Annotated in this window: 53 protein-coding genes (1 of these 53 only partly in view); 24 read left to right on the forward strand and 29 right to left on the reverse strand. The window is 71.5% G+C overall.

Translation table 11 applies throughout. The features are described 5' to 3' along the window. Positions 1–50: 50 nt before the first annotated feature. Both ACWC0C_RS28170 and ACWC0C_RS28175 read right to left on the reverse strand, forming a co-directional pair. Positions 51–338 (reverse strand): YiaA/YiaB family inner membrane protein, encoded by a 288-nt coding sequence (locus ACWC0C_RS28170; RefSeq protein WP_449198144.1) that lies wholly within the window; start codon positions 336–338, stop codon positions 51–53. A gap of 83 nt (positions 339–421) precedes the next feature. Beyond that, positions 422–1573: an acyl-CoA dehydrogenase family protein gene (locus ACWC0C_RS28175; RefSeq protein WP_450866704.1), complete on the reverse strand. Its 1152-nt coding sequence runs from the start codon at positions 1571–1573 to the stop codon at positions 422–424. 77 nt (positions 1574–1650) lie between these two features. On the opposite strand from ACWC0C_RS28175, the gene ACWC0C_RS28180 reads away from it, so the two are divergent. The 3 genes from ACWC0C_RS28180 to ACWC0C_RS28190 all read left to right on the forward strand — a co-directional run bounded on the left by ACWC0C_RS28180 (position 1651) and on the right by ACWC0C_RS28190 (position 4267). Then, positions 1651–2292 (forward strand): TetR/AcrR family transcriptional regulator, encoded by a 642-nt coding sequence (locus tag ACWC0C_RS28180; protein WP_449198142.1) that lies wholly within the window; start codon positions 1651–1653, stop codon positions 2290–2292. Positions 2293–2339: 47 nt separating this feature from the next. After that, on the forward strand, positions 2340–3053 hold the full coding sequence (locus ACWC0C_RS28185) for an ArsR/SmtB family transcription factor (protein WP_450866706.1): 714 nt from the start codon (positions 2340–2342) through the stop codon (positions 3051–3053). Between the two features lie 272 nt (positions 3054–3325). Continuing rightward, positions 3326–4267, forward strand: a complete 942-nt coding sequence (locus ACWC0C_RS28190) for a DMT family transporter (RefSeq protein ID WP_450866708.1) — start codon at positions 3326–3328, stop codon at positions 4265–4267. Between the two features lie 33 nt (positions 4268–4300). Here the strand turns inward: ACWC0C_RS28190 and ACWC0C_RS28195 are convergent, their stop codons facing one another. The 9 genes from ACWC0C_RS28195 to ACWC0C_RS28235 all read right to left on the reverse strand — a co-directional run bounded on the left by ACWC0C_RS28195 (position 4301) and on the right by ACWC0C_RS28235 (position 14760). Then, the gene (locus tag ACWC0C_RS28195) at positions 4301–5383 is read right to left on the reverse strand and encodes a Zn-dependent alcohol dehydrogenase (protein WP_450866710.1); all 1083 of its coding nucleotides are present in this window, start codon (positions 5381–5383) and stop codon (positions 4301–4303) included. Positions 5384–5398: 15 nt separating this feature from the next. Continuing rightward, positions 5399–6787, reverse strand: coding sequence for an aldehyde dehydrogenase family protein (locus tag ACWC0C_RS28200; protein WP_450866712.1), 1389 nt, complete (start codon positions 6785–6787; stop codon positions 5399–5401). Between the two features lie 136 nt (positions 6788–6923). Beyond that, positions 6924–7610 (reverse strand): class F sortase, encoded by a 687-nt coding sequence (locus ACWC0C_RS28205; RefSeq protein WP_450866714.1) that lies wholly within the window; start codon positions 7608–7610, stop codon positions 6924–6926. Continuing rightward, a complete protein-coding gene (locus tag ACWC0C_RS28210; protein ID WP_449198137.1) occupies positions 7597–8277 on the reverse strand; it encodes a hypothetical protein in 681 nt (226 codons plus the stop codon). Before ACWC0C_RS28210 ends, ACWC0C_RS28205 begins: the two co-directional genes overlap by 14 nt. A gap of 101 nt (positions 8278–8378) precedes the next feature. After that, positions 8379–9638, reverse strand: coding sequence for an MFS transporter (locus ACWC0C_RS28215; protein ID WP_450866717.1), 1260 nt, complete (start codon positions 9636–9638; stop codon positions 8379–8381). Positions 9639–9658: 20 nt separating this feature from the next. Continuing rightward, complete coding sequence (locus tag ACWC0C_RS28220) at positions 9659–11056, reverse strand: CitMHS family transporter (RefSeq protein ID WP_450866718.1); 1398 nt, start codon at positions 11054–11056, stop codon at positions 9659–9661. Between the two features lie 124 nt (positions 11057–11180). Then, the gene (locus ACWC0C_RS28225; protein WP_450866720.1) at positions 11181–13412 is read right to left on the reverse strand and encodes a molybdopterin oxidoreductase family protein; all 2232 of its coding nucleotides are present in this window, start codon (positions 13410–13412) and stop codon (positions 11181–11183) included. Positions 13413–13521: 109 nt separating this feature from the next. Continuing rightward, on the reverse strand, positions 13522–14139 hold the full coding sequence (locus ACWC0C_RS28230) for a TetR family transcriptional regulator (RefSeq protein WP_449198133.1): 618 nt from the start codon (positions 14137–14139) through the stop codon (positions 13522–13524). A gap of 63 nt (positions 14140–14202) precedes the next feature. Continuing rightward, positions 14203–14760, reverse strand: coding sequence for a hypothetical protein (locus ACWC0C_RS28235; protein ID WP_449198132.1), 558 nt, complete (start codon positions 14758–14760; stop codon positions 14203–14205). Between the two features lie 186 nt (positions 14761–14946). On the opposite strand from ACWC0C_RS28235, the gene hmgA reads away from it, so the two are divergent. The 3 genes from hmgA (at position 14947) to ACWC0C_RS28250 (ending at position 18308) form a co-directional block, all read left to right on the forward strand. Continuing rightward, complete coding sequence (gene hmgA, locus ACWC0C_RS28240) at positions 14947–16293, forward strand: homogentisate 1,2-dioxygenase (protein WP_450866723.1); 1347 nt, start codon at positions 14947–14949, stop codon at positions 16291–16293. Positions 16294–16338: 45 nt separating this feature from the next. Beyond that, on the forward strand, positions 16339–17085 hold the full coding sequence (locus ACWC0C_RS28245; protein ID WP_449198130.1) for a GntR family transcriptional regulator: 747 nt from the start codon (positions 16339–16341) through the stop codon (positions 17083–17085). Positions 17086–17153: 68 nt separating this feature from the next. After that, on the forward strand, positions 17154–18308 hold the full coding sequence (locus ACWC0C_RS28250; protein ID WP_450866838.1) for a type ISP restriction/modification enzyme: 1155 nt from the start codon (positions 17154–17156) through the stop codon (positions 18306–18308). Positions 18309–18324: 16 nt separating this feature from the next. Here ACWC0C_RS28250 and ACWC0C_RS28255 read toward each other — a convergent pair whose 3' ends face one another. Then, positions 18325–19032: a TetR/AcrR family transcriptional regulator gene (locus tag ACWC0C_RS28255; protein ID WP_450866725.1), complete on the reverse strand. Its 708-nt coding sequence runs from the start codon at positions 19030–19032 to the stop codon at positions 18325–18327. Positions 19033–19095: 63 nt separating this feature from the next. Here ACWC0C_RS28255 and ACWC0C_RS28260 point away from each other — a divergent pair, with 63 nt between their 5' ends. Genes ACWC0C_RS28260 through ACWC0C_RS28270 form a run of 3 tightly spaced genes read left to right on the forward strand, consistent with a single transcriptional unit; the run spans position 19096 to position 22089 of the window. After that, a complete protein-coding gene (locus tag ACWC0C_RS28260; RefSeq protein WP_450866726.1) occupies positions 19096–20064 on the forward strand; it encodes an ATP-binding cassette domain-containing protein in 969 nt (322 codons plus the stop codon). Further along, the gene (locus ACWC0C_RS28265; protein ID WP_449198127.1) at positions 20061–20846 is read left to right on the forward strand and encodes an ABC transporter permease; all 786 of its coding nucleotides are present in this window, start codon (positions 20061–20063) and stop codon (positions 20844–20846) included. The genes ACWC0C_RS28260 and ACWC0C_RS28265 overlap by 4 nt, the downstream gene beginning before the upstream one ends. 46 nt (positions 20847–20892) lie before the next feature. Next, positions 20893–22089 carry a CaiB/BaiF CoA transferase family protein gene (locus ACWC0C_RS28270; protein ID WP_450866728.1) on the forward strand — a complete coding sequence of 399 codons (1197 nt, stop codon included), beginning with the start codon at positions 20893–20895 and terminating at the stop codon, positions 22087–22089. A 76-nt stretch (positions 22090–22165) separates the two neighbouring features. On the opposite strand, the gene ACWC0C_RS28275 is transcribed toward ACWC0C_RS28270, so the two are convergent. The 3 genes from ACWC0C_RS28275 to ACWC0C_RS28285 form a co-directional block, all read right to left on the reverse strand. Further along, positions 22166–22435, reverse strand: a complete 270-nt coding sequence (locus ACWC0C_RS28275) for a hypothetical protein (protein ID WP_228618522.1) — start codon at positions 22433–22435, stop codon at positions 22166–22168. A gap of 126 nt (positions 22436–22561) precedes the next feature. Then, the gene (locus ACWC0C_RS28280) at positions 22562–23386 is read right to left on the reverse strand and encodes an anti-sigma factor (protein WP_450866730.1); all 825 of its coding nucleotides are present in this window, start codon (positions 23384–23386) and stop codon (positions 22562–22564) included. Further along, entirely contained in the window at positions 23383–23925 is a 543-nt protein-coding gene (locus ACWC0C_RS28285) for a sigma-70 family RNA polymerase sigma factor (RefSeq protein WP_449198124.1), read from the reverse strand. The genes ACWC0C_RS28280 and ACWC0C_RS28285 overlap by 4 nt, the downstream gene beginning before the upstream one ends. Positions 23926–24135: 210 nt before the next feature. On the opposite strand from ACWC0C_RS28285, the gene ACWC0C_RS28290 reads away from it, so the two are divergent. From ACWC0C_RS28290 to ACWC0C_RS28305, 4 genes are all read left to right on the forward strand, one after another. Beyond that, positions 24136–25695: a DUF4331 domain-containing protein gene (locus ACWC0C_RS28290; RefSeq protein ID WP_450866732.1), complete on the forward strand. Its 1560-nt coding sequence runs from the start codon at positions 24136–24138 to the stop codon at positions 25693–25695. Between the two features lie 303 nt (positions 25696–25998). Beyond that, on the forward strand, positions 25999–27708 hold the full coding sequence (locus tag ACWC0C_RS28295; protein WP_450866840.1) for a tetratricopeptide repeat protein: 1710 nt from the start codon (positions 25999–26001) through the stop codon (positions 27706–27708). After that, complete coding sequence (locus tag ACWC0C_RS28300) at positions 27705–29240, forward strand: urease accessory protein UreH domain-containing protein (RefSeq protein WP_450866734.1); 1536 nt, start codon at positions 27705–27707, stop codon at positions 29238–29240. Before ACWC0C_RS28295 ends, ACWC0C_RS28300 begins: the two co-directional genes overlap by 4 nt. A 9-nt stretch (positions 29241–29249) precedes the next feature. Next, positions 29250–30920: a serine/threonine-protein kinase gene (locus ACWC0C_RS28305; protein ID WP_450866736.1), complete on the forward strand. Its 1671-nt coding sequence runs from the start codon at positions 29250–29252 to the stop codon at positions 30918–30920. Between the two features lie 18 nt (positions 30921–30938). On the opposite strand, the gene ACWC0C_RS28310 is transcribed toward ACWC0C_RS28305, so the two are convergent. Continuing rightward, positions 30939–31733, reverse strand: a complete 795-nt coding sequence (locus ACWC0C_RS28310) for an SGNH/GDSL hydrolase family protein (protein WP_450866738.1) — start codon at positions 31731–31733, stop codon at positions 30939–30941. Between the two features lie 176 nt (positions 31734–31909). Here ACWC0C_RS28310 and ACWC0C_RS28315 point away from each other — a divergent pair, with 176 nt between their 5' ends. The 5 genes from ACWC0C_RS28315 (at position 31910) to ACWC0C_RS28335 (ending at position 39178) form a co-directional block, all read left to right on the forward strand. Then, complete coding sequence (locus tag ACWC0C_RS28315; protein WP_450866739.1) at positions 31910–32284, forward strand: hypothetical protein; 375 nt, start codon at positions 31910–31912, stop codon at positions 32282–32284. A gap of 422 nt (positions 32285–32706) precedes the next feature. After that, positions 32707–33531: a glycosyltransferase family 2 protein gene (locus tag ACWC0C_RS28320; RefSeq protein ID WP_449198117.1), complete on the forward strand. Its 825-nt coding sequence runs from the start codon at positions 32707–32709 to the stop codon at positions 33529–33531. Beyond that, positions 33528–34517 (forward strand): glycosyltransferase, encoded by a 990-nt coding sequence (locus ACWC0C_RS28325; RefSeq protein WP_450866741.1) that lies wholly within the window; start codon positions 33528–33530, stop codon positions 34515–34517. The genes ACWC0C_RS28320 and ACWC0C_RS28325 overlap by 4 nt, the downstream gene beginning before the upstream one ends. Continuing rightward, the gene (locus ACWC0C_RS28330; protein WP_450866743.1) at positions 34510–35310 is read left to right on the forward strand and encodes a polysaccharide deacetylase family protein; all 801 of its coding nucleotides are present in this window, start codon (positions 34510–34512) and stop codon (positions 35308–35310) included. The genes ACWC0C_RS28325 and ACWC0C_RS28330 overlap by 8 nt, the downstream gene beginning before the upstream one ends. After that, on the forward strand, positions 35303–39178 hold the full coding sequence (locus tag ACWC0C_RS28335; RefSeq protein ID WP_450866745.1) for a lipopolysaccharide biosynthesis protein: 3876 nt from the start codon (positions 35303–35305) through the stop codon (positions 39176–39178). The genes ACWC0C_RS28330 and ACWC0C_RS28335 overlap by 8 nt, the downstream gene beginning before the upstream one ends. Before the next feature lie 27 nt (positions 39179–39205). Here ACWC0C_RS28335 and ACWC0C_RS28340 read toward each other — a convergent pair whose 3' ends face one another. Then, positions 39206–40624, reverse strand: a complete 1419-nt coding sequence (locus tag ACWC0C_RS28340) for a GH39 family glycosyl hydrolase (protein WP_450866747.1) — start codon at positions 40622–40624, stop codon at positions 39206–39208. A 185-nt stretch (positions 40625–40809) separates the two neighbouring features. On the opposite strand from ACWC0C_RS28340, the gene ACWC0C_RS28345 reads away from it, so the two are divergent. Next, positions 40810–41919 carry a DUF5925 domain-containing protein gene (locus ACWC0C_RS28345; RefSeq protein WP_449198112.1) on the forward strand — a complete coding sequence of 370 codons (1110 nt, stop codon included), beginning with the start codon at positions 40810–40812 and terminating at the stop codon, positions 41917–41919. A 15-nt stretch (positions 41920–41934) separates the two neighbouring features. Beyond that, a complete protein-coding gene (locus ACWC0C_RS28350) occupies positions 41935–42705 on the forward strand; it encodes a DUF72 domain-containing protein (protein WP_449198111.1) in 771 nt (256 codons plus the stop codon). Positions 42706–42708: 3 nt separating this feature from the next. Here ACWC0C_RS28350 and ACWC0C_RS28355 read toward each other — a convergent pair whose 3' ends face one another. Further along, positions 42709–43077, reverse strand: a complete 369-nt coding sequence (locus ACWC0C_RS28355; protein WP_449198110.1) for a GntR family transcriptional regulator — start codon at positions 43075–43077, stop codon at positions 42709–42711. Positions 43078–43148: 71 nt separating this feature from the next. Between ACWC0C_RS28355 and ACWC0C_RS28360 the strand changes: the two genes are divergently transcribed. Both ACWC0C_RS28360 and ACWC0C_RS28365 read left to right on the forward strand, forming a co-directional pair. After that, positions 43149–44078 (forward strand): GNAT family N-acetyltransferase, encoded by a 930-nt coding sequence (locus tag ACWC0C_RS28360; RefSeq protein WP_450866750.1) that lies wholly within the window; start codon positions 43149–43151, stop codon positions 44076–44078. Continuing rightward, positions 44059–44559: a DUF402 domain-containing protein gene (locus ACWC0C_RS28365; protein WP_449198108.1), complete on the forward strand. Its 501-nt coding sequence runs from the start codon at positions 44059–44061 to the stop codon at positions 44557–44559. The genes ACWC0C_RS28360 and ACWC0C_RS28365 overlap by 20 nt, the downstream gene beginning before the upstream one ends. A gap of 37 nt (positions 44560–44596) precedes the next feature. Here ACWC0C_RS28365 and ACWC0C_RS28370 read toward each other — a convergent pair whose 3' ends face one another. Next, positions 44597–45211: a class I SAM-dependent methyltransferase gene (locus ACWC0C_RS28370; RefSeq protein WP_450866841.1), complete on the reverse strand. Its 615-nt coding sequence runs from the start codon at positions 45209–45211 to the stop codon at positions 44597–44599. A gap of 121 nt (positions 45212–45332) precedes the next feature. Between ACWC0C_RS28370 and ACWC0C_RS28375 the strand changes: the two genes are divergently transcribed. Beyond that, on the forward strand, positions 45333–45470 hold the full coding sequence (locus ACWC0C_RS28375; RefSeq protein ID WP_449198106.1) for a hypothetical protein: 138 nt from the start codon (positions 45333–45335) through the stop codon (positions 45468–45470). Between the two features lie 14 nt (positions 45471–45484). Here the strand turns inward: ACWC0C_RS28375 and ACWC0C_RS28380 are convergent, their stop codons facing one another. From ACWC0C_RS28380 to ACWC0C_RS28420, 9 genes are all read right to left on the reverse strand, one after another. Beyond that, positions 45485–45943, reverse strand: coding sequence for a GNAT family N-acetyltransferase (locus ACWC0C_RS28380; RefSeq protein ID WP_450866753.1), 459 nt, complete (start codon positions 45941–45943; stop codon positions 45485–45487). A 42-nt stretch (positions 45944–45985) separates the two neighbouring features. After that, positions 45986–46507, reverse strand: coding sequence for an LppP/LprE family lipoprotein (locus tag ACWC0C_RS28385; protein ID WP_450866754.1), 522 nt, complete (start codon positions 46505–46507; stop codon positions 45986–45988). Between the two features lie 58 nt (positions 46508–46565). After that, positions 46566–47960 (reverse strand): FAD-dependent monooxygenase, encoded by a 1395-nt coding sequence (locus ACWC0C_RS28390; RefSeq protein WP_450866756.1) that lies wholly within the window; start codon positions 47958–47960, stop codon positions 46566–46568. A gap of 186 nt (positions 47961–48146) precedes the next feature. Further along, the gene (locus ACWC0C_RS28395; protein WP_450866758.1) at positions 48147–48401 is read right to left on the reverse strand and encodes a hypothetical protein; all 255 of its coding nucleotides are present in this window, start codon (positions 48399–48401) and stop codon (positions 48147–48149) included. 206 nt (positions 48402–48607) lie between these two features. Beyond that, positions 48608–49225, reverse strand: a complete 618-nt coding sequence (locus tag ACWC0C_RS28400; RefSeq protein WP_450866760.1) for a histidine phosphatase family protein — start codon at positions 49223–49225, stop codon at positions 48608–48610. A 5-nt stretch (positions 49226–49230) separates the two neighbouring features. Continuing rightward, positions 49231–49746, reverse strand: coding sequence for an SRPBCC family protein (locus ACWC0C_RS28405; RefSeq protein ID WP_449198100.1), 516 nt, complete (start codon positions 49744–49746; stop codon positions 49231–49233). Further along, positions 49743–51503, reverse strand: a complete 1761-nt coding sequence (locus tag ACWC0C_RS28410) for a carbamoyltransferase family protein (protein WP_450866762.1) — start codon at positions 51501–51503, stop codon at positions 49743–49745. Before ACWC0C_RS28410 ends, ACWC0C_RS28405 begins: the two co-directional genes overlap by 4 nt. 55 nt (positions 51504–51558) lie before the next feature. After that, entirely contained in the window at positions 51559–52605 is a 1047-nt protein-coding gene (locus ACWC0C_RS28415) for an NAD(P)/FAD-dependent oxidoreductase (protein ID WP_450866764.1), read from the reverse strand. A gap of 88 nt (positions 52606–52693) precedes the next feature. After that, a complete protein-coding gene (locus ACWC0C_RS28420; RefSeq protein WP_450866766.1) occupies positions 52694–53653 on the reverse strand; it encodes a cucumopine synthase-related protein in 960 nt (319 codons plus the stop codon). Between the two features lie 336 nt (positions 53654–53989). On the opposite strand from ACWC0C_RS28420, the gene ACWC0C_RS28425 reads away from it, so the two are divergent. Continuing rightward, a complete protein-coding gene (locus ACWC0C_RS28425; RefSeq protein WP_450866768.1) occupies positions 53990–54964 on the forward strand; it encodes a lytic polysaccharide monooxygenase auxiliary activity family 9 protein in 975 nt (324 codons plus the stop codon). Positions 54965–55120: 156 nt separating this feature from the next. Here the strand turns inward: ACWC0C_RS28425 and ACWC0C_RS28430 are convergent, their stop codons facing one another. Beyond that, positions 55121–55644, reverse strand: the 3' portion of a protein-coding gene (locus ACWC0C_RS28430; RefSeq protein WP_450866770.1) for an esterase/lipase family protein. The gene runs 340 nt beyond the window's last position; the window shows 524 of its 864 coding nt (coding positions 341–864); the start codon falls outside the window, past its right edge — the gene reads right to left on this strand; the stop codon is at positions 55121–55123.

Raw genomic sequence — 55644 nt, forward strand, 5'->3', positions numbered from 1 at the left:
CAGGAGGACCACCATACCGCCGAAGGTGAGCGAGCGCTTAGCGTGCCTGCTCAGATCTTCTCGAAGGGGTCGTGCTCGGCGAGGAGCTTCTCCAGCCGCGCCTGGTCGACCCGGCTCACGAGCTGCCCCGCCTCCTGCCGGTCCCGGATCACCTTGGCCAGGGTGAAGGCGGAGGTGACGAGGTAGAGGACCGCGATCGCGAGGAAGGCCCGGACCCAGGCGCTGGTGTCGAGCTGGTAGATGCCGATGGACGTGGCCGCCATGGCGATGGCGAAGGAGGCGACGGCCTGGCCGTAGAACGCGGCCGTGCTCTGCTGCTTGACCTGTGTGTCACTCATGGGAAGAGCATCGGCGGACGTGGCCCGCGCCACATCCGCCGAAGTACTCAGACGCGTACCGGCACGTACTCAGAGGCCTGTGGTCAGAACGCCGAAATCCCGGTCAGCGAACGGCCGATGAGCAGCTTCTGGATCTGACTGGTGCCTTCGTAGAGGGTCATCACGCGGGCGTCGCGCAGGAGTTTGCCGGCCGGGTACTCGTCGATGTAGCCGTAGCCGCCGAAGACCTGGAGGGCGTTGTTGGCGGCGCGGACGGCGGCCTCGGAGGCGAACAGCTTGGCCTTGGAGGACTCGACGGCGAACGGCTGACCGCGGTCGACCAGGTCGGCGACCCGCCAGGTGAGCAGCCGGGCGGCGTCCACGTCGACGGCGATGTCGCTGATCAGCTCCTGCACCAGCTGGTGGCGGGCGATGGGCTTGCCGAACTGCTCGCGCTCACCGGCGTATCGCACGGCCGCGTCCAGCGCCGCCTGCGCGATGCCGACGCAGCCCGCGGCCACCGACATCCGCCCCTTGGCGAGGGCCGACATGGCGACGGAGAAACCCTTGCCCTCCTCCCCCAGCATCGCCGAGGCGGGCACCCGCACGTCCTCCAGGACCAGCTCGGCGGTCGCCTGTCCGCGCAGGCCGAGCTTGCCGTGGATGGTGCGGCGGGTCAGGCCGGGGGTGCCGGTGGGCACGAGGAAGGCGCTGACGCCCTTGTGGCCGGGGGCGCCGGTGGAGCGGGCGAAGAGCAGGACGACGTCGGCCCACGTCCCGTTGGTGATGAACATCTTGGTGCCGTTGATGACGTAGTCCTCGCCGTCGCGTACGGCACGGGTAGTGAGGTTGCCCGCGTCGGAGCCGGTGCCGGGCTCGGTGAGACCGAAGCAGCCGACCAGCTCGCCGGAGGTCAGTCCGGGCAGCCACGTCCGCTTCTGCTCGGCGCTCCCCCAGGCGGCGATCGTCTTGGCGACCAGACCCAGCGAGACGGAGACGATCCCCCGCACCGAGGAGTCACCGCGCCCGAGTTCCTCGGTCACCAGGCAGTACGCGAGGTGGTCCCCGCCCGAGCCGCCGTACTCCTCGTCGACGGTCAGCCCCAGGAAGCCGACCTCGCCGAGCTTCTTCACGATGCCCCGGTCGACCTCCTCGGCGCGGTCCCAGGCGATGACATGGGGGGTGATCTCGCGTTCCACGAAGTCCCGGGCGAGCTGCCGGACGGCGGTCTGCTCCTCGCTGAGCTCCAGGTTCACCACAAGTCACCCCAATTGAAATCCGTACATTTAAATTAGCACTGCTAGTTTCTGTCCGCAGCCCTACTATGTGCGCCATGGCCCGACCGCGCAAGCCCCTCCTCAGCACCGACCGGATCGTCGAGACGGCCCGGGAACTCGTGGACCGGGAGGGCCTGGCGGCCGTCTCCACCCGCCGGCTCGCCGCCGAACTGGGGGTGAGCGGGCCCTCGCTCTACAACCACTTCCGCACCAAGGACGAGATCCTGGAGGTGGTCGCCGACTCGGTGAGCGCTCTGGTCGACCTGTCGATGTTCGAGGACGGCCGCGACTGGCGGACCGCGCTGCACGACTGGGCCGTCTCCTACCGGGCCGCCCTGCGCGACCACCCGAACATCGTCCCGGTCCTCGCCCGGGGTCCCGGCCGCCGCCCGGCCGCCCTGCGGCTGGCCGACGCGGTCTACGGCGCGATGGTCGACGCCGGCTGGCCGCCGGCCCAGGCGACCTCCATCGGCGCGCTGATGCGGTACTTCATCATGGGCTCCGCGCTCGGTTCGTTCGCCGGCGGCTTCGTGGACGACGCGAGCGCGTACGACCCCGCCGACTATCCCCACCTCGGCCAGGCGCATCTGCTCGCCGAGCAGCAGGAGAAGATCGACGAGCGGGCCTTCGAGACGGGGCTGACGGCACTGCTGGACGGGCTGGCGCAGCAGTACGAGCAGGTACGGCAGGGCGTGTAGCGATACTTCGGTGGGCGCCGAAGTGTCCGTGCCCCATGCTGGGCGGCATGACCGCCAAGGATCCGCAGGCCGCCGGCCTGGCCGCGCTCGCCTCCCTGATCGCCGACGAGACCCGGGCCGCGTGTCTGCTGGCGCTGCTCGACGGGCGGGCCTGGACGGCCGGTGAGCTGGCCCGGCACGCGGGGGTCGCCGCGTCGACGCTCAGCGAGCATCTGGGAAAGCTGGTGGCGGGCGGCCTGCTCACGGAGGAACGGCAGGGGCGGCACCGGTACGTGCGGCTGGCCGACGCGCGGGTGGCGGGACTGGTGGAGGATCTCGCCGGGCAGGTACCTCCGGCGGCCGTACGGCGATCTCCACGCAGCCTGCGTGAGTCGAGTGCCGGGTCGGCCATGGCTCGGGGCCGCACTTGTTACGACCATCTCGCGGGGCGGCTCGGGATCGCCCTCACGGATGCGCTGACCCTCCGGGGGCTGCTGCGGCAGGACACCGGGTTCGCGCTCACGGATGCGGGGGTGGAGTGGTTCGGGGCGGCGGGGATTCCCCTCGAGCCGTCGAGCCGGCGCCCGCTGGCCCGAGCGTGCCTGGACTGGACCGAGCGGCGGCCCCATCTCGCCGGGGCGGCGGGGGCCGCACTGTGCCGGCATGCGCTGGATGCGGGGTGGTGCGTGCGGATCGGGTCGGAGCGGGCGGTGAAGGTGACTCCGTCGGGGGAGCGGGAGTTGTCGGCGCTGTTGGGTATTTCGCCGGGTTCGCTGCGGTGAGATGCGGCTACGGGGGTGGGGGGTTCTGGCCATTGCCGGGCGCGGGTCCGTCGTGGCCGTTCGCGCAGTTCCCCGCGCCCCTTGGGGAACTGCAGTGCCCTCGGCTTCGGGGCGCCGCCGCTGCGGGCAGTCGTGCCGCTGGGGCGGCACGGGTGGGCGCAGCGGCACCCCGCAAGCGCGGGCGAGCGAAACCACCCCCGCCCAGCCCCACCCTGGGCGCCCCGTCCGATTTCCGCCAGTCAAGACACTGTCCCCTACCTAACCTCGGGAGCATGATGAACGCCGACCGCAGCCGAGCCCACCTGCTGCCCGCCTGCGCAGCAAGCGTCACCGTCGTCCTCTGGGCGTCGGCCTTCGTGGCGATCCGGAGTGCGGGGCACGCGTACTCCCCCGGCGCGCTGGCCCTGGGACGGCTGGCGTCGGGCGCCCTGGCGCTGGGGGTGATCTGGGCGATACGCCGGGAAGGGCTGCCGCCCAGGGCCGCCTGGCGCGGGATCCTGCTCTCCGGGCTGCTGTGGTTCGGGTTCTACATGGTCGTCCTGAACTGGGGCGAACAGCAGGTGGACGCCGGTACCGCCGCCCTCGTCGTGAACGTCGGCCCGCTGCTGATCGCCCTGCTCGGCGCCCGGCTGCTCGGTGATCCGATGCCGCCGCGCCTGCTGGCCGGGATGGCCGTGTCGTTCGCGGGCGCGGTGACCGTGGGGCTGTCGATGTCGGGCGGGGGCCGCAACTCCGTACTCGGTGTGGTGCTGTGTCTGCTCGCCGCCGTGGCGTACGCCTCCGGTGTCGTGGCGCAGAAGCCGGCCCTGGGGTACGCGAGTGCGCTGCAGGTGACGACGTTCGGGTGTCTCGTCGGGGCGGTGGGGTGTCTGCCGTTCGCCGGGCAGCTGGTGGACGAGGTGGCCCACGCGCCGCTGCCGGCGACCCTGAACATGGTCTACCTGGGCGTCTTTCCGACCGCGCTCGCCTTCACGACCTGGGCCTACGCCCTCGCCCGCACGACCGCCAGCCGGATGGGCGTGACGACGTACGCCGTGCCCGCGCTGGTGGTGCTGATGTCGTGGCTGGTGCTCGGCGAGGTGCCGGGCGTGCTCACGCTGGGCGGTGGTGTGCTGTGTCTCGCGGGGGTGGCGGTGTCGCGGTCCCGGGCGCGCGGTGGCGGCACGGTCCGGGTCGCGGTCGGCGAGGAGCCGCGACCCGAGAAGGTCACCTGAGGCGCCGCGGGACCACCGGCGCGGGCCACCGGATCAGAACACCACCAGGGCACGGCCGCCCTTGCCCGCGAGCATGTTCTCGAAGGCGGCCGGGATGCCTTCGAGGGCGATCCGTTCGGTCACGAGCGCGGAGAGGTCCAGGCGGCCCTGACGTACGTGCTCGGCGAGCACCGGCAGGTCGCGGGCCGGGTCGGTGTTGCCGTAGACGCAGCCGGACAGGGTGCGGCCCCAGTGGAAGAGCTCCAGGGCGTTGAAGGTGACCTCCTGGTCCTTGCCGCCGATGCCGACGACCGTCGTACGGCCGCCCCGGCGGGTGGACTCCCAGGCCGCGCGGATCGACACCGCGCGGCCCACGCACTCCACCGAGACGTCCACGCCCTGTTTGCCGGTGAGGGAGCGGATCTCGCGGGGGGTGTTCTCGGCGGCGAGGACGAAGTCCGTGGCACCCGCCGCCCGGGCCAGCTCCTCCTTCTCGGGGGAGACGTCGACGGCGATGATCCGGGACGCGCCCGCGATGCGGGCCGACTGGAGGGTGGCGAGGCCGACTCCGCCCGCGCCGAAGACGGCCACCGTCTCGCCCTGGCGGACCTTCGCCGCGTGGTGGACGGCGCCGTAGCCGGTGAGGACGGCACAGCCGAGGAGGGCCGCGTCCACCAGCGGTACGCCCTCCGGCAGGGGCAGCACGCAGGACGCGGCGACGACCGTCTCCTCGGCGAACGCGGCCACGTTCAGGCCGGGATGGAGGTCGGCGCCGTCGGTGGTGCGGGCGTAGACGTCGCCGGCGCCGTTCATGGCGTTGGCGCACAGCCAGACCTCACCGAGCGCGCAGGCGTGGCAACGCCCGCAGGACGGGGCCCAGTTGAGGACGACGGGGTCGCCTTCGGCGACATGGGTGACACCCTCGCCGACGGCCACCACGGTGCCGGCGCCCTCATGGCCGAGGACGGCCGGGACCGGTACGCGCATGGTGCCGTTGGTCAGGGACAGATCGGAGTGGCAGACACCGGCGGCGGCGAGGCGGACGCGGACCTGTCCGGGGCCCGGGTCGGGCAGGTCGATGCCGGTGATCTCCAAGGGGGCGCCGATGGCGGGCAGGACGGCGGCTCGTACGGCCATGGGTCGCGAACTTCCTTAGAACTGGAGGGACTTGGTCTGGAGGTACTCGGTGAGTCCGTGCGCGCCGAGTTCCCGGCCGACTCCGGACTGCTTGTAGCCGCCGAAGGGGGCGAGGGGGTTGAACCGGCCGCCGTTGATGTCCACCTGGCCGGTGTCCATGCGGCGGGCGAAGGCGACGGCCTCGGCCTCGTCGCCCGCCCAGACGGCGCCCGCGAGGCCGTAGACCGTGCCGTTGGCGATGCGCAGGGCCTCCTCCTCGTCGTCGTACTTCAGAATCGACAGGACCGGGCCGAAGATCTCCTCCTGGGCGATGGTCATGTCCGGGGTCACGTCCGCGAAGACCGTCGGGCTGACGAAGCAGCCCTTCTCGTGCGGGGATTCGGGTCCGCCGGCCACCAGGCGGGCGCCCTCGGCGATGCCCGTCTCGATGTAACCGCGCACCCGTGCCTGCTGCTTGGCGCTGACCAGGGGCCCGATGCGGTCGCCGTACCTGGCGGCCGCCTCCCGGGCCAGCTCGACGGCCTCGTCGTACTGGTCGCGGTGGACCAGCATGCGGGTCCAGGCGCTGCACGTCTGGCCGGAGTTGGACATCACGTTGGCGACGCCGACGTTGACGGCGCGGGCGAGGTCGGCGCTCGGCAGGATGACGTTGGCGGACTTGCCGCCGAGTTCGAGGGCCACCTTCTTGACGGCGGCGCCCGCCACGGCGCCGATCTGCCGGCCGACCGCCGTGGAGCCGGTGAAGGAGACCAGGTCCACGCCCGGATGCTCGGCGAGGGCCTGGCCGGCGATCGGGCCGAGGCCGGTGACCAGGTTGAACACACCGTCCGGCACGCCCGCCTCGTGGACGGCCTCGGCGAACAGCTGGGCGGTGAGCGGGGTGTCCTCGGCGGGCTTGAGGACGACCGTGCAGCCGGCGGCGAGCGCCGGGGCGACCTTGGCGACGATCTGGTGCAGCGGGTAGTTCCAGGGTGTGATCGCGCCGACCACGCCGACGGGCTCGTGCAGGACGGTGGAGTTGCCGACCGTCTCCTCGAAGGGGTGGGCCGCGGCCAGTTCGGCGTAGGAGCCGGCGACCGCGATCGGCACGGCCGCGTGCACGGCCTGGGAGAACTTCAGGGGGGAGCCCAGCTCCGCGGTGACCGTCTCGGCGATCTCGTCCTTGCGGGCCTCGAGGACGTCCCGGAGGGCGGCGAGGCGGGAGCCGCGCTCGGCCGGGGGCGTGGCCGCCCAGGCGGGCAGGGCGGCCCGCGCGGCGCGTACGGCGGTGTCGACGTCCAGGGCGCCGCCCGCCGGGACCCGGGCGATGACCTGCTCGTCGGCCGGGTTCACGACCTCGATGACGTCCGCGCTCGCGGCGGGGCGCCAGGTGCCGTCGATGTACAGGCCGTCGTGTGCCTTCATGCTGCTTCCTCCCGGCGGGTCCGCGTCGTCCGGCACACAAACTAGCGGCGTTAGTTTTTTGGCGCCAGACGTACCCAGGACATCATCGCCGGGGCGGTCGGCGCCCACTCGTCCAGGTCGGGAAAGAGGGTCGCCATCACTTGGTCGCGGTCAGATGGGCGAAGACCACCACGTTGCTGGTGTAGCCCGTCCGCCGGCTGTAGAGGCCGCCGCAGGTCAGCACGCGCAGCTCCGGCCGCCCGGCCGGGGCGTAGACCTCCTTGTCCGGGAAGCTCGCCTTGTCGTAGACCTTCATCCGGTCCACGGTGTAGAAGGCGGCGTGGCCGTCGGCGCGCCCGACCTCGATGAGCTTGCAGGGTTCGACCTGGGCGAGCCCGGCGAAGACGGCCGGGCCGGTCCGGGTGTCCCGGTGGCCGACGGCGATCGCGGTGCCGGATTCGCCCGGTGTGGGGCCGCCCTCGTACCAGCCGACCAGCTTGGGCTTGTCCACGGGCGGGGTCTCCAGCTGCCGTCCCTTGTCGAGCCGGAGGGCGGCGATCGGGGCGTCGATGCCCAGCGAGGGGATACGGAAGGACGTCGGCCGGGACCGGGACAGCGGGCGGGGCGGGGGCCCGGGAGGGGGCTCACAGGATTTCTCCCCGGTCGCATCCGGCCCGTGGGCGGCCGCCACCACGTCCGGGTCGCCCGCCCGGCCGAGCCCGGCGTACCAGCTCCCGCACCGGTGCGCCACCGTCACCAGGACGGTCACCAGCAGGGCCGTCCTGGTGAGGCGGTAGGCGCGGGTCCGGTACCAGGGCCTGCGTCTGCGCCTACGCGGCGCCATGAGGCCGTCGGCGGCTGCGCCGGAGATACATGACACCGCCGACCGCGCTCAGGCCCACGGCACCCGCGGCGGCCACCGGCGTGTACGCGGCGGCCGTGTCGATGAGGCCGCCCCCGCCCGCGTGCACCCCGCCCCGCGGCGGATCGTTGTGGTCCCTCCCGCCCCAGCCCGGACCGTCCTGCTGGTGGTGGTCGTGGTCCTCGATCTGCCCGTTCGGACCGTGCGGGTCGTCGTGGTGGTCGTCGTGGTGGTCGTGGCAGTTGACGCGGAAGAGCTTCTCCTTGACGGCACCCACCGCGACCCAGGTGAGCTTGTACTGCCCGTCCGTCAGGCCGATCACGTCCGTGTGTCCGGCGCCGCCGGCGAGCTGGATGACGCCGGTGACGGTGGCGGCACTGGGCAGCGGGGGCTGCGCCTGGATGATGTAGGGGATAACGGGCAGGATGTCGAAGTTGACGGCGTCGAGGTAGAACTTGCAGACCACCGGTTCATCCCTCGACGCACCGTAGGGCACGCCCACGCTGTGCACCCTGATGTCGCCGTTTTCCCCTTGGGCAGCCGCGTTCGGCGCAGCCACCCACGACGTGCCCACCGCGGCGAGGACGGTGAGGACGACAGTGGCGCCTGCACGGGAGCGGAAGGCACGTGGTGAGGTCTGGGTGGGCATGCGCGTTCCTCCGAGTCAGACGATTTTCATACAAATCGTTCTTTCGCCTGGACTCTGCGCGATGGACGCCTCGACCCGCGGTAGCAAGGCCCGGCGCGCCGTCAGAGATCGCTCGTGCGGCGCAATCCCGAGCGCCTCGCCCGCTCCCTCGCCCGCTCCCTCGCCCGCTTCCCCGCCACCCGTCCGGCCCCCTCGGGCCACCCCGGTGAGCGCAATCCCACCGCCGACGACAGCAGCAACAACGCCCCCAGCATCACGAACGGCGCCGCGACCCCCGCCAGGCCGGCGACCAGGCCCGCCGCGGCCGGGGCGGCGACCTGGCCCAGCCGGTTGCCGGTCAGGCGCAGCGCGAGCGCCGTGGAGCGGGCCTCGTCGGGCGCCGCCTGCACCACCGTCGTCATCGACAGCGGCTGGCCCACTCCCAGGCAGAAGCCGAGGGCGGTGAGCATCGCCGCCAGCGCCCACACCGGCACCGGCAGCGCGACCCCCGCGCACAGCACCGCCGCCAGGAAGCAGGTCAGGGTGAGCAGCGCGGGCCGGCCGAGCAGCCGGAGCAGCGGGGTGAGCACCAGCCGGCAGGCGATCGTGGCGCCCGCGCGGAGGCTGAGCAGGACGCCGATGACCGAGGGGGCGATGCCCCGGTGCTCGCCGACCACCGGGAGGTAGGCGGTGAGGATGTCGGTGGCGGACAGCACGGAGAGGCTGATGAGCATGCCCGCCGGGACGCCCCGGGCGCGCAGGATGCGGCCCACCGGCACGCGATCGCCGTGCGGGGTACGGGAGTTGACGGCCGTACGGTCCTCGATACGCCACAGCGAGGTGAAGGCGACCGCCGCGCCGGCGCCCGCCACCACCAGGGCGAGCGCGCTGCTGCGGGCCATGTCGGGGCCGCCGATGAGCGCGCCCGCGGCCACGGGTCCGATGAGCTGGCCGAGGGAGGCGCCGATGGTGAAGTGGCCGAAGTTGCGGTCCTGTTCGTGCGGCGCGGACCGGCGGGCGACCAGCGACTGGGCGCCGATGACGAAGCAGAGGTGGCCGAGGCCCATCACCCCGCTCCACAGGGCCATTGCCCACAGGGAGTGCACCAGTCCGCTCAGCACACAGCCGCCGGAGATCAGGACCACGCCCGCCGGGAGCAGGGGCGCGCAGCGGCCGTGGTCGGTGCGCCGGCCGAGCGGTACGGCGGCGAACAGCGGGAGCAGGGCGTAGACACCGGCGATGACGCCCACGGCACGTTCGTCGGCGCCCAAGGCGAGCGCCCGGTAGGAGACGGCGGGCCGGGCCATCGACACCGCCCCCTGCGCGAAGCCGAAGGCGAGGACGAGACGGAGCAGCCAGCCGCGGTTCCCACCGGGCGCCATGGAAGATCCCTCCCTGGGATTCAGATGATGCCGAAGAGAATCCCTGCCCCGAGGACCACCAGGGACGTCAGGGCCGCCCACTTGACCACGAACCGGGTGTGGTCACCGAACTCCACCTTGGCCATGCCGACCAGGACGTACACGGCGGGGACGAGCGGGCTGGACATGTGCAGGGGCTGGCCGATGATCGAGGCGCGGGCGATCTCGAGGGAGGAGACGCCGTGCGCGTGGCCCGCCTCGGCGAGCACCGGCAGGATGCCGAAGTAGAAGCCGTCGTTGGACATGAAGTACGTGAGCGGGATGCTCAGCACACCGGTGACGAGGGCCATGTGCGGGCCCATGCCGGCGGGGATGTTGCCGACCAGCCACTTGGCCATGTGATCGACCATGCCGGTGCCCTGGAGGACGCCGGTGAAGACGGCGGCGGCGAAGACCATGCCGGAGACGTTCAGGACGTTCTCGGCGTGGGCGGCGATCCGGGCCTTCTGGTCCGGCATGTGCGGGAAGTTGACGGTCAGGGCGAGCGCCGCACCGAGCAGGAACAGCACCGGGATCGGCAGCCACTCCATGATCATGGCGGTGAGCAGGGCGACCGTGAGCAGCGCGTTGAACCAGTACAGCCTGGGGCGCAGGGTCTCGCGGTGGGGGTCGAGGCCCTGGAAGGCCTCGTCGCCGTCCGGGCGCTCGGGCAGACCGGGGCCCGAACCGCCGGTGCGTACCGGGGACTTACCGGAGCCGGCTCCCACGAGGACCGTCTCCTTCGCCGTGGCGGTCTCCTCCACCAGCACCTCGTCCAGCGTGAGCACGCCGAGCCGCCCCCGCTCGCGGCGGCCGAGGACGTAGGCGAGGGAGAACACGAACAGCAGGCCGACGCCCAGCGCCGGGATCATCGGCACGAAGATGTCGCTTGCGTCGACCTTCAGCGCGGTCGCGGCACGAGCGGTCGGGCCACCCCACGGCAGCGTGTTCATCACGCCGTTGGCCATGGCGGCCACACCGGTCATCACGACCAGGGACATCTTCAGGCGCTTGTACAGCGGGTACATCGCCGAGACGGTGATCATGAAGGTGGTGGAGCCGTCGCCGTCCAGGGAGACGATCGCGGCGAGGACCGCCGTACCGACGACGATGCGCAGCGGATCGGCCTTGCAGAACCTGAGGATGCCCCGCACGACCGGGTCGAAGAGGCCGACGTCGATCATCACGCCGAAGTAGACGATCGCGAACATGAGCATCGCCGCGGTGGGCGCGAGGCCGGTGACGCCGTCGATGACATAGTCGCCGAGCCGGGCGCCCTTGCCCACGAACACGCAGAAGAGCGCGGGTATGAGTACGAGCGCCGCGATCGGCGACATCTTCTTCAGCATGATCAGGACCAGGAAGGTCGCGATCATGGCGAAGCCGAGGATGGTCAGCATGAGTGGATACCTAACGTTCGCCCTTGAACATCCCACCTGGGGGTCGGCGGTGCGATGACGTTAGGTCCCGTCGACTGGCGTTAACAAGACGTTGACGTGTGAGCATTAAGCGCGAAAGTCCAGGTCACAGGCTTGCGGCGAGCTGGACGGGGATGCCGTTCAGGACAGCGTTGCCCGAGAGCGGGTCCAGCAGGCTGCCGTCGAGGAGCTGGTTGACGTTGACTCCGGGTGCGGTGGCGGCGTGGCCGAGGCGGGTGCCGGGGCGGTCGTGACCCCAGCCGTGCGGGAGGCTCACCACCCCGGGCCGTACGGCGTCGGTGACCTCGGCAGGCGCCACCACCTCTCCCCCGGCACCCTTCACGCGTACGTCCGCCCCGTCGCGGACGCCGAGCCGGGCCGCGTCCTCGGGGTGGATGTGCAGGGTGCAGCGGTTGGAGCCGCCGGTGAGGGCGGGCACGTTGTGCATCCAGCTGTTGTTGGAGCGCAGATGGCGGCGGCCGACGAGGACCAGTCCCGCAGGGCGCTCACGCAGGGCTCGGCGGAGCCGGGGCAGGTCGGCGGCGATCGGCCCGGGCAGCAGCTCGACCATGCCGCTGCGGGTCTTCAGCGGCTGCGGCAGGCGCGGGCGCAGCGGGCCGAGGTCGATGCCGTGCGGGTGGTCGAGCAGCTTGGCCAGGGTCAGGCCGTCGGGTCGTACGCCGAAGCCGTCGCCGTACGGGCCGAGGCGGAGCATCAGGTCCAGCCGCCGCTCGGGGCCCGTCTCGCCGGTGAGCCGCGCGGCGAGTTCCTTCGGATCACGGCCGTACACCGGCGAGTGCGCCTCCTGTATGGCCTTGCCGAGGGTCTGGTCCACGACCATGGCGTCGACGGCGGCCGGGTCGGCGCCGTGCATGCCGGTGGCCGCGAGGATCAGCCGGGCGAGGATCTCGCTCTCGGCCATGCGGCCGGGCTCCAGGGGGATCGCGGGGCGGCTGTAGCGGACCTGGTTGCGCACGGCGAGGGTGTTGAAGGCGAAGTCGTGGTGCGGGCTCTGGGAGGGCGGGGGCGGGGGCAGCACGACGTGGGCGTGGCGCGAGGTCTCGTTCAGGTACGGGTCGACGCTGACCATGAAGTCCAGGGAGTCCAGGGCCTTGTCGAGGCGGTCGCCGTCGGGTGCGGACAGCACCGGGTTGGCGGCCACGACGATCAGCGCGCGAACCGGCTCGCCCTCCTCGGTGGCGGTGTCGATCTCCTCGGCGAGCGCGGAGAGCGGCAACTCGCCCTTGGCCTCCGGGAGTTGCCGCACCCGGGAGTGCCAGCGGCCGAGCCCGAAGCCGCGGCCGGGGCCCGCCGGGCGGGGCGTCCGGTCGGTGGCGGCCTGCGGGAAGAGGGCGCCGCCGGGCCGGTCCAGATTGCCGGTGAGGATGTTGAGGACGTCCACCAGCCAGCTGGCCAGGGTGCCGTGCGGGACGGTGCAGCTGCCGATGCGCGCGTAGACGGCGGCCGTGGGGGCGGCGGCGAGTTCGCGGGCGAGGGTGCGGATGGTCCGCGCGTCGATGTCGCAGGCCTCGGCCACGGCGTCGGGGGTGAAGTCCCTCATGGCGGCGTGGAGTTCGTCGAGGCCCTGGACGTGCGGGGTGAGGTGGGCGAGGTCGACCAGGTCCTCCGCGAAGAGGGTGTGCGCCATCGCGGCGAGCAGCAGGGCGTCGGTGCCGGGGCGGATCGCCAGATGCCGGTCGGCTAGCTTCGCGGTGCGGGTGCGGCGCGGGTCGACCACGGTCAGGTGTCCGCCGCGGGCCTTGAGCGCCTTGAGCTTGCCGGGGAAGTCGGGGGCGGTGCACAGACTGCCGTTGGATTCGAGGGGGTTGGCACCGATGAGGAGCAGGTGGTCGGTGTGGTCCAGGTCCGGTACGGGGATGGCGTTCGCGTCGCCGAAGAGCAGCCCGCTGGAGACGTGCTTGGGCATCTGGTCGACCGTGGAGGCGGTGAACAGGCTGCGGGTGCGCAGGCCGGCGAGCAGGACCGGCGGGTAGAGGGCGCCGGCCACGGTGTGCACGTTGGGGTTGCCGAGGACCACGCCCACGGAGTTCGGTCCGTAGCCCTCCACGACCGGGCGCAGACCGGCGGCGACCGCGTCGAAGGCCTCCTCCCAGGTGGCCTCGCGCAGTTCGCCGTCGCGGCGCACGAGCGGGGTGCGCAGCCGGTCGGGGTCGGCGTCGACGGCCCCGAAGGCGGCGCCCTTGGGGCAGATGAAGCCCGCGCTGAAGACGTCCTCGCGGTCTCCGCGGGCGCCGGTGACACGGGTGCCCTCGATGGTGAGGGTCAGCCCGCAGGTGGCCTCGCACAGGGGGCAGATTCGCAGGGCGGTGCGGGACACGGGTCCTCCCGGAGGGTCGGCGGCGGTGCCGGGCGAGCACGGACGGCTCGAGGGTGAGCATACCGACCGGTATGCATGGAGGGGAGTCCCTGCGGCCGGCGGTGTGGACTCAGTCGAGGACGCGCGCCAGATACGCCCGCAGCAGCTCCCGTGTCTCGGTGATGATCGCCTCGTCCCCGTCCGGGTCGGTGCGGAAGGCCAGCTGGACGAGGGTGTCCGCGCTCTCCACGGCGACCAGGAAGACGCGGCGCAGGTCGTCGTCGGGGGTGCGGTCGAGATAGCCGGAGAGCAGCTTGGTGAGGCGGTCGGCGACGCGGGTGTTGGGCTCGGCGTGGCGGGTGCCGACGGGGATCTGGTTGCCGAAGTCGACCAGGGAGAAGCCGGGTGCGGTGCGTTTCATGTCCAGGTACTCGTCCAGGACTGCGTCCATGGCGGCCCGCCAGTCACCCTTGGCCGCCTTCTTCAGCCGCTCGGTGACACGCTCGGTGTACCGCTCCAGGTTGCGCTGGGCGAGGGCGTCGGCCATCTGCCGCTTGTTGCCGAAGAACCGGTAGACGGAGCCGATGGGCACACCGGCGCGCAGGGCGACCGCGCGGGTGCTCAGGGCGTCGTAGCCGACCTCGTCGAGGAGTTCGGCGCAGGCGTCGAGGATTCTGGTCAACCGTTCTGCACTGCGCCGCTGGACGGGTGCGCGGCGGAGGGATGTCGCGTGGGGCACGGGCTTCATGATGCCTCTCACGGTCGGTCCGGTGAACCTCGCCCTCGGTACGGAGAAGAGTGCTCGGTGCACTCATTTCCCGGCGACCGGGCTCCCCGTGCCGGTCGAAGGCCCGGCCGTCCCCTCCTCCACGCCGGACACCGTTATGTCGGCGGCGCCCTGAACCGGCTTGCCGTGCACGGCCCACACCGTGCCGTCGTCGGCGTACAGGCGCGCGGTGACGTGGTGGGTGCCGTGCGGGACGAGGCCGTCGCGCAGGTGGTACCCGTGGGCGCGCAGCCGGGAGACCCGGCGGCCGTCGACGAAGAGGTACACGAGCCCGCGCCCGCCGACCGCCGCCGGCCTGGCACCCGGCGCGGAGCAGCGGAAGTGGTGGAAGGTCAGCCGGACGTCCCAGCCGCCGCCGGAGTCCGGGGTCACCTCGACCCCGACCTCGGGCGCGTTCTTCTTGTCGACCTCGCGCAGGTGCCGGCCCGTGTCGTCGGTGTCGCCCAGGACCTTGCCGACCGGCGAGGCCGAGACCGTGCCGTCGTGGGCGTGACCGGCGGTGCAGGCCGTAGCGCCGAGCGGTAGCAGGACGCACGCCGCGAGTGCGGCGAGGGTTCTGCGGGTCCATGACGTCCTGGGCATGCCCGGGAGAGTAGAACAAGGTTCCGGTCCGCCGAATCCGCCTCAAGTCGGGTTCTGGCCACCCTGGGAAGTCCCTCTGGGGGACTACACCGGGCCCTCTTGCGCCCACCCCGGACCTATTCCTACGGTGATACATAGGAATCCGGGAGCGCATCAGGCGCGCACCGACAGCGCAAGGGAGCGATCATGAGCGATGGGGGTACCTCCCGCGCGAGGGAATTCGAGCGTGGGGGAGCGCGGAAGACCGCCGCGGGACTGTCGTACCTCACCGGGTTCGGCAACGAACACGCCTCGGAGGCGGTGCCGGGCGCCCTGCCCGAGGGCCGCAACTCTCCGCAGCGGGCACCGCTCGGGCTGTACGCGGAGCAGCTGAGCGGTGCGGCGTTCACCGAGCCGCGGGCGCACAACCGCCGCTCCTGGCTCTACCGCATCCACCCCTCGGCCGCCCACCCCGCGTTCACCCGCACCGACAACGGCGCGATCCGCACGGCACCCTTCGCCGAGACCGTGCCCGACCCCAACCGGCTGCGCTGGAACCCGCTGCCCGAGCCGCCCGCCGGCACGGACTTCCTGGCGGGCCTGTGGACGCTGGGCGGCAACGGCGACGCGGCACAGCGGACGGGCGTGGCCGTGCACCTGTACCACGCCAACGCCTCCATGGAGCGCGTGTTCAGTGACGCCGACGGCGAGCTGCTCATCGTCCCCGAGCGCGGCGGACTGCTGCTGCACACCGAGTTCGGCCGGCTCGCCGTGGAGCCCGCCCATGTGGCGTTGATCCCGCGTGGGGTGCGCTTCCGTGTGGAGCTGCTCGATGACTCTGCCCGGGGTTATGTGTGCGAGAACTACGGGGCGCCCTTCCGGCTGCCCGACCTCGGCCCGATCGGCGCCAACGGCCTGGCCAACACCCGGGACTTCCGGGCGCCGGTCGCGGCGTACGAGGACGTGACGGGCCCGGTGGAGGTGGTGAACAAGTTCTGCGGCAACCTCTGGACGGCGACGTACGACCACTCCCCGCTCGATGTGGTCGCCTGGCACGGCAACCATGTGCCGTACGTCTATGACCTTCGCCGTTTCAATGTGATCGGCACCATCTCCTACGACCACCCGGACCCGTCCATCTTCACGGTCCTGACCTCCCCGTCGGACACCCCGGGCCTGGCCGGCGTCGACTTCGTCGTCTTCGCACCGCGCTGGCTGGTGGGCGAGGACACCTTCCGGCCGCCGTACTTCCACCGGAACGTGATGAGCGAGTACATGGGCCTGATCGAGGGCGCCTACGACGCCAAGGCGGAAGGCTTCGTGCCGGGCGGCGGCTCGCTGCACAACATGATGTCGGCGCACGGTCCGGACCGGGAGACCGTCGACAGGGCGAGCGCGGCGGAGCTGAAGCCGCAGAAGATCGACGACGGGCTGGCGTTCATGTTCGAGACTCGCTGGCCGGTGACCCTCACCCCGCACGCGGCCGCGGCGGACCACCTCCAGCAGCGCTACGACGACGTGTGGCAGGGTCTCGAACGCCATTTCCGCGCGTGACGCCCGCGTTGCGCCGGACGTTCACCGACAGGTACGGATAACCGCGTGACCTCCTTCGCTCCGGATTCGATCGTCCTGAACCGCAAGCTGCCGCTGTGGTACCAGGTGTCGCAGTCGCTGCGCGCCTCGATACTCGGCCGCTCCCCCCAGGACCCGCTGCGGCTGCCCACGGAGGAGCGGCTGGCGGAGCACTACGGCGTGAGCGTGCTGACCATGCGGCAGGCGCTGAAGGAACTGGAGGACGAGGGGCTGATCAGCCGCCACCGGCGGCGCGGCACGTTCATCGAGCCCGGGGCGCGGCGCGGGGCACCCGTGCGGCTGCTGGGCTCGGTGGACGCGATCGTGGCCCAGCAGTCCGGGATGCGGACCGAACTGCTGGACCACGGCAGCGTGCCCGTGCCCGCCGGCCTCGCCGAGTACTTCCCGGACCTCGCGGAGGTGGCGTCGTACCACCGGCTGCGCAGCGACGAGAAGACCGGTGAGCCGACGAACCACGCCGTCAACCACATCCGCCCCGAACTCGCCGCGCGCATCGACCTGGAGGACCTGATCCGCTGGCCGATGACGAAGGTGCTGCGGGACGTGGTCAAGGCGGACATCAGCCGGATCACGGACACGGTGGAGGCACGTCTCGCCGACCCCGAGACCGCCCGGCTGCTCCAGGTGCCGCTGCTCAGTCCGATCCTCCACTACACGGGGGTGACGTATGACAGCGCGGGGCGGGTGCTGGATGTGGCCGTGATCCAGTACCGGGGGGATCGGTTCTCGTTCACCGTCACTCTGGAGGCGTAGGCGCTGCGCTGGGTCGCGTGCCGAGCACAGCCCCGCGCCCCTTCGGGGCCGCGGTCCCCTGCCGTACGATGCCGTGCGTGACGCACGACGACGCTCCGCTGCTGGCGGACCTCATGCCGTGGTCCGTCGCACCGCTGCGGACGGGCCGCGCCTGGCCGACGGCACCCGAACCCGGCTCCCTGAGGGCCCGTTGGGACACCCTGCTGAAGGCCGAAGGGCCTGAGCGGGAGGCCCTGTTCGAGCCCACACGCGCGCGCACACCCGCCTCGGCGGTGAGCCAGCTGCCGGGCCAGTCCACCGGCACCGAGCGGCTGGCCCGCGCCGAGGGGCCCTGCGCCGAACCGGTCCGTGTGCTCGCGGCGCCCTTCGACGAGCAGTGGCTGATCCCGGACCACCGGCTGATCGACACGGCCCGCCCGGAGCTGTGGCGGGTGGCGGACGGACACCAGGTCTTCACGGTGGAGACGGGAGCCGGGGAGGACCCGCTCCTGGCGACCTCCCTGCTGCCGACCCTCCGCACCGGCCGCATCCGCCCCCTGTACCGCCGCCCCGGCGGCGAGGAGCCGAACCTGGCCCCGGGGCTGACGGCCCACCTCGCCGACCGGCTGGGCAGTGCCCCCGCCCCGGCGGACGTCCTGTCCTGGATCCTGGCGACCACCGCCCCCGACCTCACCGTCCCGCTCACCGACGACCCCGGCCTGTGGTCGGCCGGCGTCGAACTGGGCCGCCGCATGCTGTGGCTGATGCGCCGCGACGGCGAACGCCCCAAGCTGCCCGGCGGCCGCCGCCCCTACGTCCGCGCACCCCTGCCGGCCCGGCCCCTCACCCTGCACTACGACGAGGACGAGGAGACCCTCCACCTCGACGAGGGCCGCATCTCCCCCGTCCCACCCGAGGCCTGGGCCTACGAGACGGCCGGAGTCCGGGTCCTGGAGTCCTGGTTCACCGCCCGCACGACACCCGTCGAACCCGGCACCCTCGCCGCGATTCGCCCGGCCACTTGGCCGCAGACCTGGACCTCGGAGCTGCTGGAACTGATCACGGTCCTGGCCCTGCTGGCGGAACTGCGCCCACTGCGAGCGGAGTTGAAGGTGACGTCGACGATCACAGCGACCGACCTGCGGGCAGCGGGCGTTCTGCCCGCGCCGGAGGCATCCCGCCGACCCGCCTCTGTCCTGGACCACCACGAGGAGGGCCCGGAGGGCCAGTTCGCGCTGATCTAGCGGTGTTCTTGACCCATCACGGCCCGAACGCCTCCAGCACACGTCCCAACGCCCGCTCGAAAACCGCCTCCAGATCGATCGGCCCCGCATCCTCCTGGAACGCCGCCGCCATCCTCGGATACGCGCCGGAGGCGATCTGCCCCCCGAGATAGGCGATCCGCACCGCGTTCTCCTGGTCCTCCGACCAGGGAAGCGCCCGCACCCGCTCCGCGGTGTCGAGTTCGTTGCGCACATACGTCGTCACGATGCCGTTCAGCATCGCGATCAGCTCCAGCTTCGTGCCGTAGGACGCCTCCAGCGGATCCAGGCAGGCCAGGCAGTGCTCCAGATACCGCAGGGCGTGCGGGCTGAAGCCGTACACCGGTGACATCAGCCTCGGCATCCACGGGTGCCGGCGCATCAGCTCACGCGTGCCCCGGGCCACCCGGAGCATGTCGGCCCGCCAGTCCCCGCTCGGCTCCCACGGGACGTGTTCCGCGCTGACCGCGTCCATCATCAGCTCGTACAGGTCCTCCTTGCGGGGAACGTAGTTGTACAGCGACATCGTGCCGCAGCCCAGCTCGGCCGCGACATGCCGCATCGACACCGCGTCGAGCCCCCGCTCGTCGGCGATCCGGACGGCGGCGGCCGCGATGTCCTCGCGGGTGTACGCCGGTTTCGGGCCCCGGCCGGTGCGCTCGGGGCGCGCCCAGATCACTTCGGGGACGGCCCCTCGGACTGCCATCGATCATCACCTCGACCACCATCGTAGTTACGTACGGCGTACGTAGTGAGCTATGGTTGCCGCATGGCTACTACGTACGCTGTACTTAGTGAGGGGCTGGAGAAGCACTTCGGCCCCGTGCACGCCCTGCGGGGGCTGGATCTGGCCGTCGCCGAGGGCACCGTCTGCGGGCTCCTCGGCCCCAACGGGGCGGGGAAGACCACCGCCGTACGGCTGCTGACCACGCTGCTGCGGCCGGACGCCGGTTCGGCGCGGATCGCCGGGCACGATCTCGTCCGGGAGGCCGCCGCGGTGCGCAGCCGGATCGGGGTCACGGGGCAGTACGCCTCGGTCGACGCAGACCTCACCGGACGCGAGAACCTGCGGCTGTTCGCCCGGCTGCACCGGGTGCGCGGGCCGGCCGCACGGGCGGAGGAGCTGCTGGAGCGCTTCGGGCTCGCCGAGGCCGCCGGGCGCAAGGCCGCGACCTACTCCGGCGGCATGCGGCGCCGCCTGGACCTGGCCGCGAGCCTCGTCCGCCGGCCCGACGTGCTCTTCCTCGACGAGCCGACCACCGGGCTCGACCCGGCCAGCCGCACCCGCATCTGGCAGGCCGTGCGCGACCTCAAGGCGGACGGCACGACCGTGCTGCTGACCACCCAGTACCTGGAGGAGGCCGACCAACTCGCGGACGACATCGCCCTGGTGGAGCGGGGCCGGGTCGCGCACACCGGGTCGCCCGCCGAACTCAAGGCGCTCATCGGGTCGCACGCGGAGGCCGTGGTCGCGAACGCGGACGCACTGGTGAAGGCGGCGGGCGTGCTCGATCAACTCACCGGCAGCGAGCCGGTGTTCGACCGCGAGCGCAACGCCGTCGGCGCGGTCACCACCGACCCGACCCTGACCCTGCCGCGCCTGGTGCGCGAACTCGACGCGGCGGGGGTGCCGTTGCTGGACGCGAGCCTGCGCCCGCCCACGCTCGACGACGTCTTTCTGCGGCTCACCGGAGAGGGCGCCGACGCTTGCGCCGACCGTGAGGAGCTTGCCGCATGAGCACGTCGACGATGGCCTACGACGGGCTGGCGATGACGGGACGGCAGCTGCGCCGGGTCCGCAACAACCCGGGCCTTGCGATCCTCACCCAGATGATGCCCGTCAACATGCTGCTGTTCTTCGGCTATGTGTTCGGCAGCGCGCTGGCGATGCCCGGACGCGAGTACCGGTCCTTCCTGGTGCCGGGGCTGCTGGTCGCGACCGCGGCGGGCGGGCTGATGACCGGTATGTTCCAGGCCGCCGCGGACACCCACCGGGGCGTGATGGACCGCTTCCGCACGATGCCGGTGAGCCGGGCCGCCGTACCCCTCGGGCAGGCGGTCGCCGACCTCGTCGTCACGACCATCGGGACCGTGCCGCTGCTGCTGGTCGGGCTCGCGGTGGGCTGGCGCATCGAGGGGTCCGCGGTCGACGCGGCCGGTGCGGTCGGGCTGCTGCTGCTCTTCCGGTTCGCCTGCACCTGTGCCGGGATCTTCCTCGGGCTGCTCACCCGCAGCGAGGACGCGGCCGGGCAGCTCGGGGCCTCCTCCTTCGTGCTGCCACTGCTGTCCAACGCCTACATCCCGACGGACAATCTGCCGGGCTGGCTGCGTGCCCTCGCCGAGTGGAACCCGATCAGCGCCGTGACGACCGCCCTGCGGGACCTCTTCGGCAACGCGCCGGTCCCGCCGGACTCCTCCTGGCCGGTGGCGCACCCGGTCGCCGGGGCGCTGGCCTGGAGCCTGGTCCTGGTCGCGGTGTTCCTGCCGCTCGCCGTGCGCCGGTACAGCCGCGGCGAATGATCCCGCACTGCTGACAAAGCCGCCGCTCAGGGGCATGATCCAGGCCATGGACCAACAGCCCCTGCCCCTTGCGGGCATCACCGTCGTCGCCGTCGAACAGGCCGTCTCCGCGCCTTTCGCGACCCGGCAGCTCGCCGATCTGGGCGCCCGGGTCATCAAGGTGGAGCGGGTCGACGGCGGCGACTTCGCGCGCGGGTACGACACGGCGGCCCGCGGTCTCGCCTCGCACTTCGTGTGGTGCAACCGCGGCAAGGAGTCCCTCGCGCTGGACCTGAAGGACCCGCGCGGCCTGGACGCCGTACGGCGGCTGATCGCGGACGCGGACGTGTTCGTGCAGAACCTCGCGCACGGGGCGGCGGCCCGGCTCGGCCTTGACGCGGCCACGCTGTGCGCGGCGCATCCGCGGCTGATCGCCGTGGACATCTCGGGGTACGGCTCCTCGGGGCCGTACGCGGACAAGCGGGCGTACGACATGCTCGTGCAGTGCGAGGCGGGGCTCGTGTCGGTGACCGGGACGCCGGAGCAGCCGGTGAAGGCGGGCGTGCCGGCGGCGGACATCGCGGCGGCCATGTACGCGTTCTCGGGCGTCCTGGCGGCTCTCGTACGGCGCGGGACGACCGGGCGGGGCGGGCCGGTGGAGGTGTCGATGCTGGAGGCCCTCGCCGAGTGGCTGGGGCATCCGCTGCACCATGCGATGCATGGGGGTGAGCCCCCGGCGCGCACAGGCCTCGCGCACGCCGTCATCGCACCGTACGACGCCTATCCGACGGCGGACGGCGGGCGGGTGCTGCTGTCCGTGCAGAACGACCGGGAGTGGCGGCGGCTGGCCGAACAGGTCATAGGAAGCCCGGATTTGGGCATGGATCCGGAGTATGCGACGAACGCCGCACGAGTCGCGAACCGGGAGAAGACGGACGAGCTGGTGGCGCGGGCGCTCGGGGCGCTGACCGCCGAGGAGGCGCTGACCCGGCTGGAGCGGGCGGGCATCGCCTGTGCCCGGCTACGGGATCTGCACGAGCTGGCGGCGCATCCGCAGCTGGCGGCACGGGAGCGGTGGCGTGCGGTGGGTTCGCCGGTCGGGCCGTTGAAGGCTCTGCTGCCTCCCATCACACTGCCGGGCGGGGACGAGGCTCGGATGGGTGATGTGCCCGCGCTCGGGCAGCACACCGAAGCGCTGCTGCATGCCGTGGGGATGACGGACGACGAGATCGCAGCGATGCGCCGGGATGGTGTGGCGGCCTGAACACGGGCAACGCCGGAAAAACTCCAGGGGGCCGACTGCTCGGTCAGCGGCGGCTCGCAGGCCGCTCGGTGTCCGCTCAGTGGCCGCCGAACAGCGAGCGACGCAGCCGGCGCAGCGGTGCGAAGAGGGAGACGCGGCTGACCCGCCTGCCCCGGTCGCTACGCTGCTGTGCGGTGTCACGCGCCGTCAGCTCACGCATCAGCGAAGTCGCCTCGACCGTCTCCCGCTGCGGTATGGCGGGACCCGCCAGCACCGACAGATGGCGGTCGAGGCGCGAACTGGTCGCGCTGCTTCCGCAGGTGATCGCAGGGACCCTGGCCCTGCTGCGCACTGTTATCTGCTCCATGTCACTCCCCACCCGTACGAGTCCACCCGGCCCGGGCAGAGTAACCCTATCGCCCCAAGGGGGCACGCGTGTATCTCGGCCACAGGATTCACCTTCCCTGCAAGGCGGTTGACCATCCCTCTTTGGCTACTCTCCGAATCCGACCGATTTCAGGGTGAGTTGGACAATGGGCTGGCTGGTTGGCTGCGCTGAGCCGCCGTCAGGCTCGACGGTTACGGCGAGTGACGTCGAGGAGGTGTCGAGGTCCTTCGCGACCAAGGGCGTGTCGCCCGCGAAGAGCCCGAGGGAGCGCGGTTGCGCACGGGGGCGCATGAGCCAGAGCTGGCGGACGCGACCGGTGGGCGGGGTTCCGTATCCGCTGAGGGTGACGACGGCCTCCCGCTCCGATGCGGAAGCGATCACTCCGATACCGCGGCCCTGTGCGTCCTTGCCGGTGGTGGCGCGGGCGTCGGGCGCGGTCAGAACGTGGGCGATCTCACGTGCCCGGGCCTGCGCCGCGTCGAGCCGGTCTTGAGTGCGGTGCGCCTGCACGGCGAAGAGCGAGGCGACGACGAGGGCCGCCGCCGCGGTGGCCGTGGCGAACGGCACGAACAGGGGGCGCGTGCGAGGCGTACGGGTGCGTCCCGGCGGGGGCTGGGTGCCCCAGACATGCGGCGGCAGCTGGGGCGTGCGCTGCCGCGCCGGCGCCTGGGCCGGGGCCTGCTCCTGCGGGGTGGTACGGACGGCGGCCAATACCCGCTCGCGCAGGGCCGCGGGCGGGGGCGCCGCGGTGGACCAGGCGAGGCGCATCGCGTCCTCGGCCAGCTCCCGTACCTCGGCTGCGCAGCGGCCGCAGCCCCGCAGGTGTTTCTCGAACCGGCGCCGCTCGCCGGGCTCCAGGGCGTCGAGCGCGTAGGGCGCGGCGAGGGAGTGCGGGTCCTCGCGGCGCAGCAGCTTGCCGAGGATGCTCATACGGCGCCTCCCAGGCACTCGCGAAGCCGGGTGAGTCCGTCACGCATCCGCGTCTTGACCGTGCCGAGCGGCAGCGAGAGCCGCTCGGCCACCTCACGGTAGGTGTATCCGTCGTAGTAGGCGAGGGTCACGGACTGGCGTTGCAGGTCCGTCAGCCGGCGCAGGCAGCGGCGCACCCACTCGCGCTCCATGCCGGCCTCGACCTCCTCGGCGACCTGGTCGAAGGCGGGCTCCCCGGCACGCAGGGCCTCCCGCTGCTCGCGCTCACCGGCCGCGCGGGCGCTGCGCACCCGGTCGACGGCACGGCGGTGGGCGAGGGTGAGGATCCAGGACAGCGCGCTGCCCCGGCCGGGGTCGTAGCGGGCGGCCGAGCGCCACATCTCCAACAGCACCTCCTGGGCGACCTCCTCGGACTGGGCGGGGTCGCGCACCACCCGCCGTACGAGCCCGAACACGGGCCCGGACACCAGTGCGTACAGTTCCTCGAACGCCCGCTGATCGCCGCCCGCGACGAGCACCAGCAGTTCGTCCGCCTGCATGCGGTCCCCCTCTCCGTGGCCGCAGCCGGCCCTTCCGCGCACTCCACGCATCCGCACGAACGCACACCTCCCGCGAGTGATACGGATCATCGGACCGAAAACGCGGGTAGGGAAGTGCCCAAAAGTTTTTCTCCCGCCGACCAATCCGATCGGCGCGCCCGCTCCGTATACCCGTCCGTCAAAGGCAAGTCGGCACTGAGGACGGACGGCATGACAGCTCTCTTCTCCGGAGGTCCCTTCTCCAGGAGCGGCACGGGACGCGCGGGCCTGGTCACGCTCATCTGCGGTGCGCTGGCCGCCGGAGGGCTCAGCGCCGCCGGCGTCGCCGCGCTGGCCCCCGGGGCGGCCTCCGCCTCCTCCCACCGGGAGGCGCCGCTGATCTCGGGGACCCCGCAGTACGACAACACCGACCTGTACGCGTTCGTCAGCCCGGACAAGCCGGACACGACGACGATCGTGGCGAACTGGATCCCGTTCGAGGAACCTGCGGGCGGACCGAACTTCTACACGTTCGCCGACGACGCCCAGTACGACATCCACGTCGACAACAACGGCGACGCGCAGGGCGAGTTGGTGTTCCGCTACACCTTCAAGACACACACGAAGAACGGGAACACGTTCCTCTACAACACCGGTCCCGTCACCAGCCTGGACGACCCCGACCTCAACATCACACAGACGTACGACATCGATCTGATCCGGCTGAAGAAGCAGCACGTGGTGTCGGACACCAAGCTCGCGGACAACGTGCCGGTGGCACCGTCGGACGTCGGCAAGGCGTCCATGCCGGACTACGGCAAGCTGCGCGCACAGGCCGTGCACAAGACCCCGGGCGGCGCCGCGACCTTCGCCGGGCAGGCGGACGACCCGTTCTTCGCGGACCTGCGCGTCTTCGACCTGCTGTACGGCGGCAACCTGAGCGAGGTCGGCCGGGACACCCTGAAGGGCTACAACGTCAACACCATCGCCCTTCAGGTGCCGAACGACCTGATCCGCGAGTCGGCCGGACAGCCGATCGTGGGCATCTGGTCCACCACCCAGCGCCGCAACGCGCAGGGCTACTACACGCAGGTCTCGCGCCTGGGCAACCCGCTGGTCAACGAGGTGGTCAACCCGCAGAAGGACAAGGACCGGTTCAACGCCTCCCAGCCCTGGTACGACGCGCAGTTCCTGAAGAACGTCACCAACCCGGAGCTGCCGAAGCTCATCGAGTCGATCTACAAGATCAAGGCCCCCAGTGAGCCGCGCAACGACCTGGTCGACGTCTTCCTGAAGGGTGTGAAGGGCCTCAACCAGCCGCCGAACGTGCGCCCTTCGGAGGAGCTGAGGTTGAACACCTCCATCAAGCCGGCCATGCACCCCAAGCGTCTCGGCGTTCTCGACGGCGACAACGCGGGCTTCCCGAACGGGCGCCGGCTCACCGACGACGTGATCGACGAGGCGTTGCAGGTCGTCGAGGGTGAACTGGTCGGCTCCAAGAACGACTTGGGCGACGCGGTCGACAAGAACGACAAGGGCTTCGAGAAGTACTTCCCGTACGTCGCCGAGCCCACCTCGGGCTCCCGCGGCCCGCTCGCCAAGGGGACGACGGCGGGCACGGACGTCCGCAGCCAGCTGGGCGACGCCCTCCAGCCGGCCGGATCCTCCGGCGGTTCCGGTTCGGACAACACGGTCCTCATCGCCGCGTCGGCGGCCTCGGGTGCGGCCGGGATCCTGCTGCTCGGCACGGCAGTCGGCTGGTGGCGCCGCCGCGTCCGCCGCCCTTACTGACCCCGCCCACCCCCAAACCGGCGCGGCCCGTATCCCCTTCCCCCACGGCGGGCCGCGCCTTCCCACACGATCGCCGGAGGAGACTGCATGGGCCCGCGCGGACAGGACGACGAGAAGGAGGGGCGGACGGTGACCGCCGGTCGGACGGTGAGTGCCGGGCGGAGGCTGAGCGCCGCCGACGGCGCGACGCCGGTTCCGGATGCTCTCGGAGGGGGCTCGTCCTCGGACGCCGGGTGCGTGGGGGAAGGCTCCGAGGAACCCACCGCCTCCGGCTCCGCAGCCCCGACTTCGACCGCCGAGCGCATGCTTGCCGGCGCCGAGAGGTCCTCCGCGCCCCGATCCGGGACGCGCTTGCCCTCCGCCGCTGAGCACGAGACGGCCGACTGCCAAGAGCCCTCGGCCTCCGGCACAACAGAAGGCCCAGTCAACGCCCCGAGCCTCAGCCCCGGCTCCGGCTCCGGCTCCGGCTCCGGCTCCGGCTCCGGCTCCGGCTCCGGCTCCGGCTCCGGCTCCGGCTCCGAAGAATCCTCGGCCTCCGCTGCCGGGCGTATGAGGGTCGGTTGCGAAGATCCTTCCCCCATTGACTCCCGCTCCGGTGACGGCGTCGCGCCCGGTTCCGGAGACCCCTTGCCCAGCGGCGCAACCGGTTCCGGCCGGCGCGTTGTCGCCCTTCGGCGGTTCGCCGCTGCGGGGCGGCGCTGGCGGGGTGTGCAACTTGCCGGATGTGCGGTCCTGTTGGCGGTCGCGCTGACCGGTGGGGCGATCGCCGTCGGCGCGGACGGGGCGCCCGTGTCGGTGCCGGTCGCCTCAGGTGCCGTGGACCCCGGGGTCCTGGGCGGCGGTGATCTGAACGCGAGTATCGCCGCCCTCCAGGCGCATCTGCGCGGTCAGCCCAAGGACTCGGGCAGTTGGGCCACGCTGGGCCTGGCCTATGTCGAGCAGGCGCGGACCAAGGGCGACCCCGCCCGCTACCCACAGGCGGAGCGGGCGCTGAAGCGGTCCCTCGCGCTGGCCCCGGACAGCGACCAGGCGCTGGCCGGCCGGGCCGCCCTCGCCGCCGCCCGGCACGACTTCAAGGACGCCCTGACCTACGCGGACGCGGCCCTGCGGCAGAACCCGTACAGCGAACGCGCGCTGTCCTCCCGTATCGACGCCCTGGTCGAACTCGGCCGGTACGGTGAGGCGTCGAAGGCCGCCGAGACGGCCGACGCCCGCAAGCCGGGTGTGCCCGTCTTCACCCGGTACGCGTACGTGCACGAGCTGCGCGGGGACGTGGCCACCGCGCACCGCGTGCTCCAGCAGGCGCTGGCGGGCGCCACTTCGCCGGGCGACATCGCATACGTGTCCGCCCAGCTGGGTCAACTCGCCTGGAACCAGGGCGACTACAAGACCGCCCTCAGCCGTTACGCCCGTTCCCTCGCCGCCGACGACACCTACCTGCCGGCGCTGGAGGGCCGCGCACGGGCGCAGGCGGCGAGCGGTGACCTCGCGGCGGCGATCAAGGGGATGGAGACGGTGGTGTCCCGCTACCCGCTGCCGGGTCCGCTCGTCGAGCTGGGCGAGCTGTACGAGACGCGGGGCGCGGCCGGCGACCGGGCCAGGGCGCGGCAGCAGTACGCGCTCGTGGACGCCTGGATCGCACTCGCCCGGGCCAACGGCGTCAACGCCGACCTCGACACCGCGCTGGCCGCCGCCGACCACGGCGACAAGGCGGCCGCCCTGCGCGCGGCCCGCGCGGAATGGGCCCGCCGGCACACCGTGCACACCGCGGACGCACTGGCCTGGGCGCTGCACGTGAACGGTCGGGACACCGAGGCCCTGCCGTACGCCCGCCGGGCCACCGCCACCGGTTACCGCAACGCCTCCTTCCTGTACCACCGCGGCATGATCGAGCTGGCCACGGGCCACCGCACGGAAGGCCGTGCCTCCCTCACCTCGGCCCTGAGCCTCAACCCCGGCTTCTCCCCGCTCGGCGCGGCCGCGGCCCGCAAGGCGCTGGAGGCCGCGAAGTGAAGCGACGTCTCGCGTTCCTCCTGCTCGCCACCGGCGCCCTGGCGCTCCTTCCCGTCGGCACGGCGAGCGCCCACCCGCTCGGGAACTTCACCGTCAACCGCTACGACGGTCTGGTCGCCGCCCCCGGACAACTCCGCGTCGACCACGTGGAGGACCTCGCCGAGATCCCGGCCACCCAGGCGGGGCCCGACCTGAAACGGCTGGGCACGACCGAGTGGGCCCGGCAGCGGTGCGCACGGGCCGCCGAGGGCAGCAGGCTCACGGTCGACGGCCGTACGGCCACGCTGACCGCCGTCGGCGGCACGGCTCGGCTGCGTCCCGGCCAGGCCGGGCTGCACACCCTTCGCGTGGAGTGCCGGCTGACCGCCCCGCTCCCCCGCGGCGCCGCCGTGACCGTCGGCTTCCACAGCGCCGGCGGCACCGGCGGGCCCGGCTGGCGGGAGATCACCGCGCGCGGCGACCGTATGACGCTCACCTCGACGGACGTACCGAAGACATCGGTCTCGCACGAACTGACCACGTACCCGAAGGACTTGCTGTCCTCCCCGGCGGACACCACGGCCGCCTCCCTGCGTGTGCGCCCCGGCGGACCGGCCCTCGCCGAGGAGCGGCAGGCGGACCCGGGGGCCGCCGTCCTGCCGCGCGGCGCCGACCGCTGGACCCGCGCGCTGGACGGCCTCGTGGCCCGTCACCACCTCACCGTCGGCTTCGCCGCGCTCGCGCTGCTCATCGCGGTCGTCCTCGGCGCGCTGCACGCCCTCGCGCCGGGCCACGGCAAGACCCTGATGGCCGCGGCAGCGGCGGCGCGCGGGGGCAGGGCCCGGCCGCGGGACGTGCTGCCGCTGGCCGCCTCGGTCACCGTGACCCACACCCTCGGCGTGGTCGCCCTGGGCCTGCTCGTCACGGCCGGCTCCGCCGCCACGCCCTCGGTGATCGCCTGGCTGGGCATCGCCGGCGGCGCGCTGGTCCTCGCGGCGGGCGCCAACCTCGTACGAAGGGTGTGGTCCGCCCGCCACCATCACGCCGCCCAGCATGGAGAGCACACCCATGGGGACCACACCCACAGTCACCCCCACTCCGACCACGCCCACACCCACGCCCACACCCACGCCCATGGAGGACACGCCCATACGCACGGCGGACACACCCACACCCACGGAGGGCACACCCATACCCACCCCACCGCCCCCACCCTCCGCGGCACGATCCTGCTCGGGTTCGCCGGTGGGCTCGTGCCCAGCCCCTCCGCCGTGGTCGTACTCGTCGGTGCCGCCGCGCTCGGGAAGGCCTGGTTCGGGCTGCTCCTCGTCGTGGCCTACGGTGCCGGGCTGGCGCTGACGCTCACGGCTGCCGGGTTCGCCGTGGTCCGCCTGGGCTCGGGGGTCAACCGCGCGCTGGAACGGCGTCCGCGCTGGACCACGCATCCGGTGACCGCGCTGGTGCGCCGGTCCGTGCCGCTCGTGTCCGCGTTGGTCGTGATGGCTCTGGGTGCCGGATTGGTGCTCAAGGGGGCCGTATCCGCGCTCGGCTGAGCTACGTTTATGGAGAAATCACGTGACTTCCCCTGGGGGGCGCCCGTGTCCGAAGAGCCGGGCCGCGAACAGCTGATCGCGGGCCGCTACCGTCTGCTGTCCCCGCTGGGCGAGGGCGGCATGGGCACCGTGTGGCGCGCCCGGGACGAGGTGCTGCACCGCGAGGTGGCCGTCAAGGAGGTACGGGCCCCGGCCGGGCTGCCGGCTTCCGACATCGAGCGGATGTACGCGCGCCTGGAGCGGGAGGCGTGGGCGGCGGCGCGGGTCGCCAACCGCAATGTGGTCACGGTGTACGACGTGGCCGTGGAGGGCGGCCGGCCCTGGATCGTGATGGAGCTGGTCCGCGGGCTGTCGCTCGCCGACCAGGTGGAGGCGGAGGGTCCGCTGTCGCCGCAGCGGGCCGCGCACATCGGTGCCGAGGTGCTGTCCGCGCTGCGCGCCGCGCACGCCGTCGGGGTGCTGCACCGGGATGTGAAGCCGGCCAATGTCCTGCTCGCGAACGACGGGCGGGTGGTGCTGACCGACTTCGGGATCGCCTCGGTCGAGGGCAGCTCGGCGCTGACCATGACCGGCGAGGTGATCGGCTCGCCCGAATTCCTCGCCCCGGAGCGGGCGTTGGGGCGGACGCCGGGTCCGGAGTCGGACCTGTGGTCGCTCGGGGTGCTGCTGTACGCGGCCGTGGAGGGCGTCTCGCCGTTCCGGTACGACACCCCGCTGAGCACCCTGCGTGCCGTGGTGGACGAGGAGTTTCCGCCGCCGCACCGGGCCGGGCCGCTCGCCCCGGTCATCGCGGGGCTGCTGCGCAAGGACCCCGCCGAGCGGCTGGACGCCGAGCGGGCGGAACGGGAGCTGCGGATCGTCGCGGCCGGGGGTGCCCCTTCCGGGGGCGGCACCCCCCGCACGGCCGCGCTGCCGGTGCCGCCGTACACCGCGCCGCCGACCGCGCCCCGGTACCGGGAGCCCTCCCCGTACGGGGAGCCGGCCCCGACCCCACCGGGACCTTCCTCCGCCACCACGGCGGCCGGGGCGCCGCGGCGCGGCCGCGGTGCGGTGGTGGTGCTGGTGGCGGGCCTGCTCGCGGTCGCCCTGGCGGTGGCGGGACTGACGTACGCGCTGCTGAACCGCGACAACGGCGGCGGCCGGGGAAACGAGGGTGGCGGCCGGGCGAGCGGCGCCGCGCGGACGCCGACCGCGCGCAACAGCACGGATTCGGACACCGGGACGCCGTCGACAGCGGGCAGCAGCCCGTCGTCGAGCGCACCGCCGGCGCAGTCGGTCCATGTCGGCCTGACCGGCGCCCACACGACGTACTCCGGGACCTGTCCGCCGCCGGTCGCGCAGACGCCCGCCTTCACGGCGACGTTCACGGTGGAGCGGCTGCCCGCACAGGTGGAGTACCGGTGGGTGACGACGCGCGGGTCGGTGTCGGATCCCGGCTGGCGGACGCTGTCCTTCCCGGACGGTGGCGGGAAGACCCGGGACGTGCGGGTGACGCTCACGGTGTATTCCGGCGGCGGGACCACCGAGGACCGGATCAGCGTGAAGGTCCGCGGTCCGGTGCGGACCACGTCGAACGCCGTCCCGTTCACGGTGGGGTGTACGGCGACGGCCACGGCGACGGAGACCCCGTCGGGCGGGGCCTCCGCTTCGGCGTCGGGATCGCCGGAGAGTTCACCCTGACGGGCGAGCCCGGTCAGGTCATGCGTTGTTCGTGAGCGCGGGCAGATAGCCCCCCGACTGGCCGGCCGCGGTGGGGTGGTACGACTCGCTGATGTCGAGCCAGTTCACGCTGTGCAGCCAGGAGTCGCCGGAGCAGATCTCGTGGCTGGCGAACGCGGAACGGACGTCGCCGAAGACGAAACCGTGGGCCTGGGCACGCTTCTGGATGGCGGCGTCGATGTAGTCGGCCGCGCCGTTGATCGCGGACCGCTTGGTGTCGGAGAGGCCGAGGCAGGTCTGGCCGAGCAGATAGAAGCGGGGGTAGCTGAGGACGACCACCCGGGCACCCGGGGCCCTGGCGCTGATCGCGTTGTAGACGGTGTCCAGCTTGCCGGGGAGCGTGGAGTCGACGTACGCCTTGGCCGTGTCGATCCGGGAGAGGCAGGCGCTGTCGGACTGGATCACACAGGTCGTCATGACGTCGGAGAAGCCGGCATCGTTGCCGCCGATGGTGATGGACACCAGTGAGGTGGAGGAGTTCAGGGAGCCGAGCTGGCCCGACATCACGTCGTCCGTCGTGGCACCCGAGCAGGCGTTGAAGGCGAACGAGGACGGGCTGTGCGCGGCGTTCCACAGATAGGGGTACGCCTTCGTGCTGCGGTCGCAGCTGCCGCTGGAGCTGATGTAGCTGCCCGCGCCGACTCCGGAGGAGTAGGAGTCGCCGAGTGCCACATAGCCGCCGGTGGCGGCCGTCGCGTTGCCGGCCCCGGTGAGACCGAGGCCGGCGGCGAGGAGGAGCGAGGTCACGAATCCGGTAAGTCGGGAACGTCTCATGGAACCTCCCTTTAGCAGGATCTCTGCCATAACTGTCGTAGCAACTACGCGTGTTGACGGGAAGTGTCCATGCCAAGATCTCTGTTGACGGTTCGACAACCACCGTCTTGACGACCCCACATGGGCTGCGCCACATTGAAGCCCGGCATCCGGCGCGTCGGGGGGCAAAGTCGCCAATGCAGACCATACGCATCAAGACATCTTCATTGCCGCTGTTCGCGGGTGCCGCGACCGCCGTCGCGGCGGTCGGCGCACTGCTCGCTCTCGCCGATTCCGCTTCTCCGCTACGCGGCCCGTGCACCCTGTTCTTCCTGCTCGCGGCGCCGGCCGTGGCGCTCGCCGCGGCACTGCGCGGGCTGGATCCGTTCGGCCGGACTCTCTGCGCGCTTGCGGGCTCGGTCGTGGTCAACATGCTGGTTGCCCAAGGCATGCTCGCGGTCCACCGCTGGTCCGTCCGCGGCGGAGTGGTGACGGTGACCGTGCTGAGCCTGCTGCTCCTGGCCCTGACCCTGCTCCGGGAACAAATTTCCGGAAAACGCACACAACACTGAGCAAGACGCGCCAAAGTTGTGTAACGGGCTAACCAACAAAAACGTGAGGCAGCCTTCCAGGTCTTGCCTTTCGGGTTCAATCGTCAATACCGTCATACATCTCACCCGCACCGGCACGTCGGCACACGGCTCCAGGGGAGGGCTCAGGGCCGCGGCGTCCACCGGCGCGGGGCGCGGTAGGGGGGTGCCGTACTCGGTGACCGCAATGGTGACCGAGTCGTGCCGCGCGACCGGCTGCCGTTTTTCTCCGGCAGGCCGGCCAGCTTTGCCAGCTCATCGACGTGCATGGAGATCGATGCCATGGAGATCAATTCCACGGAGATCGATTTCCCGTGCCGAAGATGAGAACCCCCCTTTCGAACCGGACACAGAGCCGGGCCGCCCGGGGGTGGGCGGCCCACCGGACGAGAGGGAAAACACTCATGAGTTCCGTTCTCCGCCCGCCCAGTTCAGGGCATCAAGATCCGTTCCTCTCCTCGCACTACCGGCCGATCTCCTCTCACCTGGCGATCACTCCGCCGGTGAGCGTGGTGATTCCCGCCATGAATGAGGCGGAGAATCTGCCCTACGTCTTCAAGACGCTCCCGGACTGGATACACGAAGTCGTTCTGGTGGACGGCAATTCCACGGACGACACCGTCGACGTGGCCCGTTCCCTCCGGCCGGACGTCAAGGTCGTCGAACAGCACGGCAAGGGCAAGGGGGATGCCCTGATCACCGGGTTCGAGGCGTGCAGCGGAGACATCATCGTGATGGTCGACGCCGACGGCTCGGCCGACGGCGGCGAGATCGTCAGCTACGTCTCCGCGCTGGTCTCCGGCGCCGACTTCGCCAAGGGCTCGCGCTTCGCCAACGGCGGCGGCACCGACGACATGACCTTCATCCGCAAGCTCGGCAACTGGGCGCTGTGCACGGTCGTCAACCGCAAGTTCGGCGCCCGCTACACCGACCTGTGCTACGGCTACAACGCGTTCTGGCGGCACTGCCTGGACAAGATCGACCTCGACTGCACCGGCTTCGAGGTCGAGACGCTGATGAACATCAGAGTGGTCAAAGCCGGTCTGAAGGTCCAGGAGATCCCGAGCCACGAGTACCTCCGCATCCACGGCACCAGCAATCTGCGGGCCGTGCGCGACGGGTGCCGGGTGCTGAAGGTCATCCTCAAGGAGCGCTCCAACCGGCGCGAGCTGCGCCGCCAGGAACACCACTCGCCGATGCTCGACACGGTCCGGGGAGAGGTGTCTTGAGGGATCCCGGCATCTCCGTCGTGATCTGCGTGTACACCGAGGACCGCTGGGAGGACATCCTCGCGGCGGTCTCCTCGGTGCGCGCGCAGTCGTACCCGGCGCTGGAGACGCTCCTCGTGGTCGACCACAACGCCGCCCTGCTGGAGCGGCTGGCCCGGGAGTACAAGGAGGCCGACGGCGTCCGGGTGCTGGCCAACGCGGGCCCGCGCGGCCTGTCCGCCGGCCGCAACACCGGCATCGCCGCCTCCCACGGTGAGGTCATCGCCTTCCTGGACGACGACGCCGTGGCCGAACGGGACTGGCTGCGCCGCTTCGCCGAGGGGTACACCGACCCGCATGTCATGGCGGTCGGCGGCCGTACGGAGCCCGTCTGGGCGTCGGGGCGGCGGCCCGCCTGGTTCCCGGAGGAGTTCGACTGGGTGGTGGGCTGCACCTACAAGGGGCTGCCACCGGGCCGCGTCCGGGTGCGCAACGTACTCGGCGGAAACGCTTCCTTCCGGCGTACGGCGTTCGACGCGGCGGGCGGCTTCGCGACCGGCATCGGCCGCGACGGCGACCGCCGCCCGCTGGGCTGCGAGGAGACGGAACTGTGCATCCGTCTCACCCGGGCCCGCCCCGACGCCGTCCTGCTCATCGACGACCGCGCGGTGATCCACCACCGGGTGCCCGCACCCCGCGAGCACTTCGCCTACTTCCGCACCCGCACCTACGCCGAGGGCCTGTCCAAGGCGCTGGTCGCCCGGAGCGTCGGCGCGGACAAGGGGCTGGAGTCCGAACGCCGGTACACCACGAGGGTGTTGCCCGCGGGGGTCGCTCGTGGCCTGCGGGACGCCCTGCTGGCCCGCCCGGGCGGCGCGGGACGCGCGGCCGCGATCGTGGCCGGGGTACTGAGCGCCGCCGGCGGCTACGCGGTGGGCAGCCTGCGGGCGCGGCGGGGCGACACGAGGTTCTCGGTGGCGCCGATCGAAGGGGGCACAGGTGAGTGACACTCCCGTACCGATCCTCATGTACCACTCCGTGGCCACCGCGCCCAACGACGCCACCCGTGTCCTGTCGGTCGCGCCGGAGGCGTTCACGGAGCAGATGGCGCTCATCGGTGACCTGGGCCTGACCCCGGTCACCACCGCCGATCTCGCGGCCCGCTGGCGCACCGGCCGCCCGTTGCCCGCCCGTCCGGTGCTGATCACCTTCGACGACGGCTACGAGGGCGTGCACCGGCACGCCCTGCCCGTCCTCGCCAAGCACGGCTTCCCGGCCACGCTGTTCGTCTCCACCGGCTGGATCAGGGGCGCTTACGACACCGGGGGCGGCCTGGACACCATGCTGGACTGGGGGCAGGTGCGCGAGCTGGCCGGCGCCGGCGTCGAGATCGGCGGGCACAGCCACACCCATCCGCAGCTCGACCAGCTCGACGACCGCGCGCTGTGCGAGGAACTGGGCCGCTGCACCGAGATCGTCGCGGACGAACTCGGCGCCCGCCCTGCGTCGTTCGCCTACCCCTACGGCTACTCCAGCCGCCGGGTCCGCCAGGCCGTACGCGCGAACGGGTACGCCCAGGCGCTCGCCGTCGGCAACGCCCTCGCCCGCCGCCGCCAGGGGCCCTACGCGCTGCGGCGGGTCACGGTCCGGCGCGGCACCGGCGTGGAGGAGTTCGAGCAGCTGCTCCAGGGCCGGGCCGTCGCCCGCAACTTCGCCAGGGACCGCGCCCTCACCAAGGGGTACGCCCTCGTCCGCAGAGCCCGTCAGGTCCGCCGGAAGGCCATCCGTTCCCGTGTCTGACACGACCACCACGACCGAGTCCACGACGACCGGCGCCGGGGCCCCCGTAAGGCCCCGGCGCCGCCTCCGGCTGCCCGGGACGGGCCGGTCCTCCGCCGGCGCGCCGCTGTTCCGCAACGCCTATGCGCTGATGCTCAACACGGGCATCTCGGCCGTGCTCGGGCTCGGCTTCTGGCTGGCCGCGGCGCGCTACTACTCGGAGTCGGCGGTCGGGCAGGGCTCGGCCGCCATCGCGGCGATGAAGTTCCTCGCCGGGCTGACCGCGGTGACCCTGACCGGCGCCCTGGCCCGCTTCATCCCGGTCGCCGGGGCGCGCACCGGCAAGCTCATCTTCCGTACCTATGCGGGCAGTTCACTGCTGGTGGCGCTCGCGGCGGTGGTCTTCCTGCTGACCCTGGACACCTGGGGGCCGTCGTACCGCTTCCTGCACGGGACGGTCAACGGCCTCGGCTTCCTCGCGGCCGTCGCCGCCTGGAACCTGCTCACCCTGCAGGACGGTGTGCTGACCGGGCTGCGCAGCGCGACCTGGGTGCCGGTGGGCAACACCGTGTTCTCGGCGGTGAAGCTGGCGCTGCTCGTCGCGTTCGCCGCCGCCCTGTCCACCACCGGTGTCTTCGTCTCCTGGGTCGCCGCGATCGCCACCTCGGTGGTGCCGCTGGGCTGGCTGGTGTTCCGGCGCCTCGTGCCCCGGCACGTCAAGGCGACCGAGGGCCGCGCGGTGCCGCCGACCCTGAAGCAGGTCGGCAGGTTCCTGGCCGGGGACTACACCGGATCGCTGTTCTCGCTCGCGGTGATCTACCTCGTGCCGGTGATCGTCGCCTCGCAGGTCAGTTCCGCGGAGAACGCGTACTTCTACATCGCCACCACCATCGGTGGTACGACCGATCTCCTCGCCATCAACATGGGCGCGTCCCTCACCGTCGAGGGCTCGCACGATCCGGGCCGGCTGGCCGCCAACACCCGCGCCGCGCTCAAGCGGATGGCCCGGATCATGCTGCCGATCGCCGGTCTGCTGATCATCGGCGCGCCCTGGATCCTCGGCGTGTTCGGCGAGGGCTATGCGCACGCGGCGACCCCGCTGCTGCGCTGGCTCGCGGTCGGCTCGGTGCTGCGCGTGGTGATCGAGACGTACTTCGCGGTGCTGCGCGCGCGCAGCCGCACCGCCGGACTCGCCTGGCTCCAGGGCCTGTTGTGTGTGCTGGTGCTGGGCCTGACCCTGCTGCTCCTGCCCCGGATGGGACTGACCGGCGCGGGCGTCGCCGAGGCCGCCAGCCTCGCGGTGATCGCGGCGATCGCCGCACCGAAGCTGTGGAAGACGATCCGGACCGCACCCGCCGCCGTACCCGACACGGCGGCCCCCGACGGGGACCTCGCCGACCTGGGGGCACGCGAGATCCCGGCCCCCTCCCCGGCCCGCCGGCACAGCCCGGCCTGGGCGCTGGACTCCGACACGCTCGCCCTCGGCATCCACGTCGACTTCGACCATGTGGAGCGCCGGCCGGACGTCCGCCCGGGCCCCGGCACGCCGCCCGCCGGTACGCCGGTGGCCGGTAGGCCGGTGGCTCCGCTGGGGCTTCCGGTGGAGGAGAGGGAGCCCGGCAGCGAGTCCTCGCTGGGCCCGGCCGAGGCGGAGCTGCTGCGGGAGGCGGAAGCGGCGGGGGTCGACGCGCCGTTCTCGCGGGAGGAACTGGAAGGGGCATTCGGTAGGTTCGGCTCGGGGGCCGACGCGTCCTCGGCGCAGGCCGACGCCCCCGTGGCTCCGGCCGTCCCCGACAGCGCCGTACCGGACGAGACCGCAGACGGGGAGCCCGTGCCCGACGAAACCTCGGCCCCCGTCCCCCTGCGGCAGCGGCTGCTGCCCACCCGTTCGGGTGTCGTCCTCGGCTGTCTGCTGATCGCCGCGCTGCTGCTGTACTGGGTGCCCGCGCTGCGGCTCGGCGAGAGAGACCTGGGCCGGATGGGCGGCCTCGGGCTGGTCTCGGTGCTGCCGCTGCCGACCCTCGTCGGAGCGGGCCTGCTGGTCGTCGTCTTCGCCGCGCTGCTCTGGCTGCGCCGCGAGCACCGGGCGCTGCTGCTGGTCACGCTGCTCGCGACGGTCGTATCGCTGCACGCGCTGCCCGCGGTGATCGAGGCCGAGCCGCGGTTCCCGACGGCCTGGCAGCACCTCGGGTTCATCGACTACGTCGACCGCACCGGGTCCGCCGTACCGGACCTGGACGCCCGCTGGAGCTGGCCGGGCTTCTTCGCGGTGGCCGCGTTCGTCGGCCGGGCCTGCGGGGTCAGCGACTTCACCGAGGTCATCCGCTGGTGGCCGACCGCCATCCAGCTCGCCTATCTGGCCCCGATGTTCCTGCTCACCCGCTCGCTGCGGGCGAGCTGGCGGGCGAAGTGGACCGGCGTCTGGCTGTTCGTGCTGTGCGGCTGGGTCGGCCAGGACTACTTCTCGCCACAGGGCTTCACGTATCTGCTGTATCTGATGTTCGTGGCGATCCTGCTGGTCTGGTTCCGCCCGCCGCGGGTGATCTGGACGAAGTTCCGCCCGGGCGAGGCCGAGGTGGAACCGGCCGACCGGCGCCAGCGGGCGGTGCTCCTGCTGGTGCTGATCGGCCTGTACGCGGCGAGCGTGCCCGCGCACCAGCTCACCCCGTTCGTCATGCTCGGCGTCCTCGCCGCCCTGGTCCTGCTCGGCCGGTCCGAACTGCGCGGGCTGCCACTGCTGTTCGCGGTGCTGGTCTCGGTCTGGGTCGGCTTCATGGCCGAGCCGTACTGGTCCGGGCACTTCAACGACCTGTTCGGCGGGGTCGGCGGCGTCGGCAGCAATGTCTCCACGTCCGTCTCCGGCCGCATCCAGGGCGGCAGTTCCACCCACAAGCTGGTGCTGTACACCCGGGTGCTGCTGGCCGGCTCGGTCATGGCGTTCGCCTGCTGGGGCTGGTGGCGCCGCCGCTTCCACCGCTACCGCGAGCGGACGCTGCTGGTGCTGACCTTCGTGCCGTTCCTGGGCTTCGGCATGCAGTCGTACGGCGGTGAGATGGCGCTGCGCGTCTTCATGTTCGCGGTGCCGGGCGCGGCCCTGCTCGGGGCCCTCGCCCTCTTCCCGCGCACCGGCGTCACCGCGAAGGAGCGCGAGAAGGACCGGGTGAGCCTCGCCCCGCTGGCCGCGCTGCTGGCCGGGCTGCTGCTCATGGGCGGCTTCCTGGTGGCCCGCTGGGGCAACGAGCCGTTCGAGCGCACCCGGCCCGGCGAGGTCGCCGCCATGAACTGGGTGTACGCCCACGACAAGCCGACGGTGCGGCTGCTGTGGCTGACCCAGGACACGGTCAACGACGTGACCCCGGCCATGCCGTGGGGCGCGAAGGACATGGAGCGGGTGAACTACGTGCCCACTCTGGCCCCGACCGACCCGGTGCTGGTGTCCGGCCTGGTCAAGGCGCTCAAGGACGCGGGCCCGAACTCCTATCTGATGATCAACCGCAGCCAGGTGACCTATCTGCGGCTGGACGCGGGCTACTCCGCGACCTGGGAGCCCCGGCTGATCGAGAACCTGGACAACCGGCAGGAGCTGACGAAGGTCCTGGTCAACGACGACGTCACCGTGTTCGCGCTGCGCAGGCAGCCGGCCGGCGCGGTGCCGAAGCCGCACCCGGGGCCGATCGGGCCGCAGGTGACCTGGACCCCGTGGTCGGTGGTCGGCGCGCTGGCCGCCGTCGTCCTGATCCTGCTGCTGGCCGCACGAGAGGTGGTCCGGGTCGCCATCCGGCCGGGCGTGCGCCAACTGCGGCTGCTTCAGGGCACGTTCTGGTTCGCGCTGCCGCTGCTCGCGGTGGTGCTGGCCTCGCTGGTGCAACGGTTCCTGACCATGAAGTGACACCTGGGGTGACGGGTGTGGGGTGGCTCAGCGATCGAGCCACTTCACCTCGTACGGCCGCATGTCGAACCGCTTGCCGTCGACCTGGGCGCTGATCGTCCGGTTCTGCGTGTTGACGACGAGTACGGTCTTGTCACTGGCCAGCACGCGGACATTGGGCACGTCGTCGGGCGCGACCTGGACCGTCTCGTACCCGGTGCCGGGCGGGAACGCCCTGGCGAACCGGGACACCAGGCCGTACATGGGACGTTCCTGCCCCCCGTCGGCGCTGTCGGTGGGCGTCCACAGACAGCCGGCGCAGTCGGTGCCCGTCTTGTCCTCAGGGTTCCAGTAGAAGCCGGAGTCCGCGCCGCCCTTGACCATGGCGATCATTCCGGTGGCCTGGACGGCGACGCGGTGCGGCTCGGTCCAGCCCTTGCGGTCGTCGTTGCCGTCGCCGGGCTCGACGTAGTACTCGGCCCACCACAGCGGCAGGCCGTGGGTCTGCCGCCGCACCCATGCGCCGACCGCCGTCAGCTTGTCGGTGGCCGCGAACTCGTTCGGCAGCAGGTCGTCGTCGCGGGTGTAGCTGGAGCCGTCGACGACGGTGAAGTCGGCGCCGGCCTTGTGGGCGTTCCAGTAGGAGAAGGCGTCGAGAACCCGCTGGTCCATGGCGCCCCAGGGCCCCTTCAGCGCGGTGGAGGCGTTCGCGTCGCGCGGGTCAACGCTGTCCATGACCAGGTAGGGCCCGCCGACCATGATGTCCTTGTCGACCTTCTTCAGCGCCGCGTACACGAGGTTGTACATCCTGGTGTACCCCTCGTAGTCCCAGCGGGACCTGGCGTCGTTCCAGAAACCCTTGAACTCGTTCCAGACGACGAAGTGCTTCACGTCCGGGTAGCGCCGGGCGACGGTGGCGGCCAGGTCGGCGAAGTCCTGGTAGTGGTCGGGGGTGGGGGCCTTCTCCAGGGCGGGCCGACTCCAGTCGGTGTTGCCGACCCCGGCCTTGCCGCCCTTCATCCAGTCCGGGGAACAGCACAGGGTGATCACCGGGGTGCCGCCGGAGGCGCGCACGAAGTCGACACGGCGGTCCAGGGCGCCGAAGTCGTAGTGCCCCTTGACCGGTTCGGGATTGTCGGCGCCCCAGCCCATGATGTGCTGGTTCTGCGCCAGCCCGCGCTCCCGGCCGAGCAGCCGCTTCACGCGCGCGGTTGCCGCCCCGTCGCCCTCGTCGGCGCTGTACTGCGTGTGGGTGAAGCCCCAGCCCACGTACGGCTGCGGTGTCCCGCTCGGGCTCGCGGGGGTGCCGTGCACCTTGTCGCCGTCGCGGGAGGTGCCCGCCGTGCTGGGCCCGCCGGAGAGCGTGCTGATCAGGGTCACCACCAGGGCCAGCGCGGCCACGCCCACACCGAGTAGAGCGGTGAGCCGCCACCGCCGAGTATCCGAATCCCACCCATGACGTCCCATCGGGGACAACAGTAATGGCGGAAGCCGCGCCTCGGGCGGGTCTTGGAAACACGCGCAGGGCAACGTCCCGCAAGGGGCGCGGGGAACCGCGCGACCGGCCCAAGGCCGCCCGCACGTTCCGAACTGCGGGTCCCACCCGAGCGAAATGCCGTGCGCACAGCACATTCGTGCCGGATCATGGCCGCATGCCTGCGAACCCACACGACGCTCTGCCGATCCGGCTCCACGTCGACGACTCCGACTCGCCGTCCGACGTCGTCGACGCGCTGTTCCTCGGCCGCTTCGCGACGGGCGAGCAGCCGTACTCGCACGCGGCGAACATCGACCGCGTCCGCTCCGGCGTGACCCTGCTGCCCGACGGCGCCCGGGTACTCAGGGTCGCCCGCGACGACGACCGCAGCGCCACCCTCGCCGAGGGCGACGGCTGGACCCTGCTGGTCTCCCGCTGGAACCGCGGCGCGGACGTCACGGTGACCGCGACCAGCGCCGAACTGGCCAAGAAGGTCCTGGACCAGGCCACGGACGGCGCCGCCGACGAGCCCGAGCCGCAGCCCGAGAACGTGACCATGGGCTTTTGGTACGTCTCCCCCAGGCGCGGCCCGCACCGCACCACCCGGCAGATCTCCGCGGGCACCTGGGACGAGGTCCGGGCCAACTACACGGCACCGGTGGCGGACGCGATGGACCGCCTGATGGGGACGACCCCGCAGGACATCGCGGGTCGGCTGCTCCTCCTCCACGGCCCGCCCGGCACCGGCAAGACCTCGGCCCTGCGCACGCTGGCCCGCTCCTGGCGGGACTGGTGCCAGGTGGACTGCGTCCTGGACCCCGAGCGTCTCTTCTCCGACGTCGGCTATCTGATGGACATCGCGATCGGCGAGGAGGACGGCGCCGGCAAGGGCCGCTGGCGTCTGCTCCTCCTGGAGGACTGCGACGAGCTGATCCGCGGCGAGGCCAAGCACACGGCGGGCCAGGCCCTGTCCCGGTTGCTGAACCTCACCGACGGTCTGCTCGGCCAGGGCCGCAACGTCCTGGTCGGCGTCACCACCAACGAGGACCTGGAGCGCCTGCACCCGGCGGTGGTCCGCCCCGGCCGCTGCCTGGCCCGGATCGAGGTGGGCAAGCTGACCCACCGGGAGGCGGTGGACTGGCTCGGCGGCGAGGCCCACGACCGGGAGGATGCCATCGGCCGCGACGGGGCGACCCTGGCCGAGCTGTTCGCGCTGCGCCGGGGCACGGCGCCGACCTCGGTGCCGGGGGCGCGGGACGGCGCGGACGCGGGCCTGTACCTGTAGTGCTTTCATGGTGCTGTGACCTTGTTCGTCGGCACCTCCGGGTGGCAGTACAAGGACTGGCGGGACGTCGTCTATCCGGCCGGGGTCCCGGCACGGCTCTGGCTGGAGGAGTACACGCGCCTCTTCGCGACCGTTGAGATCAACAACGCGTTCTACCGTCTCCCGTCCCACGAGAACTTCGAGGCGTGGCGGGAGCGGGTCCCGGAGGATTTCGTGGTCGCGGTGAAGGCCAGCCGCTATCTGACCCACATCAAGCGCCTGAAGGACCCCGAGGAACCGGTGCACCGCCTGATGAGCCACGCGGCGGGCCTCGGCGACCGCCTGGGCCCGGTCCTCCTCCAGCTCCCGCCCACCCTGCGCGCCGACCCCGCCCTCCTCGACACCTGCCTGGCCTGCTTCCCGTCCGGTACGAGGGTCGCGGTGGAACCCCGCCACGACTCCTGGTGGACACCCGAGGTACGTGAGGTCCTGTCGTCCCGGGCAGCGGCCCTGTGCTGGGCGGACGTCCTGGCCCGCCCGGTCACCCCGCTGTGGCGCACCACCGACTGGGGCTACGTCCGCTTCCACGAGGGCCGCGCCCACCCCTGGCCCCGCTACGGCCGCCGGTCACTGGAGACGTGGGTGGACCGCATCGCCACGACATGGCGCGAGGGGGACGACGTGTACGCGTACTTCAACAACGACCCGGGCGGGGCGGCGGTGCAGGACGCGGTGACGTTCGGGAGAACGGCAAAGCGGGCGGGACTACGGACGACACGGGTCCCGGAGCTCGCCCAGCACCGGTAAGCCCTACCGGCCGTAAGCGGCCCGCAAGGCATCCCGCACGGCGGCCAGCGCCTCCGCCTCCCCCAGCCCCAGCCTCCGCACCCGCTCCACGTACGCCTGAGCGGCCAAGGAAGCCTCACGTTCCGCGGCCGAGCCGGCGGCAGCCACGAACGTTCCGTTGCGCCCCCGCGTCTCGATCACCCCGTCACTCTCCAGCGCCCGGTACGCCTTGGCCACCGTGTTCACCGCGAGGCCCAGGGACTCGGCCAGCCCCCGCACGGTCGGCAGCCGGTACCCCACCGGCAGTGCTCCGGACCGCGCCTGCTCGGAAATCTGCGCCCGCACCTGCTCGTACGGGGGCGCGCTGTCGTCGATGCGGATCTTCAGGCTCACGGGCCGATTGTCCCGTACCCGGCGGAAAATGAGAGGCATCCCCGGTACGCGGCCCCGTACGGTGCCTCACCATGACAGTGATCGTCCGCGATCTCCGCCCCGACGTCCCGGCCGACGCCGAGGGCTTCGCCCGGGTTCGCCATCTCGCCCTGCCGTACATCCTGTTCACCTCTGCCTCGGTGCGTCACAACGCCGTCCACATGCCGCCGGACGCCCGCTACCGGCCGCTGATCGCGGAGGAGGACGGCGAGGTGATCGGCACGGCCCAGGTCCACCTGGCCCACGACAGCACCGAGCCGGGCCAGGGGCTGCTGAACATCTACGTCCGGCCGGACCGGACCGGTCGCGGCGCCGGCGGGCTGCTGCTGCGGGCGGCAGAGGAGCACCTCGCCGCGCAGGGAGCGACCAGGCTGCTCAGCTGGGTCCTCGACGAGCCGGTCAACCGTGCCTTCGCGCAGCGGCACGGCTATCGCGGCAGCCGGTCCGCCCACTTCCTGCGCCGCGATCTGGCGGGCGCCGCTCTGCCTCCGCTGCCTCGGACCCCGCCGGGCGTCGAGCTGCGCACGGCCAGGGACTTCGCGGACGACCCACGCCCGCTGTTCGAGCTGGACGCCGAGACCATGCTGGACGAACCGGGCGACATCGATTTCGAGTACGCGGACTACGACGCCTGGGTCGAGCAGTACTGGAAGCATCCGCTGCTTGACCTCGACCTGACGGTGGCCGCGTGTGTCGACGGCCGTCCGGTCGCCTTCAGCGTGGCCTACACCGATGGCGTGAGCCGCTACTCCACCGCGATGACCGGCACCGCCCGCGCCCACCGCGGCGGTGGCCTGGCCAAGCTCGCCAAGATCCACTCCCTGTACCGGGCCCGCGACGCCGGTCTCACCGTGGCCTTCACGGGCAACGACGCCGGCAACGAGCCCATGATCGCGATCAACAAGTGGCTCGGATACGAGATCTGCGCCACGGAGGTGCGCTATGTCCGTGAACTCGGCTGACACATCGACTCGGTTGGAGGTCGTCCTGGTCAAGGCCGGCCGGACGAAGATCCGTTATCCGGCCGAGCTGCTCGGCGACGACGGCACCCGTATCGCCGTAAGCGCCCCCTGGGCGGGCTCCGGCGTACGCGACTTCGGCTTCGTCCGCTTCGAGCCGGGCGATCTCTTCACCGAGTACTACTGGCGGAACCGCTGGTATTCGGTCAAGGAGGTCCGCGCGGCGGACGGCAGCGTGAAGGGCTGGTACTGCGACATCACGCGTCCGGCGGTCCGCACCGGTGGTGAGCTGGTCGTGGAGGACCTCGACCTGGACCTGTGGCGCTCCGCCGACGGCACGGACGTACGACGGCTGGACGAGGACGAGTTCGCCGAGAGCGGGCTGACGGAGACGGACCCCGAGGCCGCGTCCGCCGCGGTGGCCGCCCTCGGGGAACTGGAGAGGCTGGCCCGCACCGATGGCTTCGAAAAGTTGCTGACCTGACCCCTCACCCACCACCCACCACCCACCACCCTGGCCCTCACACCGTCGCCACCACCGCATACCGCTCGTCCTCCACAGCCCTCCCCCACAACACCGAGTCGCCGGACAGTCGCTCCACGCGCACGTGCGGGCTCAGGGGCGCGAGCAGTGCGGTGAGCCGGTCGGCGGGTATGCCCACGGGGTGCACGGTGCCCCAGACGCCCTCGACCAGGACGAGACGGCCTCCGGGACGCAACAGGTCGCGCCAGTGCCGCAGCACCCGGTCGGGACCCGGCAGCGTCCAGAGCACGTGCCGTACGAGGACGACGTCGAAGCGCTGCTCCCCGACCGGCGGGGCCGCGGCGTCCCCGCGCAGGACGACCGCGTCGCGTCCGGCGAGCTTGGCGCGGGCCCGCTCGACCATCGCCGGGGACGAGTCGACGCCGGTCACCCGGTGTCCCTGTGCGGCCGCGAGAAGCGACAGGCTGCCGGTGCCGCAGCCGAGGTCGAGGACGTCGGCGGGGCGCCCGGGCAGCCAGGAGCGGAGGCGGGCCGCCCAGGCCGCGCGGACATCGGGGTCGCGCAGTCCGTGGTCCGGCTCGTCGTCGAAGGAGCCGGCCTCGGCGTCCCAGTCGACATCCGGAGTACCCGCCGCAACCGTGTGGCCATCCATGTTCGTCATGCCCAAAGAGTGACACCCGCCACTGACAACCCGGCTCCGATGAGGAACTCTCCCCCAAAGGGTCTACCTCCGTGACAACACGGAAACTCGGTAGGCACTGAAGGAGGCAGCCATGCGCCGCATGACCGTGCACAAGCCCCTGAAGAAGACGGACAGCCGCCGGATCCGCGAAGAGGCGGAGGAGGAACACCCGGCGGGACGACCCGAGGTGCGCAGAGACATCGCGCGCACCTGGTGGCCCGACAGTTGATCCCGCCCGGGCCTTCAGCCCAGCAGCTTGCGGTAGTGAATCCGGTCGTAGGGCCCGTCGACGCGACGTTCCACGACCTCGTATCCGTACTTCGGATAGATCCTCTGGTTCTCCCACATCAACGCGTTCGTATAGAGCCGGATCTCGCCGAGGCCCAGCTCACGCGCGCGTGCGTCGACGAAGTGCAGCAGCCGCCGCCCCACGCCCGTGCCATGGGCACCGGGGTGGACGGCGATGCTGTCCAGGAAGAGATGGCCGGCCAACGCCTCGATCACGACCAGCCCGTCGACCGGTTCCCCGGTGACGAACACCTTGCCTGCGGCCACGTTCGCGGCGTGGTCCGCCTCCATGGGCTGCGGCACCACGCCGATGCGCTCGATGTAGTGGTGGTAGGCCGCGTCCGTCACCGCCTTCACAGCCGGCACGTCGTCGGCGCCGGCCGGCCGCACGCCCTCGGCACTCTCTTCGATCATGGCCGCACGCTATCTGCCTGAGCGCCGTCGACGAATCCGGGTTCAGCTACCCTCCAGTCTCACCGCCGTTTCCCCTCCGCGTTTTGGTGGCATCCCTGAGGGGGTGAAGCCGTGCCCATTCCAGCGGTATTCGATCGTGACCGCGGGCAGGGAGGGACAGCACAATGCATCATCGGGCCCGTAATGGGCGTAGGTGACTCGGATGGCGCCCGGTTTTCCGGGAGTTATGGCTTGGATGGCCAGGCTTTCGCTGCTGCTGTCCCAGCCGACAAACGTCGTACCGTGCCAGAAATAGACCAGTTGCCCGTGCCCGTCCGCGCTCGGAGAACGGGTGCCGAGCACCGCGGTCAGATGACCGCCGGACCCGTCCGCCACCGTGACCGGGGCGCTGGACGGCGCGAAATGTTCCGAGGCGTCATCTGTCTCGGCGGTCGCGGTCATCACCCGCGCGATCGCGCTGGGACTCGGCACGTCGGCCCGGGACCCTGCGGAGGGGGGCGCGGCCAGTGCCGTTGCGGGGGGCAGGGTCAGGACGACGGCGGTGGCGGCGAGGGCGGTGTACAAGAACCGATGTGTGCATGGGTGAGTGCTCATGGGTCTTTTTCTTTCCGGGAATGAGGAGTCACGACTCGACAAGTTCGGTGGTCGTGGCCCTCCTGGTGGCGCTGCCCGTGCCGTGGGCCGTCTCCCCGCGCCGCAGCGCCAGATACCTCCGCAGGCCCCTGTTGGCTTCCCGTCGTACCCGGCGCAGCACCGGGACCTGGGTGGCCCTGTGCACCTGGTAGTGCCACGGCGCCTGGGCCCCCTGCCGTACCGACATCGCGTAGGCGAAGTCCACCAGATCCTGCTCGAGGTAATGGTCGATATGCTCGAACCAGGCCATGCTCGTGCGGGCCGCGGCCTGCACGGGATGGAGTGCGGCCCGGCGGCGCTTGTCGTAGGCCTGCAAAGCGGCAGGCAGCTCTGCCTCCGTATAGAGGCTGTGCGCGAGCTCGATGGCATCCAGCAGCGCCAGCCGGGTGCCCGAGCCCAGGGTGTAGTGGGTGGTGTGGGCGGCATCCCCCAGCAGCACCACGTTGTCGTGGCACCAGGTGGCGTTGCGTACCTCGGTGAAGTGCTGCCAGCGGGCCGGTTCCCCCCGGGACTGGCCAAGCAGCGCGTGGCCGTCCAGAGCGGAGGCGAAGATCTGCTCCAACAACCGCACACCGTCGGCGGTGTCGAGCGTATCGAGCCCCAGCCCCCGCCAGGTCTCCGGTGCGCACTCGACGACGCAGGTGCTGATGTCCGCGCTCGAAGGGTAGGCGTAGAACCAGATCCACCCGGCCGGGGTCCGTTCGAAGGCGAAGGCGAAGCGGGGGAACACCTTGTCGGTGCCCAGCCATATGTAGGGGTTGCGGCCGACTTCCAGGCGGGTGCCGAAGTGGTCGCCGTGCAACTGGCGCACCCGGCTGTTGGCCCCGTCGCAGGCGACGATCAAGTCGGCGTCGGCGAGTTCGGCCAGGTCGTCGACCTTGCGCCGGTGCTGGACATCCACCCCCAGCTCGGTTGCGCGGCGGGTGAGGATGTCGAGGAGGGTGGCGCGGGCGATGCTGTAGCCGTACCGGCCCAGATACGCGGTCTCTTCCCCGCGGCGGACCTCCTGGTCCTGCCACAGGGCCGAGGCCGCACGCACCGCCTGGGCGCTGTCGGGGTCGTTGCGGTAGAGGTGGTCGAGCAGGTCGTCCCCATACCCCACGCCCCAGCCGTAGGTGGCCCCCGGCGGGTCGCGTTCGATGACGGTGATGTCATGGCCGGCATCGCGGCGCTTGGCCGCGATCGCGAAGTACAACGCGCCCGGTCCTCCGCCGACGCACACGATCTTCATGGCGTGTCCCGTTCGGGCCGCACGGCCGGGCGGCCGCATCGCGGCTGCGGCACCCTGGTGCGCGGTCGGTGCCGGATGGGGGCCGCCCAGCGGCGGAAGGGCGGTCACGGCCGGCGTCGCCTGCCGGTCGGGTCCTTGGAGTAGTGGTCGCATGGGTTCCTCTTCCCTGGGTTGAGTCTCCGGGTGACTCGGTGGGTTGGGTCTTGGTGCCTGTGGGTCGGTGCGCGCCCGAGGGCACAGAAGGGGGCCGGGCCCGTGCCCGGCACCGGGCGCGCGGGTGCGGCGATCTCACACCTGAGGTGTGTCTGCCGCACCCGCGCCCGCGCCTCGGCGGGTCGGCTACCCCCAACCACCCCATACGCCCCAACCGCCCCAGCCACCCCAGCTGCCCCAGCCACCCCAGCCACCGTGGTGACACCAGCTACCCCAGTCGCCCCAGCCGCCCCAGCCACCCCACTTGCTGACGCTTGCCACGGTGGCGGCGTCCGTCGTGGCGGATGCGGCCTGCGCGGCGGCACCGCCGCCCAGGAGCGCCCCTGCGGCGGTTACGGCGATGGCCGCGACCCTGGCGATCCTCTTGCTCGTTCGAAACACGATCTGTCCTCCTTTCAGCGGATAAACCTCACTCCGGATCGGTGAGGTCGTGTTTCGAGTAGGCCCGAACGGGTCATGCCTCGTCACGCCACTGAATGCCGTGACTTGACACCGGAAAATGTTCTTGATAGAAGTCCGCTTCTCGCCCAGGCCAGCACAGCGGAGCCCCAGGTCAACGACCCGGGGCTCTTGGTGTGCAGTTCAGTTCAGTTCAAGTGATGGGTGTCGTTGAGGGCCTGCACCGTGGCGGTGCCGGCCTCGTCGTACGTCACCGTCGACAGGGAGGCTGCCGCGACTTCCATGCGGAACAAGCTGTGTGGTGGGGCCTGGAGGGCGAGGCGGATCAGGGTTCTGAGTGGTCCGGCGTGGGAGACGACCAGAACCGTGGCACCGGCGTACTGGGCCAAGAGGCCGTCTCGTACGGCGGCGGTCCGGCGGGTGACCTGTTGCATGGTCTCGCCCGCGCCCGAGGGTGGGCTCTCGGGCGAGGCGAACCATGCGCTCAGGTCGTCCGGGTAGCGTTCGCGGACTTCGGTGAAGGTAAGGCCCTCCCAGGCGCCGAAGTCCGCTTCCCGCAGGTCCCGGTCGACCTGGACGCTCAGGCCAAGGCGCGCGGCCGCGGAGTGAGCGGTCTCCTGGCAGCGCCGCATCGGTGACGTGACGACCGCCTCGATGTCGCCGCGGTGGGCGAGGGCGTCCGCTGTCGCCTGGGCCTGGCGGCGTCCGACCGGTGAGAGTCCCGGGTTGGATCCTCCGCTGCCGGAGAGCCGCCGCTGCGGGGTGAGCAGGGTTTCGCCGTGCCGGAGCAGTACGAGCGTCGTCACGTCACTCACTTCGCGGACTTCGCGAAGTGGTCCCGTACGGCGTCGGTCTGCTTCTCCATGATGTCGATGATGCCCTCGACGACGTTCAGGTCGGCGTCCTCGGCGATCTCCAGGGTCCGCGACCAGTCGAAGAAGCTGCGGGCCGGGTCGTTGGTGATGGCGAAGACCCGGATGGTGGCCTCGTAGTTCTTGACCCCGCTGGTGGGCGCGACGGCCCGGTAGGACTGGGTCTTGTTGATCTCGTCGCGGGCCGCGATCTCCTGCTGGACGACCTTGCCGCTGAGCGTGAGCTTGAAGTCGTAGCGGGCCGGCACCGTTTCGACCGAGCCGCCCTCCACCCAGCTGACGTCCCGGTGGACGTCCAGGTCGCCGGGGGACACCATCTCCAGGATCTGCATGGCGTCGCGGATGGTCGCCCACACGGTGTCCGGGTCGGCGTCGAGGATGGTGGAGTGGTACATGGTGTGCTTGCGCTGGATCGTCGGCACGGAGTGCTCCTTCTTGCGGTGGTTGACGGTCATCGCTTGGCGATGAGGTGGTTCCCGAGCACCAGATAGTCGATCTCGGTGCCCATGAAGCAGTTCAGGGCGTCGGTCGGGGTGCAGACGATGGGTTCGCCGGCGACGTTGAACGAGGTGTTGATCAGACACGGGGTGTCGGTGAGTTCGGTGAACCTCCGCAGCAGCGCCGTGAGCCGTGGGGTTCCCTCGTCCGTCAGCGTCTGGATACGGGAGGTTCCGTCCACGTGTACGGCGCCGGGGATGCGGTCCTTGTATGCGTCGCGGACGGGGAAGACGAACGTCATGTACGGGGAACTGGTCTTGCGCCCCATGTCGAAGATCTCCGGCGCCTGCTCCTCGAGGACGAGGGGAGCGAACGGGCGGAAGGGTTCGCGGTGCTTGACCCGGGTGTTGATGATGTCCTTGATGTCACTGAAGCCGGGGTTGGCAAGGATGCTGCGATGCCCCAGTGCGCGTGGCCCGTGCTCGATACGGCCTTCGAACCAGCCGATGACGACCTTCTTCGTCAGCAGCTTCGCCACCTGCTCGATGACCTCGTCATCGTCCAGGCGCAAGACGACGACGCGGCCGGTGAAACCCTCGAGGGCCTCCTCGATCGCGGCCTCGTCGTAGGCCGGCCCCAGATAGGGGGTGACGGGCGCGGAGGCGGCGAGGATGTCCGCGGGGGCGGTGTCGGGGTGGTTCAGCCAGGCGTGGGCCGCGGCTCCGATGGTGATGCCGGTGTCGGAGGCGCCGAAGCTGACCTGCATGTCCTCGAAGCGGGAGCCTTCGAACATCGGCGTGTTGTTCAGGCAGTTCAGGGCGACGCCGCCTTCGAACAACAGCCGGTCGAGATCCGTCCTCTTCTCCAGGTGGTGGACCTGGTGGGCGGTGGCGACGTTCAGCATCTGCTGCGCGGCGGCAGCGACGCGGGCCTTGTATTCGAGGGTGTCTTCGAAGGGTCCGAAGTACTCCTCGAACAGGGCGTCGTGACTGTGGAGGTTGTCGGTCTGAAGGGGCTTGGTGAAGGTGTAGCGGCCGTCGTCGTGCAGCCTCAGAAGGTGCTCGATGAACGGGTTCGGAGTCGGGGGGTCGGTGTATCCGGCCAGGCCCATCACCTTGTACTCGTCGTTGTTGGGGACGAAGCCGAGGAAGCGGGTGATGGAGGAGAACAGGGTGCCGATGGAGTACTGGGCGCCGGTGACGCTGTCGTCGAAGACGGTGATCCGGCCGTCGCGGATCTCGCCCGTCAAGGTCGAGAAGCGTTCGGCGCGGCCGTCGCTGACGAGGAACGCGGAGTCCTTCATGCCGGCGAGGTAGTAGCCGGTCGTGGCGTGGGCCAGGTGGTGGGGAACGAAGCGGACCTTGGCCGGGTCGGGGCGGTGTCCGGTGCGGGCTTCGAAGTCCGCGAGAATCGCTTCGTGGCTGACGACCTGGTCGAACAAGTCGGCCATGTCGGCCATGAGGCGGGTCTTCGCGGCCTGCGGCATCGGCGAGGTGCGGATGCCGTCCAGGATCTCGTTCAGGACCTGGGTGGACCAGTTCCAGGGGAAGCCGAACAGGTCGACGTCATCGAACGTGATCCCGGCTTCCTTCAGGCACCAGTCGATCGCGTTCGCGGGGAAGTCGGTGGTCTTCTTCTCCCGGTTGAGGCGTTCTTCCTCTACCGCGGCGACCAGGCGGCCGTCCACCAGGAGGGCGGCGGCGGCGTCGTGGCCCAAGAGGTAGTGCTTGTTGATGCCGGTCGCACCGAGGCGTTCGGCGAAGAACTCCGACACCCGGCTGAAACCATTACATCCAAGAACAATCACGGCATTCTTTCCTGTTATGGGGCTACTTGGCGATCAGCAGGTCGCGGATCTTCTCCCCGGCCGCGGGTGCCTGGCACAGGCCCGCGCCGGTGAATCCGGCCGCGTACAGGAAGCGGCGGGTGGGGTGTTCGCCGATGAAGGCGGTGTTGTCGGGACTGGCGTCGAAGTCGCCGCTCCACGCGCGATGCAGGCCGATGCCGTCCAACGCGGGGAACAGGGTGCCGAGATGGCCGGCGATCCGGTCGAGCCAGGCTTCGCGCGTTTCGCCGTCCTTGGGTACGCCCATGGCGAGGAGGATGCGGTCCTTCCAGGAGCGGATCCGCAGGCCGGATGCGGCGTGCATCGTCATGGGCATCTCGCGGTGCGGGGAGGGCGGGATGTCGGTGAACAGCATCTCGATCGCGTGGGGTGTCATCGGCAGGTCGACCGATGCCATGGATGCCACCTCGCCGGACCAGGGCCCGGCCGTGCACACAACGCTGTCTGCCTTGATGCTGCCCTGCGGGGTGTGGACGGTGTTGTCGTCGTCGATGCGTGTGACGGGTGTGTGGGTGAACAGACGGGCGCCGTGATTGCGGGCGGCGGCGGCGTAACCGCGGACGATGTCGAGGCCGTCCACGTGGTACGCCTCAGGGGACCAGGCGGCAGCCAGGACGGCGCGCTCGTTGATCAGCGGGTTGAGCTCGGCCGCTTCGCGGGCACCGATCAGGCCGACCTGGACGCCGGCGGCCTGCTGGGCCTGGCGGCCGGCCTCGAATTCGGCGATCTGCTGTTCGTCGGTGAACAGCACCAGGAACCCGAGCCGCTTCAGGCCGAGGGGGACCGCGGTGTGCCGGGCGAATTCGTGATAGGCATGCAGGCTGCGCACGGCCAACTGCCCGGTGCCGGGGTTGCCGGGGAAGTAGGTGCGGACCATGCCCGCGGTGTGCGCGGATGCCCCGCCGCCGAGGCCTCCGCGTTCCAGCAGCACGGTGTCCACGCCGGCTTCGGCGAGGTGGTAGGCGGCGGAGGTTCCGATCACTCCCCCGCCGATGACGACGGCGTCAGCGCGGGCAGGCAGGGCGCTCAAGGTCTTCCTTCTCCTGTGGTGTGGGTTCCGGTGGCGGCGATGAGTGCCGGTGCCGTCGGCTCTTCGACGGGCTCCGCTCCGGGCATGGCTACGCGCCTGCCAGGGCGCCCTGCTGGCGCAGGTGGTCGCCGGTCTCCCACGGGTACAGCTGGAGGTTCCAGCCGCCGAGGCAGTTGATGTAGAGGGCCATCTGGCTGGTGACGGCGTAGAAGTCGTCACGGTCGAGGTCGTCCAGGACGGCGAGGAAGCGCTGGGTGAACGCCCAGAGCTTCTCCAGGCCGCAGTAGCCCAGGAACTCGGCGGGGACGCCGACCAGGAGGCGGGTCATGTGGACGAGGGAGTCCATGGGCATGCCCTGGACGGTGGCGCGGACGAGTCCGCCGTAGGCGGCGTAACCCAGGGGCCGGGTCTCCCCGTTGACGAACAGCAGGGTGGGCAGGACGGTGCCGAAGTTGCCTGCCCGGGAGGGGATGATGCCCTGGTGGAGGTCGTCCAGCTCGGCCGGGGGTGCGAGCCAGATCTTCTCGGTCTCGGCAACGATGTCGGCGATCAGGCGGCCGGCGTCCGTGTTGGTGGCGTGGAGCATCGGGATGCGGTGGCCGCCCGGCTCGCCCGCGCGGCGGACTTCGGCGTGGATCTGCTTCTTCGTGGAGTAGACGGCGTCCCAGATCGCGGCCCCGGCTTCCAGCAGGGCGGGCATGTCCGCCTCACGGATCTGGCCGACGGGGGTGGCGGGCATCGGCTCGGTCAGGGTGCCGTACTTGATGCCCAGGTGCTGCAGACCGGAGCAGAACACGGTGCCGTTGGGGGCCTCGCGCCGGTCGGGGATACGGGTGGTGTGGGGGGTGTGCAGCAGCGTGGGTATCGGCGCCACGTGGTAGAGGTGTTCGCCCGCGATGAGGGCGTGTCCCTGGAGGCTCTGGTAGGGCAGGGACGCCCAGAGGGCGTCGGCGAGTGCCGGGTTGCGGTCGTCAAGGTCGGCGGTGACCGTGATGCCTAGGTCGGGCCAGGAGATCTCGATCTGACGGCCAGGCAGCTTCTCGGACAAGGCTTTCCCCGTTCGTTGGTTCGGCTTGTCCGAGGAGTACATCGCCAACAGGCTTGTTTCAGTCAGGCGTTGAAAACATGAAACCTTGATCAGCCTGAGATCCGTAGTTTGTATGTTCCTACGAAACCGCAGCTCAGGTGGATTGGTGTGCAGCGACCTCGTGGCTCCCGGGCTCCTGCCCCGCTTCCTGAGCCCCCGGTTAGTCCTGCCTTAACGCCACCATAAGGATCTCCCCCACCCGCCTCCAGCAGGCGATTTCACGGCTTCTCAGGGCTAGCTTCGGAACACCCCACGGGTTCCAGCCCCACCGAAGGACCGTCTGTCGAGGAGTTCCGCATGTCCGCTCGCGCCCGCCGCGCGGCCGCCGTCGTCGCCGTACTCGGTCTGCCGCCCGTCGCCCTGACCCTGCTCGCCGCCGCCCCCGCGTCCGCGCACGGTTCGATGGGCGATCCGGTCAGCCGTGTCTCGCAGTGCTACGCGGAGGGGCCGGAGAGCCCGAGGTCGGCCGCGTGCAAGGCGGCCGTGGCGGCCGGCGGCACGCAGGCGCTGTACGACTGGAACGGCATCCGGATCGGCGACGCCGCCGGACGGCACCAGAAGCTGATCCCGGACGGCAAGCTGTGCAGCGCGGACAACGAGGAGTTCAAGGGCCTGGACCTGGCCCGCGCCGACTGGCCGGCGACGAGCGTGCGCAGCGGGCCGTACACCTTCAGGTACCGGGTGACGGCCCCGCACAAAGGGACCTTCAAGGTCTACATCACCAAACCCGGTTACGACCCCGCGAAGCCGCCGGCCTGGGCCGGGCTGGATCTGGAGCACCCGGTGGCGACGGTCACCGACCCGGTCGCCTCGGGTGGCTTCTACACGTTCTCCGGCACGCTTCCCGAGCGGTCCGGCAAGCAGCTGCTGTACGCGATCTGGCAGCGCTCGGACAGCCCGGAGGCGTTCTACTCCTGCTCGGACGTGGACTTCGGCGGTTCCGGTGCGGGAACCGGCACGGGCGCGAGCCCCGCTCCGACCGCCTCCGCGCCCTCCGACCAGCAGATCGCGGCCGGCGCCGGGAAGTCGACGATGCGGCACCACGGCCACGGCGGTGACCGGACGACCGCCCCCGCACCGCAGCCCTCCACCCTGCACACCGACTCCAACGCGCCGAAGGCGGCCGGTGCTTCGAAGGACCTCGCGGAGACCGGCACCTCCCCCGGCACCACGTACGTCGCCATCGGCGGCGCGGCGGCGCTGGCGCTCGGTTCGGCGGCGCTGTTCCTGTCGGTGCGGCGGCGCGCGGCGGATGGCGCCCACCGCCGCTAGACACTCCGCTGGAAGTGCCGCGATGGGCCGTCGGTCGTCCGGCGGCACCATCGTGGCTGGTCGCGCGGTTCCCCGCGCCCCTTCAGGGGGGCTGCCGGGTGTTGAGGGTTCCGGGGCCTGTCCGGCGGCTCAGGTCGGACAGGCCCCGGCGGCACGTCAGCTGAAGGCCGACGCGCAGGTGGTGGCCTTGGCGTGGGGCGGGTCGAGCGCGTTGGCCACCTCGTGGAAGGCGATGCGGTCGAACAGGCCGATCGCGACGTGCTCGGAGAGGTCGAGCGGGCACAGGTCCTGGAGCAGGACGTTGTGGACGTCCGAGCCGCTCAGGTACTGACTCTGCCAGGGCGTGGCCACCTCGTCGTACTTGGTGGCGATGACCGTGTAATGCACTCCGGGGACGGTGTCGCCGTCCGCGTTGAGCTTGGTGAGGAAGCCGGAGCCGGGGATCTGGTCGGCGAGGCCGGGGGTGGTGGCCTTGATGAGGTCCGAGGCGCCGGGGAAGTACGGCAGCAGGCTGGTCAGGCCGCTCAGGGTGGCGCCGTGGTTGTCGGGCGCCAGGCCGACGAGGGCGTTCACCTTGCCTGCTCCGCCGAGGAACTTCAGGTAGTAGCGGGGCATCATGCCGCCCTGGGAGTGCCCGACCAGGTCGGCCTTGGCGGCTCCGGTCGCGGCGAGCACCTTGT

The sequence above is a fragment of the Streptomyces sp. NPDC001709 genome, assembly GCF_053596375.1.

What these genes read in the sequence shown, in the direction of transcription:
- ACWC0C_RS28170 (WP_449198144.1), bottom strand. Translation starts at nt 338, where the DNA reads ATGAGTGACACACAGGTCAAGCAGCAGAGCACGGCCGCGTTCTACGGC.
- ACWC0C_RS28180 (WP_449198142.1), top strand. Translation starts at nt 1,651, where the DNA reads ATGGCCCGACCGCGCAAGCCCCTCCTCAGCACCGACCGGATCGTCGAG.
- ACWC0C_RS28185 (WP_450866706.1), top strand. Translation starts at nt 2,340, where the DNA reads ATGACCGCCAAGGATCCGCAGGCCGCCGGCCTGGCCGCGCTCGCCTCC.
- ACWC0C_RS28190 (WP_450866708.1), top strand. Translation starts at nt 3,326, where the DNA reads ATGATGAACGCCGACCGCAGCCGAGCCCACCTGCTGCCCGCCTGCGCA.
- ACWC0C_RS28195 (WP_450866710.1), bottom strand. Translation starts at nt 5,383, where the DNA reads ATGGCCGTACGAGCCGCCGTCCTGCCCGCCATCGGCGCCCCCTTGGAG.
- ACWC0C_RS28200 (WP_450866712.1), bottom strand. Translation starts at nt 6,787, where the DNA reads ATGAAGGCACACGACGGCCTGTACATCGACGGCACCTGGCGCCCCGCC.
- ACWC0C_RS28205 (WP_450866714.1), bottom strand. Translation starts at nt 7,610, where the DNA reads ATGGCGCCGCGTAGGCGCAGACGCAGGCCCTGGTACCGGACCCGCGCC.
- ACWC0C_RS28210 (WP_449198137.1), bottom strand. Translation starts at nt 8,277, where the DNA reads ATGCCCACCCAGACCTCACCACGTGCCTTCCGCTCCCGTGCAGGCGCC.
- ACWC0C_RS28215 (WP_450866717.1), bottom strand. Translation starts at nt 9,638, where the DNA reads ATGGCGCCCGGTGGGAACCGCGGCTGGCTGCTCCGTCTCGTCCTCGCC.
- ACWC0C_RS28220 (WP_450866718.1), bottom strand. Translation starts at nt 11,056, where the DNA reads ATGCTGACCATCCTCGGCTTCGCCATGATCGCGACCTTCCTGGTCCTG.
- ACWC0C_RS28230 (WP_449198133.1), bottom strand. Translation starts at nt 14,139, where the DNA reads ATGAAGCCCGTGCCCCACGCGACATCCCTCCGCCGCGCACCCGTCCAG.
- ACWC0C_RS28235 (WP_449198132.1), bottom strand. Translation starts at nt 14,760, where the DNA reads ATGCCCAGGACGTCATGGACCCGCAGAACCCTCGCCGCACTCGCGGCG.
- hmgA (WP_450866723.1), top strand. Translation starts at nt 14,947, where the DNA reads ATGAGCGATGGGGGTACCTCCCGCGCGAGGGAATTCGAGCGTGGGGGA.
- ACWC0C_RS28250 (WP_450866838.1), top strand. Translation starts at nt 17,154, where the DNA reads ATGCCGTGCGTGACGCACGACGACGCTCCGCTGCTGGCGGACCTCATG.
- ACWC0C_RS28255 (WP_450866725.1), bottom strand. Translation starts at nt 19,032, where the DNA reads ATGGCAGTCCGAGGGGCCGTCCCCGAAGTGATCTGGGCGCGCCCCGAG.
- ACWC0C_RS28260 (WP_450866726.1), top strand. Translation starts at nt 19,096, where the DNA reads ATGGCTACTACGTACGCTGTACTTAGTGAGGGGCTGGAGAAGCACTTC.
- ACWC0C_RS28265 (WP_449198127.1), top strand. Translation starts at nt 20,061, where the DNA reads ATGAGCACGTCGACGATGGCCTACGACGGGCTGGCGATGACGGGACGG.
- ACWC0C_RS28270 (WP_450866728.1), top strand. Translation starts at nt 20,893, where the DNA reads ATGGACCAACAGCCCCTGCCCCTTGCGGGCATCACCGTCGTCGCCGTC.
- ACWC0C_RS28275 (WP_228618522.1), bottom strand. Translation starts at nt 22,435, where the DNA reads ATGGAGCAGATAACAGTGCGCAGCAGGGCCAGGGTCCCTGCGATCACC.
- ACWC0C_RS28280 (WP_450866730.1), bottom strand. Translation starts at nt 23,386, where the DNA reads ATGAGCATCCTCGGCAAGCTGCTGCGCCGCGAGGACCCGCACTCCCTC.
- ACWC0C_RS28285 (WP_449198124.1), bottom strand. Translation starts at nt 23,925, where the DNA reads ATGCAGGCGGACGAACTGCTGGTGCTCGTCGCGGGCGGCGATCAGCGG.
- ACWC0C_RS28290 (WP_450866732.1), top strand. Translation starts at nt 24,136, where the DNA reads ATGACAGCTCTCTTCTCCGGAGGTCCCTTCTCCAGGAGCGGCACGGGA.
- ACWC0C_RS28295 (WP_450866840.1), top strand. Translation starts at nt 25,999, where the DNA reads ATGCTTGCCGGCGCCGAGAGGTCCTCCGCGCCCCGATCCGGGACGCGC.
- ACWC0C_RS28305 (WP_450866736.1), top strand. Translation starts at nt 29,250, where the DNA reads ATGGAGAAATCACGTGACTTCCCCTGGGGGGCGCCCGTGTCCGAAGAG.
- ACWC0C_RS28310 (WP_450866738.1), bottom strand. Translation starts at nt 31,733, where the DNA reads ATGAGACGTTCCCGACTTACCGGATTCGTGACCTCGCTCCTCCTCGCC.
- ACWC0C_RS28315 (WP_450866739.1), top strand. Translation starts at nt 31,910, where the DNA reads ATGCAGACCATACGCATCAAGACATCTTCATTGCCGCTGTTCGCGGGT.
- ACWC0C_RS28320 (WP_449198117.1), top strand. Translation starts at nt 32,707, where the DNA reads ATGAGTTCCGTTCTCCGCCCGCCCAGTTCAGGGCATCAAGATCCGTTC.
- ACWC0C_RS28340 (WP_450866747.1), bottom strand. Translation starts at nt 40,624, where the DNA reads ATGGGACGTCATGGGTGGGATTCGGATACTCGGCGGTGGCGGCTCACC.
- ACWC0C_RS28345 (WP_449198112.1), top strand. Translation starts at nt 40,810, where the DNA reads ATGCCTGCGAACCCACACGACGCTCTGCCGATCCGGCTCCACGTCGAC.
- ACWC0C_RS28360 (WP_450866750.1), top strand. Translation starts at nt 43,149, where the DNA reads ATGACAGTGATCGTCCGCGATCTCCGCCCCGACGTCCCGGCCGACGCC.
- ACWC0C_RS28365 (WP_449198108.1), top strand. Translation starts at nt 44,059, where the DNA reads ATGTCCGTGAACTCGGCTGACACATCGACTCGGTTGGAGGTCGTCCTG.
- ACWC0C_RS28370 (WP_450866841.1), bottom strand. Translation starts at nt 45,211, where the DNA reads ATGGATGGCCACACGGTTGCGGCGGGTACTCCGGATGTCGACTGGGAC.
- ACWC0C_RS28375 (WP_449198106.1), top strand. Translation starts at nt 45,333, where the DNA reads ATGCGCCGCATGACCGTGCACAAGCCCCTGAAGAAGACGGACAGCCGC.
- ACWC0C_RS28380 (WP_450866753.1), bottom strand. Translation starts at nt 45,943, where the DNA reads ATGATCGAAGAGAGTGCCGAGGGCGTGCGGCCGGCCGGCGCCGACGAC.
- ACWC0C_RS28390 (WP_450866756.1), bottom strand. Translation starts at nt 47,960, where the DNA reads ATGCGACCACTACTCCAAGGACCCGACCGGCAGGCGACGCCGGCCGTG.
- ACWC0C_RS28405 (WP_449198100.1), bottom strand. Translation starts at nt 49,746, where the DNA reads ATGACCGTCAACCACCGCAAGAAGGAGCACTCCGTGCCGACGATCCAG.
- ACWC0C_RS28425 (WP_450866768.1), top strand. Translation starts at nt 53,990, where the DNA reads ATGTCCGCTCGCGCCCGCCGCGCGGCCGCCGTCGTCGCCGTACTCGGT.